This is a genomic window from uncultured Brachyspira sp. (genome assembly GCF_910578695.1).
GTDB lineage: Bacteria > Spirochaetota > Brachyspiria > Brachyspirales > Brachyspiraceae > Brachyspira.
This window is the reverse complement of sequence record NZ_CAJTQJ010000011.1, coordinates 1-57,671: the sequence shown is the minus strand read 5'-3', so window position 1 is coordinate 57,671 and position 57,671 is coordinate 1. Positions and strand designations below refer to the sequence as shown.

38 protein-coding genes are annotated in these 57,671 nt (G+C 27.0%); 18 read left to right on the top strand and 20 right to left on the bottom strand.

From position 1 onward, the window contains the following. Positions 1–44: 44 nt before the first annotated feature. Positions 45–203, bottom strand: a complete 159-nt coding sequence (locus tag QZ288_RS05165) for a hypothetical protein (protein WP_295155907.1) — start codon at positions 201–203, stop codon at positions 45–47. A gap of 350 nt (positions 204–553) precedes the next feature. Here QZ288_RS05165 and QZ288_RS05160 point away from each other — a divergent pair, with 350 nt between their 5' ends. The 3 genes from QZ288_RS05160 to QZ288_RS05150 all read left to right on the top strand — a co-directional run bounded on the left by QZ288_RS05160 (position 554) and on the right by QZ288_RS05150 (position 4,215). Next, positions 554–2,389 carry a hypothetical protein gene (locus QZ288_RS05160; protein WP_295155904.1) on the top strand — a complete coding sequence of 612 codons (1,836 nt, stop codon included), beginning with the start codon at positions 554–556 and terminating at the stop codon, positions 2,387–2,389. Between the two features lie 184 nt (positions 2,390–2,573). Continuing rightward, a complete protein-coding gene (locus QZ288_RS05155) occupies positions 2,574–3,707 on the top strand; it encodes a chorismate mutase (protein WP_295155901.1) in 1,134 nt (377 codons plus the stop codon). Continuing rightward, positions 3,700–4,215, top strand: coding sequence for a shikimate kinase (locus QZ288_RS05150; protein WP_295155898.1), 516 nt, complete (start codon positions 3,700–3,702; stop codon positions 4,213–4,215). Before QZ288_RS05155 ends, QZ288_RS05150 begins: the two co-directional genes overlap by 8 nt. On the opposite strand, the gene QZ288_RS05145 is transcribed toward QZ288_RS05150, so the two are convergent. Both QZ288_RS05145 and QZ288_RS05140 read right to left on the bottom strand, forming a co-directional pair. Continuing rightward, positions 4,199–4,864 (bottom strand): AAA family ATPase, encoded by a 666-nt coding sequence (locus tag QZ288_RS05145; protein WP_295155895.1) that lies wholly within the window; start codon positions 4,862–4,864, stop codon positions 4,199–4,201. The genes QZ288_RS05150 and QZ288_RS05145 overlap by 17 nt on opposite strands. 18 nt (positions 4,865–4,882) lie before the next feature. Continuing rightward, on the bottom strand, positions 4,883–7,003 hold the full coding sequence (locus tag QZ288_RS05140; RefSeq protein WP_295155892.1) for an alpha-amylase/4-alpha-glucanotransferase domain-containing protein: 2,121 nt from the start codon (positions 7,001–7,003) through the stop codon (positions 4,883–4,885). Positions 7,004–7,195: 192 nt separating this feature from the next. Here QZ288_RS05140 and glmS point away from each other — a divergent pair, with 192 nt between their 5' ends. The 3 genes from glmS (at position 7,196) to QZ288_RS05125 (ending at position 11,239) form a co-directional block, all read left to right on the top strand. Next, complete coding sequence (gene glmS, locus QZ288_RS05135) at positions 7,196–9,022, top strand: glutamine--fructose-6-phosphate transaminase (isomerizing) (RefSeq protein WP_295155889.1); 1,827 nt, start codon at positions 7,196–7,198, stop codon at positions 9,020–9,022. Between the two features lie 188 nt (positions 9,023–9,210). Continuing rightward, positions 9,211–10,242: a deoxyguanosinetriphosphate triphosphohydrolase gene (locus QZ288_RS05130; RefSeq protein WP_295155887.1), complete on the top strand. Its 1,032-nt coding sequence runs from the start codon at positions 9,211–9,213 to the stop codon at positions 10,240–10,242. 52 nt (positions 10,243–10,294) lie between these two features. After that, on the top strand, positions 10,295–11,239 hold the full coding sequence (locus QZ288_RS05125) for an alpha/beta hydrolase (protein ID WP_295155884.1): 945 nt from the start codon (positions 10,295–10,297) through the stop codon (positions 11,237–11,239). 333 nt (positions 11,240–11,572) lie between these two features. On the opposite strand, the gene QZ288_RS05120 is transcribed toward QZ288_RS05125, so the two are convergent. After that, positions 11,573–13,027, bottom strand: a complete 1,455-nt coding sequence (locus QZ288_RS05120; protein ID WP_295155882.1) for a catalase — start codon at positions 13,025–13,027, stop codon at positions 11,573–11,575. 528 nt (positions 13,028–13,555) lie between these two features. Here QZ288_RS05120 and QZ288_RS05115 point away from each other — a divergent pair. Continuing rightward, a complete protein-coding gene (locus QZ288_RS05115) occupies positions 13,556–19,318 on the top strand; it encodes an Ig-like domain-containing alpha-2-macroglobulin family protein (RefSeq protein ID WP_295155878.1) in 5,763 nt (1,920 codons plus the stop codon). Between the two features lie 499 nt (positions 19,319–19,817). Here the strand turns inward: QZ288_RS05115 and QZ288_RS05110 are convergent, their stop codons facing one another. Next, on the bottom strand, positions 19,818–20,948 hold the full coding sequence (locus QZ288_RS05110; protein WP_295155876.1) for a DUF362 domain-containing protein: 1,131 nt from the start codon (positions 20,946–20,948) through the stop codon (positions 19,818–19,820). A gap of 203 nt (positions 20,949–21,151) precedes the next feature. On the opposite strand from QZ288_RS05110, the gene nusB reads away from it, so the two are divergent. Together nusB and QZ288_RS05100 are read left to right on the top strand one after the other, a co-directional pair. After that, a complete protein-coding gene (gene nusB, locus QZ288_RS05105; protein ID WP_295155874.1) occupies positions 21,152–21,697 on the top strand; it encodes a transcription antitermination factor NusB in 546 nt (181 codons plus the stop codon). Continuing rightward, on the top strand, positions 21,669–23,564 hold the full coding sequence (locus QZ288_RS05100) for a tetratricopeptide repeat protein (protein ID WP_295155871.1): 1,896 nt from the start codon (positions 21,669–21,671) through the stop codon (positions 23,562–23,564). Before nusB ends, QZ288_RS05100 begins: the two co-directional genes overlap by 29 nt. Before the next feature lie 236 nt (positions 23,565–23,800). On the opposite strand, the gene fliD is transcribed toward QZ288_RS05100, so the two are convergent. From fliD to QZ288_RS05075, 5 genes are all read right to left on the bottom strand, one after another. Then, entirely contained in the window at positions 23,801–26,002 is a 2,202-nt protein-coding gene (gene fliD / locus QZ288_RS05095; protein WP_295155868.1) for a flagellar filament capping protein FliD, read from the bottom strand. Positions 26,003–26,160: 158 nt separating this feature from the next. Beyond that, the gene (locus QZ288_RS05090) at positions 26,161–26,577 is read right to left on the bottom strand and encodes a helix-turn-helix domain-containing protein (RefSeq protein ID WP_295155865.1); all 417 of its coding nucleotides are present in this window, start codon (positions 26,575–26,577) and stop codon (positions 26,161–26,163) included. 2 nt (positions 26,578–26,579) lie between these two features. Further along, positions 26,580–27,287: a JAB domain-containing protein gene (locus QZ288_RS05085; RefSeq protein ID WP_295155862.1), complete on the bottom strand. Its 708-nt coding sequence runs from the start codon at positions 27,285–27,287 to the stop codon at positions 26,580–26,582. A 354-nt stretch (positions 27,288–27,641) separates the two neighbouring features. Continuing rightward, positions 27,642–30,131, bottom strand: coding sequence for a ferrous iron transport protein B (gene feoB / locus QZ288_RS05080; protein WP_295155859.1), 2,490 nt, complete (start codon positions 30,129–30,131; stop codon positions 27,642–27,644). A gap of 135 nt (positions 30,132–30,266) precedes the next feature. Further along, the gene (locus QZ288_RS05075; RefSeq protein ID WP_295155856.1) at positions 30,267–31,124 is read right to left on the bottom strand and encodes a DMT family transporter; all 858 of its coding nucleotides are present in this window, start codon (positions 31,122–31,124) and stop codon (positions 30,267–30,269) included. Between the two features lie 457 nt (positions 31,125–31,581). On the opposite strand from QZ288_RS05075, the gene QZ288_RS05070 reads away from it, so the two are divergent. Continuing rightward, positions 31,582–32,706, top strand: coding sequence for an ABC transporter ATP-binding protein (locus QZ288_RS05070; RefSeq protein ID WP_295155852.1), 1,125 nt, complete (start codon positions 31,582–31,584; stop codon positions 32,704–32,706). A gap of 115 nt (positions 32,707–32,821) precedes the next feature. Here the strand turns inward: QZ288_RS05070 and QZ288_RS05065 are convergent, their stop codons facing one another. Together QZ288_RS05065 and QZ288_RS05060 are read right to left on the bottom strand one after the other, a co-directional pair. Beyond that, complete coding sequence (locus QZ288_RS05065; protein ID WP_295155851.1) at positions 32,822–33,802, bottom strand: glycosyltransferase family 9 protein; 981 nt, start codon at positions 33,800–33,802, stop codon at positions 32,822–32,824. A gap of 38 nt (positions 33,803–33,840) precedes the next feature. After that, positions 33,841–34,959 carry an AI-2E family transporter gene (locus QZ288_RS05060; protein ID WP_295155848.1) on the bottom strand — a complete coding sequence of 373 codons (1,119 nt, stop codon included), beginning with the start codon at positions 34,957–34,959 and terminating at the stop codon, positions 33,841–33,843. 111 nt (positions 34,960–35,070) lie between these two features. Here QZ288_RS05060 and QZ288_RS05055 point away from each other — a divergent pair, with 111 nt between their 5' ends. The 7 genes from QZ288_RS05055 to QZ288_RS05025 all read left to right on the top strand — a co-directional run bounded on the left by QZ288_RS05055 (position 35,071) and on the right by QZ288_RS05025 (position 45,623). After that, positions 35,071–38,454: a UvrD-helicase domain-containing protein gene (locus QZ288_RS05055; protein WP_295155845.1), complete on the top strand. Its 3,384-nt coding sequence runs from the start codon at positions 35,071–35,073 to the stop codon at positions 38,452–38,454. A 159-nt stretch (positions 38,455–38,613) separates the two neighbouring features. Further along, a complete protein-coding gene (locus QZ288_RS05050) occupies positions 38,614–39,327 on the top strand; it encodes a tetratricopeptide repeat protein (RefSeq protein ID WP_295155842.1) in 714 nt (237 codons plus the stop codon). Then, entirely contained in the window at positions 39,324–40,580 is a 1,257-nt protein-coding gene (gene dprA, locus QZ288_RS05045; protein WP_295155839.1) for a DNA-processing protein DprA, read from the top strand. Before QZ288_RS05050 ends, dprA begins: the two co-directional genes overlap by 4 nt. A 46-nt stretch (positions 40,581–40,626) precedes the next feature. After that, a complete protein-coding gene (topA, locus tag QZ288_RS05040) occupies positions 40,627–42,771 on the top strand; it encodes a type I DNA topoisomerase (RefSeq protein WP_295155837.1) in 2,145 nt (714 codons plus the stop codon). Beyond that, positions 42,717–43,664, top strand: coding sequence for an N-acetylmuramoyl-L-alanine amidase (locus QZ288_RS05035; RefSeq protein WP_295155835.1), 948 nt, complete (start codon positions 42,717–42,719; stop codon positions 43,662–43,664). Before topA ends, QZ288_RS05035 begins: the two co-directional genes overlap by 55 nt. 52 nt (positions 43,665–43,716) lie before the next feature. Continuing rightward, positions 43,717–45,018 carry an AAA family ATPase gene (locus tag QZ288_RS05030; protein ID WP_295155832.1) on the top strand — a complete coding sequence of 434 codons (1,302 nt, stop codon included), beginning with the start codon at positions 43,717–43,719 and terminating at the stop codon, positions 45,016–45,018. Then, complete coding sequence (locus QZ288_RS05025; RefSeq protein WP_295155830.1) at positions 45,015–45,623, top strand: hypothetical protein; 609 nt, start codon at positions 45,015–45,017, stop codon at positions 45,621–45,623. The genes QZ288_RS05030 and QZ288_RS05025 overlap by 4 nt, the downstream gene beginning before the upstream one ends. A gap of 88 nt (positions 45,624–45,711) precedes the next feature. On the opposite strand, the gene QZ288_RS05020 is transcribed toward QZ288_RS05025, so the two are convergent. The 8 genes from QZ288_RS05020 to QZ288_RS04985 form a co-directional block, all read right to left on the bottom strand. After that, complete coding sequence (locus tag QZ288_RS05020; protein WP_295155827.1) at positions 45,712–46,248, bottom strand: GrpB family protein; 537 nt, start codon at positions 46,246–46,248, stop codon at positions 45,712–45,714. Positions 46,249–46,450: 202 nt separating this feature from the next. After that, complete coding sequence (gene polA / locus QZ288_RS05015) at positions 46,451–49,210, bottom strand: DNA polymerase I (protein ID WP_295155824.1); 2,760 nt, start codon at positions 49,208–49,210, stop codon at positions 46,451–46,453. Positions 49,211–49,362: 152 nt separating this feature from the next. After that, positions 49,363–49,767 (bottom strand): DUF2752 domain-containing protein, encoded by a 405-nt coding sequence (locus tag QZ288_RS05010; protein ID WP_295155914.1) that lies wholly within the window; start codon positions 49,765–49,767, stop codon positions 49,363–49,365. A 131-nt stretch (positions 49,768–49,898) separates the two neighbouring features. Beyond that, a complete protein-coding gene (locus QZ288_RS05005; protein ID WP_295155821.1) occupies positions 49,899–50,285 on the bottom strand; it encodes a rod-binding protein in 387 nt (128 codons plus the stop codon). Between the two features lie 117 nt (positions 50,286–50,402). Beyond that, positions 50,403–53,300, bottom strand: a complete 2,898-nt coding sequence (locus QZ288_RS05000) for a methyl-accepting chemotaxis protein (protein ID WP_295155819.1) — start codon at positions 53,298–53,300, stop codon at positions 50,403–50,405. Between the two features lie 77 nt (positions 53,301–53,377). Continuing rightward, complete coding sequence (gene murJ / locus QZ288_RS04995; RefSeq protein WP_295155816.1) at positions 53,378–54,991, bottom strand: murein biosynthesis integral membrane protein MurJ; 1,614 nt, start codon at positions 54,989–54,991, stop codon at positions 53,378–53,380. 469 nt (positions 54,992–55,460) lie between these two features. Beyond that, positions 55,461–56,987, bottom strand: a complete 1,527-nt coding sequence (locus QZ288_RS04990) for a bifunctional UDP-sugar hydrolase/5'-nucleotidase (RefSeq protein ID WP_295155814.1) — start codon at positions 56,985–56,987, stop codon at positions 55,461–55,463. Positions 56,988–57,143: 156 nt separating this feature from the next. Next, positions 57,144–57,272, bottom strand: coding sequence for a hypothetical protein (locus QZ288_RS04985; protein WP_295155811.1), 129 nt, complete (start codon positions 57,270–57,272; stop codon positions 57,144–57,146). A 51-nt stretch (positions 57,273–57,323) separates the two neighbouring features. Here QZ288_RS04985 and QZ288_RS04980 point away from each other — a divergent pair, with 51 nt between their 5' ends. Continuing rightward, a complete protein-coding gene (locus tag QZ288_RS04980) occupies positions 57,324–57,455 on the top strand; it encodes a hypothetical protein (protein ID WP_295155808.1) in 132 nt (43 codons plus the stop codon). Positions 57,456–57,671 lie beyond the last annotated feature (216 nt).

Sequence of the window (57,671 nt, the reverse complement as noted above, 5' to 3'; positions counted from 1 at the left end):
ACATAATTTGTATAATTTTGTATTTTATATATGATATTTGTTTATTACCCTCCAAAAATTATTTTTAGGAAGAGGGTAATTTTTATATAGTTTAATTCCGATTTTGTAAATTTACAGACGGCAGATTTTTTAAAATAAAAATGCTGTGCTGTGCTGTGCTGTGCTGTGCTGTGCTGTGCTGTGCTGTGCTGTGCTGTTATCATACTATTCTCCATTGCAACATTATAAATTGATGCAAATATATATCATAATTTCTATTTAATGTCAAATTATTAATTATTTTATTAATGATAGCAATAAACTCCCTGACAAGCAACTTCCTGTTTATAGCTTTAATAAGTATTGCTATTATTAATAATGTCAGGCACTCACAACTTTTATATTTGACTTTATAGTATTTTTTTATACAATCATCATACATATTTAAAACCTGATGACAGTATTGATTGAATTATAATTTTAATGTATTATAATGATTTAATTGAGTTTAATGATTTAATGCGAATAAAAAATTTAAGGCAGCGATGAAATTTTATAAGGAGCATAAATTATTATGAATATAAAATCACTTCCAAAATGGGATAATTATTATATAAATACTGATAAAAATTATAAATTTCAAGCTGATAAAAAAGAACGTCCTCCATTAACAGGAAAAAATAGATATGTTCCTCAAGGACTTTATGATGAAAAATGGGGCAATGTTTATGATGCTTATGGCAAAGCAGATTTAACACCTTATTATATAGAAGCTCTAACAAGCGATGATGATAATGATGTTAATTTCGGAGTGTACGGACTTTACTCTGCTGCTACTCATCAAGGAAGTGTTTATAAATCTTCAAAAATGGCTGTTCCTTATTTGGCTGATTTACTTAAGCTTAATAATAATGCTTCAGAATGGGGATGTATATTTCTTGCAAGAATAGCATTAGGGGAAAGTCATTTTATAAATACACCATTCTTTTATAAAACTAAATATTATGGTACTGTTAAAAAATATAAAAATGAAATACTTGATTATTATAATAAAAGCAATTCACTTGAGGCTATGAGATTATTATGCTTTATTTCAAACTCTTTAGATGAAATATTAAATTTTTCTTATGATGAATGTTTAAAATTAGAAAACGGAAATAAAAATAATGCTTATATCCGTCAGGCTTCAACTTTATTAATACAAGGTTTTACATCTGCAAAGCATAATTATAAAATTTCTAATAAGTACTATTATAAAGAATATCCAAATATTAGCGATATTAATAACATAAAAAAATTAAAAGTTAATAAACATATTGAAGAAGTTTATAATATTATGAACAGCAGCAAATCTCTTTTAGTAAGAGCCTCTGCTGCAATTTGTTTAGCTTATACAGGAATATTTAATAAAGATATTTCAGATTTACTTTTATACATAGCTGAAAATAATTGTTCAGGTGTTGATTGGGTATGGGACGATAATTTTTCTAATATTGCAAAATATGCTTGGATATATTCCAGCGATATTGAAACATTATTAAGCATTGAAGACATCAAAACAAATACTAATATTGAAGATGATGTTAATAATAATGATATATTGATAGAAGCTGTTATAAGAGTTTTTCCATATAAAGATAAAAAAGAAGAATTAGTAAACCATAATTTGAATGATATACAAAAAAGAGTATTAAAAAAAATAGTTGATAAAGCTCCTAATTTGCTTGGAAGTTATCATATAGAAGCTATTAATATGCCTTTAAATATTGAAGCTGCAAAAAGACTTATAGATGATGATTATATAAAAAATAAAATTCTATGCAGAATAATTGATTCAAAACCTTTATGGTATATGATAGAAGAATCACTTATAAAAAAAGATGAAAAAACTATTACAAATATTCTTATTAATAATAATGTAGATGCAATGAAATTATTATTTGAAATATATGCTCCTATAAAAAATACTATTATTCCTATACAAAATATTATTAATAGAGAAATAATAGAAAATACTTTAAATATATACAGAAGTTTTGATGATAAAAAAATATTAAATGAAAATAACAGCATTCTTTTATCTTCTATAGCTGACTGCCTATCTATTAATATAGAAAATTATAAAAATGAAATATTTAATTATTTGAATGAAACATTAATAAAAGTAAATGATTTTGAAGATGATTATGATTATGATGATAAATTAAATGGAGAATATGTCGGAGTATTTTTGCTGACATTAGGGCGTTCAAAATTATTAGATGAAAAATATTATAAATTAGTTCGTCCTTATCATAAATATATTGAATATTCAGTTTTTCCAAGCAAATTATTTTTTGAGCTTTTAGGCTATACATCTTTAGAGCATCAGGAAATTATAAAAAAACAATTCAATATAAAAAATATTTAAAATTCTGTCACATACTAAATAACATAATATAGAAGTGATAATTTTTATTAAATTTAGAGCTTATATAACTTATCAAAATAAAATTCTTTACAATTTGAAATCTATTTAGTATAATGTTAATTATTATTAGTATGATATTAATTGCAATAATAAAAAAATATTAATTTAAAAAAAAGGAATTATTATGCTCGCTGAAGAACTGCAGGAATTAAGAAAAGAAATTGACAAAATAGATAAAAAAATAGTAAATTTAATAGATGAAAGAATGAAAATAAGCATAAAAGTGGGAGAAACAAAAAAGAAATACAATGCTCAAATATTTGATCCTAAAAGAGAAAAAGAAGTTATACAAAATAAAATAAAATTACTTGAAAATAAAGAATTATCAGGATTAATTACAACTATTTACAGCGAGATAATGTACACTTCAAAACAGCTGCAGAAATATTTAATTGACAAAAGCGATGACAATAAAAACAATAATAATAAAAAAAATAATAATAAAGAGAATATAAAATATAATGAAAAAATAGTTTATCAAGGAAGAGAGGGCGGAAACGGATATGAAGCTGCATTAAAATTCTTCGGAGAAAATGCCAATCTTATAAAAAAAGAAAATTTTGATGATGTACTTGAAAGTATAAGAAATGGGGAGAGTTATTACGGAGTTCTGCCTTTAGAAAATTCTTCCACTGGTATGGTTAATGAGGTTTTGGATATACTTGCTGATTATAACTGCAAAATAGTAGGGGAAATTTATCTGCCTATAGAATACGGACTTATGGCAAAAAAAAATACCTGTATAAAAGATATTAAAAAGGTTATATCTCATCATCAGGCTTTGAAGCAATGCTCTAATTTTATAAAAGCAAATAATTTTGAAACTATTACAGCATCAAATACTGCCGAAGCTGCTTTTATAGTTTCAAATAGCGATGATAAAAATACGGCATCTATTTCAAATAAAAATGCTTATAAATTTTATGATTTAGAAATGCTGGAAGAAAATATTGAAAATATAAATGGAAATACTACCAGATTTATTATAGTAGCGAATTATGATAATGCTTTAAAAAACGGTAATAAAATGACTATAAGATTTCTGCTTCCGCATAAAAATGGAAGTTTGGCATATTCTTTAAATAAATTAAAAAATTTTAATTTGGTTTCTATAGTTAGCCGCCCTCATACTGAAAGAAAATGGCAGTATTATTTTTATGTTGATATGACAGGCGATTTTGACAGATATAAAAAAGAATTTGAAGAGTTTGAAAAAAGTACTGAGAATTTAATTATTTTAGGAATTTATGATGAATAATAAAACTATATTCTTAATAGGGCTTCCAGGCTGCGGAAAAACTGCTTTATCAAAAATGCTTGCTGAAAAGTTAAATTATAGTTTGTATGATACGGATTCCTATATAGAAAAAAAAGAAAATAAAAATATAACAAATATTTTTGCGGATAACGGAGAGAATTATTTTAGAAATATCGAAAGCGAAGTATTGGAAGAATTAAGTAATTTTAATAATGCTGTTATATCTACGGGAGGAGGTATAGTATTGGCAGAAAAAAATAGAAAAATTATGAAATGTAAAGGAGTATCCGTTTTTATAGATAGAAATCCTGATATTATACTCAAGAATATAAATGCTGAAGAAAGACCATTATTGGCAAAAAATAAAAATAAACTGCTTGAACTTTCCAAACAAAGAGATGATTTATACAGAGAAACAGCACATATTATATTTACGCATAATACTTGGGAAGATAATATAGATAATACTTTTATGAAATTTTATGAATATATTAAAATAATTCTTTAATAATTTCAGGATATTTAATATATTCTATTTTTTTATTTTCTGCTTCATTATCAAATTCTGTCATATAAACTTTTATAGGTTCTACCTGACTTCTAATATAATTGATAACATTATTTGAAATAAATAAATCTTTTTTTATATTTATTATGATAAAAGGTATTTTAAAGCCTCTGGTATGAAATAATTCAGTCTGCTCTAAAGCTGAATGTATAATATTAGAATCATATTCTACAATAGGTATTATATGAATCTCATTTTCTTTTTCTATATCTAATATCAGATCCATAAAATTATAATTTTCTTTTATAGGAGTATATAAAGATAATGATTCAAACACCATATAATCATAAATATCTTTATTTTCATATATTAAATCTGTAATATCCCTTTCATCTATTTTTGTATTGATACTATGAAAAGGCGATATATTGCCGTTAGAGGCATAAGAAACAAATATTTCTGAAGCTTTTAGAGCAGTTTTATTCTTTACATATTCGCAGTCAAACAATTTATTACCTCGTACTCCCATAACAAAAGGCTTGTAGTAACATACTGTTTTATTGAGCATTTTTAAAGATGATGCTATATGAGAAGAAATATATGTTTTACCTGCACCAATCTTATCAGATATAATACAAAATAGTTTCATCAAAATTACCCTTAAAATTTAAATATCTTTAACAATTACTTTTATTTTATATTTTATTTTCTCATTAGCTTTTAAATATGTTTTTCTGCAGCATACTATAGTAGAATTCTGATAATTCATTTCAAGTTTATCAACAGCATCAGATATTGTAAAATTAGGCATATATAAAAATTCAGTTTCTTCGCTTGCTTCCATTAATATTTTAACCTTTATATATCCCTCATCAGCCATACCGAAAACTGTACCGCTATATTCTCCGCAGTATGAAAGATTATTAGATATTTTTTTATCGCCTCCTATATAATATCTGTCAGGTTCATTCCCTGCAAGTAAAGTTATATTATTTTCTAGGGCATATACAAACTCTGTATCCTCATTAGATTTATTTTCTATAATAGATTCAATATGAAAACTTCCGTCATTATTTACTATATACCTTTTCATCAAACGAATATCTTTTCCATTAACTTTAGAAATTTTTTCATAAGATACTGTTGCATAATCTTTATTAATAAGATTTTCTACATTATCATAATGTAATTTATAAAAGTCAGCATTTTCTTCATATTTTAATAATTGAAACTCCTCTGCAGAAGGCATTTTATTTAAGAAATGATCCACACCGAATACTTTTTCATTTTTATCAAATACCAAATATTTAGCTATATTATCATCAATTTTTTTACCTATTTCATGTATTGATACATGTTCATTATCATCATTTTTATTATTAGAATTTCTTAAAGCAGCTATATGATAAGCCTCCTCTCTTCTTTTAATACAGTCTATTAAATTTATAGGATTTTCTTTTTTCAAATCCCATTCTATTATAGAGCCGCTTAAAGTATGGAAAATTAATCCCGAATTTTCACAGGAAATCATAATCTCATCTCTGCCGTCCATATCAAAATCTAAATTATGACTTAAAAAATATTTTCTTCCGTAAATTTTTTCCAAAGATATAGAAGCAGCCTTAATCAAATTTGAATAAGTGGCATGTCTTAAATTATTGAGATAAAGCCCGCCAAATGTACCATGCCAATAAGGGCAGTTACATTGTCCTTTAAGTAAATATTCTAAAGCATTTTCCTTTTCTTTATAATTAGATTCAGTAATTTCTCCTATCATATTAGAAACAAATATCATTCTTTTATTCATTCTATTACTTTCAGAATATTTGCTGAAGAAATTTCTCCAAAAACCTCCTCTCATAAATCTGCTTATAATCTCATTATCTTGAGATTTTTTTAATTCTTCTTGTTTTATGTGAAATTCATCTTGAACTTTGGCAGGAAGCACCCAAGTAAGCATCTCTTCATAAGAACCTGTTGGTATATAAATTTTTGATATAGGATAATATTTTTCCATATATTCACTATATGTAGTAGTAATGATTGTATCTTTTTCTCTAGTAAGAGCATCAAAAAACTTTTCAAGCCATTTATCTTCATAAACCCATTTTTGTGTTCCAGGCCAATCTCCGTATTTTTCTCCGTCATCATGAAGAACCACAACCCTATCGCCTTCTTCTGTTGCTATTGATTTCAAATATTCAATAGACTTTTCAGCTTCTCTGAAAGGTACTAAATAACGAAGCTCCTGAGATATTGGAAATATATTTAATTTGTAATTTTCACTATCAGTTATAAAATATCCGAACATATTTTTAGTATCTATCCCTGCAGTCAAAAACTGAGAGTCATCAAGCATTATATATTTTATTCCATTCATAGCTAAATTTTTAACTAATGAAGGCTCCCAAACTCTCTCGGCAATCCAAGCACCCTGAGGAGTAATATTAAATTTATCTTCTATATATCTATTTAATTTTTTTATTTGTATATCTTTATCCTTATCAGGTATTGAAGGCATTATAGGTTCATAAAAACCGCCGCTTTGTATTTCTATTCTTTTTTCTTCAGCAAGTCTTTTTAAAGTATAAATATGTTCAGGATGATTTTTCTCAATCCATTCTAATAAACATCCTGTATAATGAAAATTAAATTTGATATCTTTATACTTTTCTAATATTTCTAAAAATGGTTTATAAGATTTTTGATATGTACTTTCAAATACAAAGTCAAAATTACCTACAGGCTGATGATTATGATTTCCTAGTATTAGATTAATAGTTTTCATGATAATACCCTATTCAATTTGAAATTTATTACTCAGCAATTTCGTAATAATAAATATTAACATAATTCTATACTAAATAAGTCTTTTTGTAAAGTATTTGTTTAAAATATTACTCTAAACAGTATTGACTTTTTATTTTTTTTTATTTATTATATATAATTATCAAAAAACTAGAATTTTAAGGATTTTTATATGTGCGGAATAGTTGGATATATAGGCGATAATAATGCTTCGGATATATTAATGCATGGATTATCTTCTTTAGAGTACAGGGGATATGACTCTTCTGGTATATCTATAGTTGATTCTAAAAATGATATTATCACATTCAAATCTGAAGGAAAACTTGAAAATTTGAAGAATATTTTAAAAGACGAAAAAAATATAATATCAAATATAGGAATAGGACATACAAGATGGGCAACTCACGGGGCACCGTCAGATATTAATGCTCATCCTCATTTTACAGAAAGACTTTCGCTTGTACATAATGGTATTATAGAAAACTATAAAGATATAAAAAATGATTTGATAAAAAAAGGATATAAATTTTTATCAGAAACTGATACTGAAGCTGCTGCCAATTTAATAGATTCATTATACGAAGGAGATCCTTTAACTGCAATAAAAAAGGCTTTAGAAATTATAGAAGGTTCATACGCATTCGCTATAATTTTCAAAGATGATATTAATAAATTATATGCCGTTAGAAAATCAGCTCCTTTAATAGCTGCTTTGGGAAAAGGAGAAAATTTTTTAGCATCTGATATACCTGCAATATTAAAATATACAAATAAATATGTTTTAATAGATGACGGAAATATAGTAGTTTTAGAAAAGGATAAAATAAATATATATGACAATAATTTGAAAAAAATAGACTATGAAATACTTGAAGCAAATTGGACTATAGAGCAGGCTGAAAAATGCGGATATGATCATTTTATGCTTAAAGAAATTAATGAGCAGCCTAAAGCACTTCTTGATACTATAGAGCCTAGAATAGTTCATGGGCTTCCTAATTTTGAAAGAGACGGAATTGAAGATGAAAGTTTTTGGACATTTTTTGACAGAGTATATATAGTAGGATGCGGTACTGCTATGCATGCTGCTATGATAGGAAAAAGACTTATAGAAGATAATTGCAGAATACCCGTAGAATGCGAAATAGCTTCTGAGTTTAGATATAAAAATCCAATACTGACAGAAAAAACTCTTTCAATATTCATATCTCAGTCAGGAGAAACTGCCGATACTTTAGCGGCATTAAATTTAGTTAAAGAAAAAGGATACAAAACTTTAGCTATAGTAAATGTAAATAGTTCTTCAATAGCAAGAAATGCTGATTATGTTATATATACTTATGCAGGACCTGAAATATCAGTTGCTTCTACAAAAGCTTATTCTGTACAAATGGCTATAATGTATTTAATAGCTTTTAAAATAATATCTGCAAGAAATATTAAGGATAACGATTATATCAAAATACTTATAAAAAATTTACTTAATACTATTGATTCTGTAAATAAAGTACTTTCTATGAATGATGAAATAAAGAGTTTATGTTTAGATTATAAAGATGTTAATAGTATATTCTTTATAGGCAGAGATTTAGATTATTATCAAGTTATGGAAGGAGCTTTAAAGATGAAAGAGATTAGCTATATTCATTGCGAGGCTTATGCAGGAGGAGAGCTTAAACACGGAGCTATATCTCTTATCGTAGATAATACTCCTGTAGTGGCATTAGCTATACAGGAAAAGATACTTAGTAAGATGATAAGTAATACAAAAGAAGTTATATCAAGGGGTGCTGATGTTTTACTTTTTGCTAAAGAAGATGCTGATATAGATAAAGATTCATACAAAAAAATAATTTATCTGCCTAAAGTTGAAGATATGTTTATGCCTATAGTCTCTATAGTAGCATTGCAATTATTAGCTTATCATACATCTGTAATTAGAGGATGTAATGTTGATAAGCCTAGAAATTTAGCTAAAAGTGTTACAGTAGAATAATATAAAATAAAAAATCTTGTATTTTATTAAAAAATATTTTTTAAATACAGGATTTTTTTATGTATATAATATATTAATAAATAATTATTATAATTGTATTTTTTTATTAATTGATTTATTATTAACATAATTTTTAAATATTTAATTTTATATTATAAGTATTTAATTTTATATTGAAGGAATATATTTTGAGAACTATAAGACTTGATATAGAAACCAGAGAGAAAAGTTTTTTATCCCCTGCCGCAGCATTTTCATCAGACAGCAAAGGAACAGCATATCCGAGAGAAAAAGATGATATAAGAACAATATATATGCAAGACAGAGACAGAATAGTACATAGCGAATATTTTAGAAGATTAAAAGATAAGGCTCAGGTTATAATGCTTTCCGTAGGAGATTTCAGAACAAGACTTACACATACACTTGAAGTTATGCAAATAGCAAGAAGCATAGCAAGGGCATTGAGACTAAATGAAGATTTAACAGAAGCTATTGCATTCGGGCATGATTTAGGACATTCTCCATTCGGACATGCAGGAGAAAAGGCTATATCAAAATATTTTAAAGGTTTTCATCATTCTTCGCATTCTTTAAGAGTAGTAGAACATCTTGAAAAAGGCAAAGGACTTAATTTAAGTTTTGAAGTAAGAGACGGCATTATAAAACATACAAAAGGAAAAAATGGAAAACTTATAGCAAGCTCATCAGGACCTGCTACTAATGAAGGTATGATAGTAAGGATATCTGATACTATAGCTTATGCCAATCACGATGTTGATGATGCTATTAGATACGGACTTCTTAAATATGAAGATTTACCTAAAGATATTGTTAATGTTCTCGGAACTACTTATGGAGAGAGGGCTGATACTATGATTATGGGTGTAATAGAAGCAAGTATGGAAAAAATGGAAATTGATATTGATAAAAAAGTTTTAAATGCTGTTAATAATTTAAGGGCTTTTATGTTTAAAACTGTTTATGAGAGCAAAGCAATATTAGAAGATGTTGAAAGGGTTAATAGAATAATATCAACAATATTTGAATATTTATTAAAGCATAAAGAAATCATAGAGGAAGATACTTTATTTAAAAAGGCAAATATCCCCTATAACAGCGATGAAGAATTAGTAAAAGATTATGTTGCTCATCTTACAGATTCAGAGGCTATTAATCTTCATAAAAAAATTACTTATGGAAAATTTAATTATATTTAATAATAATTTTATAAAACATAACATTAATAAATAATAGCAGAAGAATGAAATTATGGACATATTTTTTGAAGAGTATGTTAAAATAAATAACATAGAACAATATTTTATACATTATCCTAAAAAATCAAATGTAAGTTTAATATTTTTACACGGAGGACCCGGTGATTCTGAAAGATATTTTCTATATAAAATGCATTCAAAAAGCCAAAATTATAATTTAATATATTATGATCAAAGAGGAACAGGAAAAACTCAATCAAAAAATAAATCATTAGAAAAAGATATAACTGCAGAAAATTTATTACTAGATTTAAAAGAAACTATTAATTATGTTAAGTTAAAATATAATTCTAAATACATTATATTATTAGGGCATTCTTGGGGCAGTGTTTTGGGAATAGAGTTTATAAAGAAATTTCCTAATTTAATATCTGCATATATTGGTATGGGGCAGATTATAAGTTTTCAAAAGGGAGAAAAAGCAGGATTTGATCACTGTTATGATATTGTTCAAAAGAGTAATAATAAAAAATACATAGAAAAAATTAACAAGCTAAAAAACTATCCGTATATTATAAATAAAGATAATGTATTTAATATATTCAAAAATTTCAGGGAAATACAAATAAAATATAAATTAGCAGGATATTATGAAGGTAATGATAAGCTCAGTAAAATCATAAAGCAAAGTCCTATATATTCTATAAAAGATGCTTTTAACTTTCAGCCTTTAAATTTGAATAAAAATCTTATACATTATCTAATAAATTATGATACAAGCAAGTTCTCAAATTTCAATATACCTATATTTTTTATATGCGGTGCTAATGATTGGCAGGTTCCTACTATAATTGTAAGAGAATATTATCAGACAATAAAAGCCCCTGATAAGGATTTATTTATTACTGAGAATGCAGGACATCTTTTAAATATAGAAAATACAAAAGATTATAATATTATAGTAGAAGGTATATGCAGCAGAATTAGCGGCGAATAAACAAAATAATTATAATATTTTATTATTTAAATATATTAAAATATACTTTTCATAATTTTTATATTTAGATTTATAGTATTTAAAACTATATTTTTATTACTGCTGGCTATAAACTTTTTTTATTATTAATAAAAATTACAGACAAACAATAACTTATTGAATGTCCGCAATTTTTATATTTAGTCTTCAAGCTTTAAAATTATTATTTTTATTATTGCTATGCTCGCCGACGAAGTCCGCCTTTGGCGTCGCTTTAACTACATCGATAATAAATTATCGATGTGCTTCGGCTCGCTTTTTTTAATTATTTATTATTATTGCTAATAAAAATTATTATTTTATATCCTTTTCTTGAAAGCCTAATGCCTTAGCTACTCCAAGACCATAAGCTTTATCAACATTCATACAATTTTTTATATGTCTTAGCTTAACTTCATCAGAAGCTCCATTCATATCTCTTGCAGTATTTTCAAATAATGCTTTTTTCTGATCATCTGTCATAAGATTAAATAATGCTCTTGTATCTGTATAATAATCATCATCATCTTCTCTATAATCATATCTAAAAGCATCGCCGTAAATTTTAAAAGGAGGCTCTGCATACTCTTTTTGTTCTTTCCATTCACCCTGAGAGTTCGGCTCATATTCTACCCTAGAACCATTATTAGAATCTACTCTCATATTACCATCTCTATGATAAGTATTAGCTTTAACCTTAGGTGCATTTACAGGTATGCTTGAATAATTAACCCCTAATCTGTATCTTTGAGCATCAGTATAAGCAAATAATCTTCCCTGAAGCATTCTGTCTGGAGAAAAGCCTATACCAGGAATTATTGTAGAAGGGCTGAATGCTGATTGTTCTACTTCGGCAAAATAGTTTTCAGGATTTCTATTTAATTCTAAAACTCCTACATCAATTAAAGGATATTCTTTATGAGACCAAGTTTTAGTTAAATCGAAAGGATTTCTCTTGCTAGCATTAGCCTGCTCTTCAGTCATTATCTGAATTTTCATATCCCATTTTGGAAAATCTCCTCTTTCTATAGCATCAAATAAATCCTTTTGAGAACTTTCTCTATTCTTTGCTATTATTGCTTCTGCCTCCGCATCTGTTAAATTTTTAATTCCCTGCTGAGTTTTAAAATGAAATTTTACCCATACTCTTTTATTTTCCTTATTTATAAAGCTGTAAGCATGACTGCTAAATCCATGCATAAATCTATAGCTGTAAGGTATTCCTCTATCGCTCATATCTATAGTTATTTGATGAATGGCTTCAGGTAAAGAAGTTAAGAAATCCCATTTATTTTGTGCACTTCTCATATTAGTTTTAGGGTCTCTTTTTACAGCATGATTTAAATCAGGGAATTTTAAAGGATCTCTGAAATAAAATACAGGAGTATTATTTCCCACTAAATCCCAGTTTCCTTCCTCAGTATAGAATTTAATAGCAAAACCTCTAATATCTCTTTCAGCATCAGCTGCCCCTCTTTCACCCGCTACTGTAGAAAACCTTATAAATAAATCAGTTTTCTTTCCAACTTCAGAAAAAATTTTTGCCTTAGTATATTGTGTAATATCATGAGTAACTGTAAATGTACCATAAGCCCCAGAACCTTTAGCATGCATTCTTCTTTCTGGTATAACTTCTCTGTCAAAATGTCCCATCTTTTCCATAAACCATACATCTTGAAGAAGCATAGGACCTCTTGCACCTGCTGTTATAGAATCCTGATTATTTTCAACAGGAGCCCCAAATTCAGTTGTTAATCTTTTATCAGACATATAAAAACTCCTTAATACGATTTATTACTAATAAATATATTATATTAAATAATATATTTTATTTCAAGTATATATTAATTAATTTATTTAATAAATATAAAAAATTATTCACTATATATTTTTTAATAAAAGCTATATCTTAAATACAGATAATTATATAGTAATAAAATCAAAATAAAAACTGCTGTTATTTACAAATATATTATATATTCATAATAAAAATTTATAGAAAATAAATTAATCATTTTATAATATTATATTTCTAAAAATCTATGTTAATAAATATAACCCTTATAAATATATAAAAGCAAAAAATATATATACTAATTTAAGCAAAGCTGTATTAAAAACATTATATTAAATTGTATTTTATATAACTTTTTTACATTTTTACATTCATTGAGTTTTATAATTATTCTAAACATAAAACTTTAAAGTAAATAATGCTGTTATAAGGTATTTTTCACTTAATTTACTTTAAAATTATTTATGATATAATATATCGAAATTTGATTTATTGGAGATATTATGGGAAAGCTTAAGACTATTTATTTTATTATGATAATCTCATTAAGTATAATTATATTCACAGGAGCAAGTATGTTTGCCGCAGTAACTATTGACAGAACAACTCCAATAGGAGAAAATACAAGAAGAGAAAATTATAAAACAATAACAGTCACTTTTAATCAGCAAATGACTGCTTTGCAGGCTGTTAAAGAAATAACTAATGAATATTTTAGTTTTAATATAGATGTAAAAGGCAATTATAAATGGATTTCTGTTAATACTTTAGCATTCTACCCTGCTGAACCTCTGCCTGATAATACTGAAATAGAGGTAACATTAAAAAGAGGAATAAAAAGCGAATTAACAGGGGAAATGTTAGAAAATGATTATACTTGGACTTTTAATACTTTAAGACCTATAATGCTTAAAAGTTCTCCTTATGACGGAAGAAGAGGACTTTCTATAGATACTGATATTATAATTTACTATAATATGCCTATATATCTTCAAAGTGCAAAAGATAAAATAAAATTAATATCAAGCAACAACAATAGAGAATTAGATTTTGATGTGCGATATGCAAAAACAGCAGATTTGAGAGAATGGGAAATTGATCAATATGAATTAGAAGAGGTTATTGTTATAAAACCTAAAAATATTTTAAATAAAAATGACAGAATATCTGTAATCGCAGATGAAGGGCTTGCCGCTGTCAATGGAAATCTAGGCACTGTTTCTTCTGAAAGTTTTTCTTTCTATACATATGACAATTTTTATTTCAGCGGAAGCAATGAGCAGACAGTATCAGCATCATACTCGCCTGAAGCTCCTAGAATAGAATTCAGTACAAGAGTTGAATGGAAAGATTTAATAAGAAATATTGAAATAACTCCTGCTATTCAGCTTCCTACAGAAGAAGACCTTGAATGGGATTCTTGGACATCTAAAAGTTTTTCACTTTATGGATTAAGATTTAACCCTAATATTACTTATAATATAAAAATTAATGGAAGTTTAAAAGATTCTTATGGGCAGACTTTAGGTCAGGAGCAGAATATCACATTAAATGTTACAGACTATAATCCAAGCGTTTCTATACCTTCGGGAATGGGCGTTGTTGAATCTTATGAAGGAATAAAACTTCCAATTCAAGTAATGAACCCTAATACTATTAATATACAAAGCAGATATGTTGATAAAGAAAATATTATACCTTTTCTATTTGTTAATGAAGAAGTATATAGATATGATAAAAGTCCTGAATTTATAAGATATACAAATCAATATAAAAATTTATACGGGTACAATAATACTTCAGAATATACTCCTGATGTTGAAAGAAACAAATATATTACGGAAGCATTATATTTAAGTAATTATATGAATAATAAGCAGTACGGACTATTATCAATAGAGTTTAAAAGCAAAACAGGATATAAAAGTCAAAATAATTATTCTGCAGCTTCTCAAATACAAATAACTTCTATGGGCGTAACAGGTAAATTCTCAGGAGATTCAAATACTATATTTGTAACAGATTTAAAAACAGGAATGCCTATAGAAGGTGCATCTGTAGAAATAAGAGATGATTTTAACAGAGTATTAGAAAGAGCTGTAACAGATGAAAATGGTATAGCAAATACTAAAGGCTTCAGAGCTTTAGGAATAAAAAGAGTGAGCAGATGGAGTACCCCAAGACAATGGGCTATAGTTACAAAGGGAGATGATATATCATTTATAAATAGTGATTGGGGTACAGGTGTTTCGCCTTGGAGAATGGATATTAATTATGATTATTCTCCTGCTGATAAAACATATAACGGCTCAATGTTTACAGAAAGAGGCATTTATAAACCGGGCGAAGAGGTGCATATAAAAGGTGTTATAAGAGAAAATAAAATCGGAAATTGGAATATACCTAATGATTTGAAAAACGGTTCATTTATAATTAATAATTCAAGAGGAGAGGAAATATATAAAGGAACTATAACTTTAAATGAATACGGTTCTTATTTAATAGATTTTACTCTTCCTGCTGATGCTCCTACAGGATATTACAATGTATATGCAGAGTTTAAATATGAATCAAATAATGACAGACAAGAAAGCAGCTCATACAGTTTATCTCAAAGCTTCAGAGTAGAAGAATTCAAGCCTTTAGAATATGAAAGCAGACTTTGGGCTGAAAATAAAAATTATTATCTAGGCGATACAATACCTATAAAAATGTCAGGCTGGTATTTATTTGGAGAGCCTATGATATCCAATCAAGTTGATTATAATATATCTATGAGGGAAACTTTCTTTATTCCGCCTAACAATGCAGGATTCAGATTCACAAAATTAAGATGGTTTGAAGATGAATATTACAGCGATTATTATTCTTCAATAGCAAACGGTACTGCCTCATTAGATGGAAACGGCGAATATGCTTATGAGCCTAAGATAGATGCGAGCCGTTCAATACATGCTGCCTATGTTAATATAGAAGCAACTGTATTGGGGCAGGATTCTCAAAAAGTAAGCACTACTAAAAATATATTAGTACATGGAAGCGATTTTTATATAGGTGTAAAAAGACAAGGTTATTTCTTAGAAACAGATAAGCCTGCACAATTAGAGTTCATTGCTGTTGATCCTGATGGAAACAGACTTGAAGGTAAAAAAATAGAAGTGCAGGTTATAAGAAGACATTGGGAATCTGTAAGGAAAGCTATAACAGGCGGAAGATTTGCATGGGAATCTAAACAAATTGATGATGTTATTGAAACTAGAACAATTACAACTGCTAAAGAGCCTATCTCATACAGCTTTACCCCTGCAGACTCAGGGCTTTATATGATATCTGCAAGAGCAAAAGACTCAAAAAATAGAGAGGCTGCTGCAGATGAATATATGTATGTTATAGGAAATGACTATGCTCCTTGGGCTATGTATGATGATGATTTATTAGAGCTTATAACAGAAAAAGAAGAATATAAGCCTTATGAAACAGCTAAAATAATGATAAAATCTCCTTATGAAAGTGCTGTTGCTTTGGTAACGGTTGAAAGAGAATATGTAATAGATTCTTTTGTTACTAATATAAATGGTTCTACAGCTTTAATAGAAGTACCTATACAGCCGGAATATTTACCTAATATTTATGTAGGTGTTTCGCTTGTTAAGGGCAGAGTTGAAAATGAAGCATATACTAATTATGCATCTGATGAAGGAAAACCGTCATTTAAAATCGGTTATGCAGGGCTTTCAGTATCTCCGCGTGAAAAAGAGCTTAATGTAAAAATAACGAAATCTGCTGACAGCTTAGAACCGCGTGATGAAATGACAGTAGACTTATATGTAGAAACTAAAGAAAGCAAGCCTATGGAAACAGAGATTATGCTAAGCGTAGTTGATGTTGGAGTATTAAATTTGATAGGCTATAAAACTCCGAATTGGTTTAATACTTTCTACGGACAAAGACCTTTGAGTGTAGCAAGTGCCGACACAAGAATACATTTGATAGGACAACGCAACTATGGTGAGAAAGGCGATACTCCGGGCGGCGATGGTATGAGAACGGCTAATGATATGCTTATGGCTAAAGCTGAAGCTATGGGTATGGATGTATTCAGTATAAGAAAAAATTTCTTAACAACTGCATTCTATCAAGGAAGAGTAAAAACCGATGCTGACGGCAAAGCTAAAGTTACATTCAATTTGCCTGATAATATTACATCATTTAGAATAATGGCTTCTGCTATAAATAAAGACGGTTATTTCGGTGCTTCTGATGATGTCGTTGTAGTTAAGAAAAATATTATGCTTATGGCTACCATACCTGAATTTGCATATATTGAAGACAGATTCAAAGCTGGAGGTATAATATACAATTATTCAGATAAAGATTTAGAAATAGAAGTTCAGGCTGCTGCTTCTAATGCTATGATAGAAAATGATATGCAGAAAATAAATGTTCCTAAAGGCGGAAATGCTGATATAAGATTTGATATTATAGCTACAAACAGAGGGGAAGCTAAAGTTACAATATTTGCTAAAGGCGGAGAGTATAGTGATGCTGTAGAAAAAACTTTTAAAGTTAATGTTCCTATGACTACAGAATCTGCTGCATTATTCTCAAGCACTACAAATAATAACACAGACTTAATGCTTAAAATTCCTAATACAGCAGAAGCCTATAGCGGTGCTGGGGATTTAGAAGTTTATATGTCTCCTAGTGCATTCAGCGAGCTTACAGGAGGAATAAATTATCTTATCAATTATCCTTATCTTTGTTTGGAACAGCAGTTATCAAGAGTGTATCCTATAATAACAAGCAAAAGATTATTAGTAGATATGAAGCTTACTGATATAGCTGAAGAAGAATTAGATAAAACTGTAGAGGATTTCTTAAAAACTATGCCTACATATCAAAGTGCTGACGGAGGATTCTCCTACTGGACTAGCAAAACTTGGGTGTCTACTTGGCTTACCGCTTATGCTGCTGAAGCTATGATTAAGGCTAAAAAAGAAGGCTATACAGTTGATGAAAACTCTCTGAAATTGGCATTAGAATACATAAATAATTATGCTAAAAGCGGAGATTCTGAAAAACCTAGATTCTGGAATGATGAATATATAAATTTATCTTCTATAGCCTATATTGCTGCCGTTCTTTCTGAAGGCGGATACAATGCTAATGATGTGAAAGCTATAATAGACAGAATATATCCTAAAGTTAATAATATACCTTTATACGGACAGGTTCAATTAATGAGAGCTATGTATTATAACAAATATGATAATAATGCATTAAATACTGTGAGGCAGTATATACTCAATACCATAAAAGAAGACCCTAATACTGCACATTATGAACTTGAAGAAAGATATGCTAATCTTTATTGGATACATTCTTCATCTGTTAGAGATACATCTGCTGCTTTATATACTTTAATAGAAACAGGCTATGACAATGCAGTTAATGAGAAAGTAGTTCGCTGGCTAATTCAGTCAAGAAAAAACGGCAGATATTTAAATACTCAGGATAATGTATCAGTATTTGCTGCTATGAACATATATTATAAAAAGTATGAAAATATTAATCCTAATTTCAAAGCAGAGTTAATATATCAGGGTAAAACTTTACTTGAAGAAACATTTAATTCAAGAACTCAGCCTAGCTTAACAAAAAAATATGCATTAGATGAGTTTATGAATGAAAGATTAAGTAATTCAAATACTAAAAATACTTTAGCCAATATTAGAAGAAACGGAGAAGGCAGACTTTATTATGGTATTAAACTTACTTATGCACCTCGTGATTTAGCAGTTAATAGAGATATGGGAATAAAAGTAGAAAGACAGTATCAAACTAAAGACGGCAGAGTATTAGATATTACTAAAGATAAGTTCAGGCAGGGTGAGGAATATGTTGTAGTTGTGAAAATTACAGCTCCTTTTGAAAGACATTTTGTTGTAGTTGATACTCCTATTGCAGCAGGTATGAGAATATTGAATGCAGGTTTCGATACAGAGAGCAGCGAAGTTAAAGAATTAACAGGCGAGTCAGGAAAACCTGCTTGGTGGTGGGGAGGATTTAATCATACTGAAAACTATAATGATAAAGTATTATTATTTGCAGATATGCTTAGCGAAGGAGAGCATATATACAAATATGTAGTTCGTGCGGTTACGCCTGGTGAATATCTGCTTCCTGCTACTAAAGCTGAAGAGATGTATAATCCTGAAATATTCGGTTATGACGGACAGCATAAAGTTATAATTGAGGCTAAATAAAATATAAACAGCATTAAAACAATAAATAATTAAGGGCGGTATCTTTTATAAGGTATTGTCCTTTTTTATATATCAGACTTACTTTAATTTTGCTATTTAAAATCTAGTGTTTAGTTTTTTAATATAATATAATTAGTTTCTAACTCTTTTATAAAATACAAGATATAATAAAATTAAAATCTAAAATATTAATACTTATAACAGCAGTAAAATCTGAATATATATCTTTTGATTTTAAACTCTTAAAATAATTTTAGCTTTATAATATACTTATATAAAATAACTGATTGTATATTCTATGTATTTCTATTAGTTTCTTAATTTTTTGCAATTGTTCTTTTAAATAGGCTACTTATCATTGAGGTTTCTTTCAGATTAAGGCAATTATAAATTAAGCACTTATATAATAAATAAGTAAATAAGTAATAGAGATAAAAAAAAATTTATTAATATGCAAATTGATATTTAATTAAAATGAATTTATGATTATATGTATTATCTAAAATTTTCTTTTTAACACTATAGCTTTATGAGGACATAATTCCTGACAGCAGTAGCAAGATATGCAGCTTTTATAATAATACTCAGGCGGATAATCCTTACCTTTTTTATCAAAATTAAGTGCCAAAGGTGTTACAGGACATACATTTACACAAACCCCGCATTTTACACATTTATTTTTTTCTATAACAGGCTTCGGTATAATAAAAGAAAAAAGTCTTTTAATAAGAGGAAATTTACTTAATTTCATTAAACTTCTTCCTATGCCGACACCTTTATGGGGCTTTTTAAAATCTGCTGTCTTTACACTTTCTATACCATCGCCTAATATTTCAATATCATTTTTGTTTGAAAAGCCGTATTTAAATCCCATTTTTAAAGTAGGTATTGTATTATAATCAAATGATATTATCTGAGAAGCAGCATAATCTAAAGCAACAGCATCTGCTGATACTATTAAAGCATTAACTTTTTTAGGAGTTCCGTTTCTAGGTCCGTTTCCTTCCATAGCAAGTACAGCGTCCATTATATAAAGCTTAGGATTAATAAGTTTATTTAAATCAAGAAGCATAGTAGAAAAATCTTCAAAATCAGGAAGCTTCAAATGATACTCAGCCTTTCTAAAACCAGGTATGCATCCGAACTGATTTTTTACAGCCCCTGTCATAGTTGTAAGTGCATGCGATTTTAATTTAGGAAGACTTATTATAACATCAGCTTCCTGTATAGGCTTTGATATTGTGAAGCTTTTCTCCTGTATGCCTTTCTCATAAGAAACTCCTATAGGCTCTTCAAAATCAGCATATTTAACATTCATTCTATTAGCAACTTCATCTATTCCAGCTTTCAATGCAACACTGCTTCCCTTACCTATTCCAGGAGAATCGCCGTAAGAAACTAATGCATTTTTTTCCTGAAGTATAGATACAACTGCTTCAAATACCACAGGGTGAGTTGTTACAGATCTGTCGGCAGTTTCAGCAGCCAGCAAATTGGGCTTAAGCAATACCTTATCATTTTCTTTAACAAATAAATCTATTCCTCCAAGCAAATCTATAGCCCTTTTAATAGATGATTTTACTTCCTCTAAATTATAATTCATGCATCTTATTACAGCAACTTTGCTCATAATATAAACCTTAAATTAAAACTGTATTTATATTATATAAAAATTATATTAATTGTAAATAGCTGAAATTATTATAATTATTACAGACTAAAATACTATATTTTTATATATAATAATCATAATATCAAAATTATTTTTATGATTTATATTCCGAAAATATAAAAAATAATATTATAAAAATTATTAAATAATGAGTTTTATATATGTCTGAAGAAAATAGTATAAATAATAGCAATGAAACTGAAAATATTGAAGCTGTACCTAGAAAAGCTGTTAAAAAAAAGGTGATAATAAAATCAAAAAACAAAGAAGATATTAAAGATATGGATTTATCATCTTATGGGTCAAGAAGACAGGCAAGAATATATGCTGTTATGTCTTTATACTCTTATGAAATTAATTATAGAAAAGAAACTATAAATGAAATTTTAAACTTTGATTATGATAAGAAAATACCTGAAAATATATTTTCATTTACTAAAACTTTAGTAGAAGGAACTATAAATAATTTAGAAAGAATAGATAATTTAATAGAAAAATATTCTAATAATTGGGATATAAAAAGAATACAATATTTAGATAAATCAATTATTAGAATGTCTATATATTCATTAATATTTTTGAAAGATATACCTAAATCTGTAGTAATAGATGAAGCTGTAGAAATTTCAAAAATTTTTAGCGATAAAGATTCTTATAAATTTATAAATGGGATTTTAGATGGCATACAGGAAAAAGATATACAATAAAAAATTAAATAAATATAAAAATATTCAAATGATAGTTTTTATATTATCTATAGGGGCATTAGGCTTGATTGCTATAATATCATTGAATGTAGCAATAATACATGGTAAAGTAAAATTAAATTATAAAATTGCAGATGATTATACTTTAGCAAAAGAATATTATAAAAATAAAGATTATAATAAAGCTAAATCTATTTTAAAAAAGGAAGTAAGAGATACAATAGACCCTAAAAAAGAATATGAAGCAAATATACTTTTAGGACAAATATATAATGCCACAGAAGAATATGACTCAGCAATAAAAATATTTAATACTATGACAAATTCATTATATTTAGATGAACAGTTAAAACATAATTTAGGTATTTCATATTTAGAAAAAGAAATGTATGATGAGGCATTAACTTCATTAGAAACTTCATTATCTATAAACAGCAATTATATACCCAGCCTTCTTACTTTAGGAAGATTTTATATGGATAGAAATCTGCCTCGTTTGGCTAAAGGATATTATGAAAGAGTTTTAAAATTGGAAGAAAATGATGAGGCTCTATTTTATACAGGATTAATAGCACTTAATGAGGGTTTTCAAAGCATAGCTTATGATACTTTAAGTAAATTAGTGAGAAGAAGTAAAAGCGAATATGCTGATAAGGCTTCTACTATACTCGGAGATATATATGTTATATCAGGAGATACAGACAGTGCTATAGAAATGTATTTGAAAAGTTTAGTAAACTCTGATACAAAGCCTGATTCCATAAAAAAACTTGTAAAAATATATGAGCAAGTTGAAGATTATGACGGAATAAAAAAAGTATATGAACAGATATTAGAACAAAATCCTAATGATGCAGACACTATACTAGAATTAGGCGAATTATATGAAAAAGAAAATATGTATGACAGGGCGGTTAAATATTATTTGAGACTTACAAGAATGAAAGATTATACGAATACATATTTTGCTACAGGACTTCTTGCTAATGCATACTATAAAGGAAGTATGCTTAAAGAGGCAGAAGCTAATTATAAAAAAATTATAATGGCAAATAATAAAGATGATTTATATAAAACAGCATTAGAAAGACTTGGAGATATAACATACAGACAAAAAGATTTTTTACCGTCTCTTAGATATTATCAGGAAATATATAAAATAGAAACTAATAATGCTATATTTATGCCTAGATTAGGAGAATTGGAATTATATTACGGCAATTCTGATAAGGGAATAAAATTATTGAAAGAATCCATTGCAGAAGATATTGGAAATGCCTTTCCAAGCAGAACACTTGCTGTTTATTATGAAAATATAGGAAATAATAATGAAGCTTTAAATTATTATAATCATACTCTTTCTAAATACCCTAAAGACAGAGAAAGTATATACAGAGCTGGAATGATATACTATAAAACAAAAGATTATGCAAAATCAAAAGAATCTTTGCTTATAGCGGCAAATGATGAGAATAATACTACTTTAGTAAGAGAAAATGCTTGGATAACATTAGCTACTATGATGGAAGAAATTCGTTCATATAATGATGCTACATCATATTATGCTCAGTTAGTGGAGATGTCGCCTAGTGTTGAAAACTATATGCTTTATGGTGCATTCTCATATAGAAGACTTCAATACAATGATGCGATATATGCTTATAATGAGGCTTTGAATTTGGCAAATTCTAAAAGGGATATGTTTGATATTAATTTGGCTTTGGCTAAATGTTATTATAGAATTAATGAACTTGATAATGCTGAAGAAAGCTATAGAAATGCATTAAGCTATAATGGAAATGATCAGCAGGCTAAAGACGGTTTAAGACAAGTTTTAACTAAAAAAGAACTTATGTATAATAATTAATAAATAATATATTGTTTTATTAATTAAATTTTTTATCATAATTATTTTATTAGTAAAAACCTGAAATGGATTAATTAAGCGTTTTTAGTGTATAAATCTTATATATTTTACAGAGTTTTTATAAAATAAAAATAAGCTATAAGTTTTTGATATATTTATAAATAAAAAAACTCTGTCATATAATAACAGAGTCTTTTGTATTTTATAGAATATACTTGATTATTTATAATCAATAATTAATTTCCATTATTATTTTTATTTAATGAAGATTCTAGTCTTTTTCTTTCTCTCTCAGCCTGCTGCAATTGCGACTGCATTTTATAATATGAAGCAAGTCTTTGCTGTCTGTATTCTTCTATTCTATCTTTTTCTGCATCCATTCTTTTTTTGTTAGCATCTAAACGGCTTTTAGTCATAGTAATGCTATTTTCAACTATTCCTCTTGTCTGAGAATAAGGAGTTATAAAATCACTCATAGTATAAGCTACTCCTGTATCTGGAATATCATCTCCTGTTGTATCATTTGAAAATAATTCTTCTATACCGTCCATATGAGTATCTATTTTATTCATAAATTTCTCTTCATCTACCTGAAGAAATCCTTTTTTAACTTTAGACCAATCTTCTCCTGCATTTCCTCTGTTAATTCCTATTTGGTCAAGAAGTGCAAGCTCTTCTCCGTATTCTGTTTCATAAGCATCGGCAACTATCATTCTTACCCTTTGAGATATAGTATTTACAAGAGTGTTTCCGCTGAATACTCCTACATAATAAAGTTTCTTTCTTAAAGCAGAATCAGACATCTCTGTATTATATTCTATGCCCAAAGTAGTAGCCAAATCATCTAAATCTGTTCTATTCATACTATCAAGCCCTTCTCTTATATCTCTGCTTAAAGGTCTTTGAGTAGTATCATTTAATAAATCAATAATTTCATTATAAGCTCTTATAAAATTGGCTATTGAATTAACCACCCCTTCTTTATCAACTTCAATAGTAGTAGCAAATGCATCAGGAGTAACTTTTTTAGCAACAATATTAAGCCCATTAACCACATTATCAAATTCATTGCTCTCGCTTAGTACATCAACCCCATCTATAGAAGCCCTTGCATCAGATGCCTCAGATACTAAATAATTAGGAGCATCTTCCTCCTTGCCCATATCTTCAATAAGCAAGTCTTTATAAAATATATTGTATCCTGCATTTTTATTTATAAGAACAACTTCAGTAATAACATCTTCTGCCTCAAATTGTCCGCCTATTGGTATATTAAGCCTCTGCCAAGATGAACTTATTGTAGGTAATGCAAAGAATTTTTCTGCCTCATCTCCAGCCTTATTAATATATTTTACCCCTATTATTTCAGAATTAAAGCCTGCAGCATCTATTGGTTCAGGAGCCTCAGCTTCAATACCCTCTTTAGCTTTGCGTTCTGCCTCTAATGCCTCTTTATATTTCTTTATATCCTCAAAAGTTCTGGAACTATCAGCAGGCGATAAGCCCTCCCCGTATAATTCTACATCCTTATATATTACACTATCTACTTTATCAAAAGTTAATCCTGTATCCGGAATAGATAAATCAGATGTAGGCGGCATGATAGGAGCTTCTTCTTCGTCTAAACTATCTGAAACTCTAGCTGTTATTGATAAAGTGATATTTTCATTAGCTTCAGCCTCTCTATGCAAAGGAAGAGATAATTTATTCTCGCCTTTTAACACTATAAAATCATTCTTTACCATATAATTTGTGGTAAGATTATCAGATTCATCTTCCCATTTATTTAAAAGCTGTTCATTGAATATATGTCCTAAATGTCTGTAAGGTCTTCTTGTAAACATATTAAGTTCTTTTAATATACCGGCATCATCGCTTACAACTTCAACTATGTTTTTTGAGCCTGTTGTAACTAAATCTATTGTAAGAACCTGTAAATTTCTAGATTTTTGAGTTATTGTAGTTTTAATTTTTTTTCCGAAAGCTTTATCTAAAGATTTTTGAAAATTTACTAAACTTCCGCCTGCAAAATCTACAGCTGTTTCTTCGCTGCCTATTTTAAGAACTATTTTTCCTGCAGGCAAAGTATCCGCCATATTAAATGCTTTTGAAGAGAATTTCTGGCTGGCTGCTATATCTTTAATGGCTATATCGTATGTAGTAGTATTGGCAAGTCTGTTTGCAGTTACAGTAAAATAATCAGGTATGCCTTCCCCTATTCCTACAAACTTTCTAAATGGAGAACGAAAACCATAAAGTTCTTTTGAAGCAGTTGAAAGAGTATCTAATCTTACTTTCAAATCTTCATAAGCAGAAATTTCTCTTTGATAATCTCTGGCATTATCTGCCAAATTAGAAAGAGTTGTACTCCTTTTATTTACTTCTGCCTCTACTGCATTTTTATATACTTCATCAAGAAAAGCTTCGCTTGTTGCCATATAAACACCTCTCCTAAAATAATATATGTTAATAACAACTAAAATTAACTATTTTTGTAAAATAAATCTATTTTTAAATTATCGGAATAATAAAAAAAACTATAAGAAATTACAAAAATATATGTTTTATAAGTATTATATTACAGCGGCAAAATAAATCAATCTAAAATATTTTTTAAATCTTTTATTATAGCATCTATATTTGATAATTGTAATGAAGAATAATTTCTAAGTTTATTTGCTATGCATAAAAGTTTTCTAGTTTTTTCTATTTGATCATAACCAAATAATATGGCTATAGGCACATTTAAAGCATTTGCTATTTTATTTAAATTTATGATTGATATATTTTTCTTACCAACTTCAACACTTTGTAAATACTTTGCAGATATTCCTGACATTTCTGCTATTTCAGATATAGTTTTTGTCTGCAATTTTCTTATATTTCGTATATTTTTTCCAACGGAAGAGATAAGCTCATTATTATTTAATATATCCTTATTAGAATTATTTTCTTCTTTGCTGTCGCTGACTATATTATTATAAAAAGGCTTCTTCAAATTAGTAGTAAGCATATTTAAACCTCCGCATTATGTCTGTATTTTTCAAACATACTGTCTTCTTTAAAACTATAAGAAGAATTACCTGCAACTATAATATGATCAAGCATTTCTATATCAACCATTTTAAATGCTTTATACAAAACCTCTGTAATTTTAATATCTTCTTTGGACGGCTTTGATATGCCTGAGGGGTGATTATGGGATATTATAACATAGCTTGCACCGACCGACAATGATTTTTCTACTAAATCTCTAGGATATATTGTAGCCGAATCTATAGTACCTCTGAATATTTGTTCAGAAGATATAAACCTTTTATTTATATCCAAACAAATAACAGAAAATGCCTCAAATTTAAGTTTTCCCAAACTTATTATAAGATAATTGATTAAATCTTTTTTCTTGATATGAGGAGAAGCTATTTTTAAACTGCTTAATAAATAATATTCCAAAATAGAAGGAATACTTCTTATTAAATTAATCTTTTTTGAATTAAGACCTTTAACTTTAGACAGTTCTTTTTCTGAAGCATTAACTATATTATGCAGATTATAAAAATTATAATAAAGCTTTTCTACTATAGTATTTGCTTTTTCTAAAGATATACCGTTTGATATAATAGAGGCTAATATATGCTTCTCATTTACGATATCTGAATTAATATTTTTATTAATATTTTCTAAGGCATTACTAATATTATCATTATAAAAATCATTATACATACGCATTTCCTTAATAAATTATAGTATAAGCCTAGTTAAACAAATTATTTTTTTAAAATAAGCCATTTATTAAAGGAAATAAACAATATATATTTAACTTTTTATAACTTTTTTAAAAAAAATTATCATTATTATAAAAAAATCATAAAATTCAATATAATAATGTGTATATTAATGTTAATTTTAAGAATGCATTTGAATAATTATTTTAAATGATACAAACGATATATACTTATGTAAATACATTTTGGAGTTTATTAAAAGTTTTTATTTATAATATATAATACATAATAAAATAATAATGCCCAAGACTTTTATTAAATAAAGCCTTGAGCTAAACACTATATTAAAAAACTATATGATACCTGCTATCCTTCCTGCAGTCTGATAAAATATAAAACTTACTATCCAAGCAACTAATAATGTGTATAATATCAAAAATGGAATCCATTTATTTCCTATTTCAGAACCTATAACACCTATAGCAGCAAAACAGGGAAAATAAAGCAGCACAAAAAGAAGTAATGAATAAGCTACTATAGGATTAAATACGGGGTCATTCTGCAATGATTCTGTAAGTACAACTTCATCTCCGTCTTCTATTGATTTAATCTGTGCTATAGTAGAAACTAACACTTCTTTAGCAGCACCTCCTGCAATAAGCCCTATGCCTATTCTCCAATCAAATCCTAAAGGCTTTAATGCAGGTTCTATAAATGTGCCTATTTTGCCTGCATAACTTTTTTTAAGTCCTTCAGAAGCAGCTAATCTATCATACTCAGAAGCTATAATATCTTCATCATCAGCATTCAAACCCTGACTAAGCACTGATATCCTAGCTTCCTGCATAAGTCTTGCATTATCCTCTTTAGTAGGAGTATATTGAGGAAAAGTCATTAAAGCCCAAATTATTATTGATGCAGCAAATACATAAGTACCGGCTTTTTTTACATACATCCAGCCTCTGTCAAACATATGTCTTAATACAGTCTTAACTCTTGGTATTCTGTAAGGCGGAAGCTCCATTACAAAAGGAGTTTCTTCTCCTTTGAAAAAAGCTTTTCTAAATATAAATGCCATTATAAATGACATCAAAACTCCTATCATATATATACTAAACATTACAGAAGCAGCCATTTTAGGTGTAAAGAAAGCACCTATAAATAATATATAAACAGGAAGCCTAGCACCGCAGCTCATAAATGTAGTTATCAAAACTGTTACTACCCTATCTTTTTTGCTTCTTAATGTTCTTGCTGCCATAACCGCAGGAATAGTACAGCCGAATCCCAAGAAAAGAGGTATAAATGACTGCCCATGCAAACCTAATTTATGCATTATCTTGTCCATTAAAAAAGCAGCCCTTGCCATATACCCGCAATCTTCTAAAAATGAAATACCTGTAAATAGTATCAATACAAGAGGAAGAAATGATAATACTGCTCCGACGCCTCCTATAATACCATCAACAACAACAGACTGTATTAAGCTGCCTTGAGGAAGCATACTGCCTGCAAAATCCGATAATGCTCCTACACCCATTTCAAGCCAGCTTTGAGGATAAGCCCCTAAAGTAAATGTTACTTTAAATATAATCCATAATACAATTAAAAATATTGGAAGCCCAAGCCATTTATTCAAGAATATAACATCGGCAGCCTCTGTAAAATTGAATGCCTGTATATTATCTTTATGAACAACTTCCTGCAAAGCTCCTCTTATATAGGAATATCTTTTATCTGCCATTATAGAATCTGTTTTTGCATTCATAGAGGATTCTAATTTGATTATTTCTTTATTGAGAACCTCTATTACTTCTCCGCCGTTATTACATTCTCTTCTTATAGAATGAATTGCTCTTTCATCTTTTTCCAAAGTTTTTATAGCAAGCCATCTTTTATGAATATCGCTTATATCTCCATGCATAGTATCTGAAATATTTTTTATAGAATTCTCTACCTCTTCTCCGTATGTTATAGCAGAATATTTATGAAGTTTATTTCCTGAAGTATACATATCTTCTATTTTATCTAATATCATAATAACGCTTTCATATTTATTTCCATGAACTTTCATTACAGGAAATTTGAAAAGCTCTGTTAACTTTTTTTCATCTATTTTAATTCCATTTTTTTCAGCATACTCATACATATTAAGCACGCATACTATAGGTATGCCTAATTCTACTAACTGCAATGTAAGATAAAGATTTCTCTCTAAATTTGTAGAATCTATAACATTAATTATAAAATCAGGCTTTTCATTAAGAAGAACATCGCATGCCACTAACTCATCTTGAGAATAGGCACTTAAACTATACACACCTGGCAAATCTATTAAATCATAAGTATAACCATTATAAAGCATATTAGCCTGTCTTTTTTCCACTGTTACACCGGGATAATTCGCAACTTTATAATTAGCACCTGTTAAAGCATTAAATATAGTTGTTTTTCCTGAATTTGGGTTTCCTGCAATAGCTATTTTAAATTTAGTATTATTAGACGGAACTTTTATTTTCTTAGCTATATCACTTTTACTTTCTATTAAAGTGTCATCTCCCTCTTTTACATCTTTATGCTCTATATGCTTTAATACTCTGTCTTTTTTTATATCTGCATTTGATTTAGCTACTTCTATGCCGTTAGCCTCAGATTTTCTTAAAGAAATTTCATAATCCATAATATGCACTTGTATAGGATCTCCAAGAGGGGCTTTTCTAACTATCCAGCCTTTGGCACCGGGAGTAAATCCCATTTCTATAATTCTTTGTCTTATCTCTCCGTCAGTAGACACTTTATCAACAATAAAACCCTCTTCAATATCCAATTCTGTTAATTTCATAAATTCTCTCCTTTGTATAACAGAAATTAATGTACACTTACAAAGTGTTTGTATATTCTAACATTTATATAATAATTGTCAATAGGTAAAAATATATTTTGTTATTTTATTATACAAAAAAACAAAAAAACTGTATTATTTTTTACTGCCTATCACCATAATTATAGTAGATAGTATTATAAAAATAGAACCTATAATAATATTAGTAGTAAGTTTTTCGTTATATATAAAAACAGAAGCTGCTGCTGTAGAGGCAGGCTCGAACATATTAAGTATGGAAGCAAGAGAAGAACCTAATTTTTTTACTCCGTAAAGCAAAAGCCCCAATGAAAATATTGTACATACTAAAGATATAATAATAAAATTTCCAAATACATATAAATCATTAAGAATCTGTAAAGAACCTGTAAGTATTCCAGCTATAAAAAAAACTGCAGATACAAATAAAGACATATAAAAAAGAGAAACCATAGTATCAATTTCAGAAAAGCTGCATCTTTTATTAGCAATTATATAGCTTCCATAAGTTACTGTTGTTATAAGAGCATATATAATACCCAAAAATGATTGTGCTTCTGCAGACTGCGTAAGAAGTATTATTCCAGAAACAGCAAAGATAATAGAAATAACCTTTAATATATTGGCTTTTTCTTTAAACATAAATATCATAACAAGCAGAACTATAACAGGATAGCCGAAATGTATCATATTGCTTAAGCCTGCTGATATATACAATAATGATTTTGATAAAAAGAAAAATGTAAGTCCAAGCCCTATTACGCTGAATATTAATAGTTCTATAAACTGTCTTTTTGTTATCTTAAAACTTTTTCTAGTAATAAGAATAATCATAAATAAAAAAATTGCTGTAAGAAAATATCTGTAAAAAACTATAGAAACAGATGAATAATTATAAGGAATGATATTCTTTACAAAAATCGGAAGAAAACCATAAGCAATAGAGCCTATTATAACTAATAAAATATTTAACATTGAAGTCCTCTATAAAAATTAATATTATTTTAAAAATTAATATTATTTTAAAAATTAATATTATTTTAAAAATTAATATTGTTTTAATAAATAGAAAAAGAAAATTACAGCTATTTAATGGTATATTATATTTACAATAAATCAATTATTTATTATAATATATATAATAAATAATATTTACTAAATAAAAATTAAAAAGGAATAATTTTATAAAAAACTATAATGCTTTAAAAAAGCAGATTATAAATTAAATATAATATCTGTAATAAATACTCGCCTCAATCTCTACACTTGAATATGCATAAATTATTAAATTATTACAGATGATAAAACTGAAGTTAATAAAAATAAACAAAATTAGCTGAAATAAACTTAAATATATTTTTATTAATATATAATTAAATCTATATAAACAGAATAAATAATATTTAATAAATAAATTAGAGAGAGAATAAAAATGAGTGTATCTATATCTATTGAAAATGCAGTAAAAAGTTATGATAAAATTACGATAATACCTAACCTTTCATTGGATATAAAAAACGGAGAATTTTTTACCCTGCTAGGACCATCAGGATGCGGCAAAACAACTCTCCTTCGTATGATTGCAGGTTTTAATACAATAGAAGGCGGAGTAATAAAATTTGATGATAATATAATCAATGATATTCCAGCTCATAAAAGAAATATTGGTATGGTGTTTCAAAATTATGCTATATTTCCGCATATGACTGTCAGAGAGAATATTGAATATGGGCTTAAGCTCAGAAAAGAAAATAAAGAATCTATAAAGAAAAAAGTAGATGAAATACTTCAGATAGTAAAAATAGAAGAATATCAAGACAGACTTCCTGAAAGATTATCGGGAGGACAGCAGCAGAGAGTGGCTTTAGCAAGGGCAATAGTTATAACTCCGAATGTTCTATTAATGGACGAGCCTCTTTCTAACTTGGACGCTAAATTAAGAATAGAAATGAGAATTGCAGTAAAAGATATACAAAGACAAGTGGGCATCACAACTATATATGTTACTCATGATCAGGAAGAAGCTCTTGCTGTATCTGACAGAATAGCTGTAATGAAAAATGGAGTTATACAGCAAATTGGAAGCCCTGTCAGTATTTATACAAGACCTTATAATGCTTTTGTCGCTGCTTTTATAGGGCATTCAAATTTATTTTATGCAAGTATAGAAAAAGAAGGAAATGATGCATATCTTTTATTTAGATGCGGATATAAACTTAAAATGGATAATTTATTAGATGTTAAAGACAAAGATGAAGTTATTGCAGCGATAAGACCTGAAGAGTTTTTTTTGAATACTGAAAATGAAGAAGGCATAAAAGCAAAAATTATATCTAAAACTTTTCTTGGAAGATATACTAATTATTTACTGCATTTTAATGATAATGAAATTCTGCAATGTCAGTCTAGTATAGAATATTCAGAGGACTCATCATACGCAAAAAGAATGTATGAAAAAAATGAAATAATAATTTTAAAACCTAATGCTGATAAAATTAATGTATTTACTTCGGATATGAAAAAAAGCCTTATAAAAGGAGTAAAGAAATACGAATAAAAAATATATTTTATTTTTACTTTATTCATAACTCATTCTTTAATAATTATATATTAGTATATTTTATTGTTTTTAATTTATTTTATAATAAATAATAAAATACTTTTCAATATACTTAATAAACAGATAAAATATAAGGCAGTATCTCTTTAGGTTCAAGTTTTTTTAGGCAGTCAATAGTTTTGCAGCCTCTTTTAATATACTCGCAGTGAAAACTTTTTAATGCATTACAATATTTTTTTCTAGCCTCTATATTAATAGCTTTATCTCCCCTAGCTCCATAAATCAAAGGCAGAGTATCTCCGAATATTCCTATTGAATATATACCGCAGGCATTAGCTATATGCAAAGGTGCACTATCTCCGCCAATCAATGCATAAGAATGCTTTATTACAGATATAAGTTCTCTAATATTCAATTTATTCGTAAAATCATCGGCTATTACATTTCCCAATCTTTTTTTCATTTCATCAGAAAAATCTAAATCATCTTTAGAACCTATCAATATTATAGGAATCTGCTTTTCTTTATAAAACATATCTATGAGTTTAGAAAAATTATATATGCCATATCTTTTACTTATCCTAGTGGCGCCGCCGTGAACAAGCAGGGCATTTTTATAATCTCTCATTTTATTAAAACCGAATTCATTTTCTTTTTCGCTTAAAAAAATTTCGGTGTTTATTCCGTCAGTTGCTATATTTATAGGTTTTAGTACAGAAAGAATAGTATCTACTATATGCCTTTTATGTTTCTTCCAAGAAGTTTTTTTATTAAGCAAAAATCCTCTAAGCTCGCTGTTTACTCCAGCCCTTATAGGTATTTTTGCTTTATATAAAAGAGAAGCTCCGTAAAATGCTGTCGTTGCTGTAATGCCTATATCATAATTCTTACTTTTTATATATTCTAATACATTATCATCTCTGACTATTATATTATTTATATAAGGATTTTCTTTTAATATATCTATTCCCCTTATACCATTTACAATATCAATAATACAATTATTATAATGTTTTTTAACTGCCCTTATAAGCGGAGTAATAAATATTGTATCTCCTATATAATTCATTCCTATAATTAATATTTTCATCATAAACAAAACTCTTAATAATTATTTATAACAATTTATAATTATGATAATCTTCGCTTTTTTGAGATTCTTTCTTTTTTTGCTTCCAATAAACGCTCTTCATTATATATTTTCATAATTTCAAAGAATAGTATAAAACTCAAAGGTCCTAATATTATTCCGGAAAGTCCGAAGAATAAAACGCCTCCAAGTATTGAAAAGAAAATAAATAAAGGATGAAGCTCTATTCTATTTCCAAGAAGCAAAGGGCGTACAAAATTATCAGGTATAGTAATAAAAAACCAAGCACAAACAATAAATATTAAAGATTTAACAATTGCTCCGTTTATTAAAAATAATATGCCTAAAGGAATCCATATTATAGTAGTACCTATTATAGGCATAAAAGAAGCTATTATAGTAAGAAATGCAAAAGTAAATGAATTAGAAACGCCAAATACACTATACACTATAAAAGCACAAAAACCCTGAAATATTCCCGTAAATAAATTTCCAAACACTATGCCTTTTATACCCTCAGAAACCTGCTTAACCATTCTATCAATATACTTGCCGTCTATAGGAATCAATGTTCTAACCTGTGCTGATAAATATTCTCCGTCTATAAAGAAAAAAAACAAAGAAAACATCATAAATATAAATGAACTTACAAATCCGCCTGTACTTTTTAATAAACTTGCTACATTCTGAGTTAAATATGAACTTATAAAAGTTAAATTTGAAAGCGAAGTATCCTGTATTCCTTTTAATATAGTTTCCATAGAAATATCTATCGGAAGAGATTTAAGAAAATTATTTATATTAGAATTATTTAGAACTTTATTAACATCTAAATTCATAAAATATTTAATACCTATATTAGAAATATCTATAAGCTGAACTATTATAGTATAAACTAATATACTAGTAGGCACTAAAAATATAATTAAAGATATAAGAGAAAAAAGAAGTGCTAAAGTATTTTTCTTTATAATAGAAAGTTTATCAGTTTTTTTATAGCTTTTTCCCATAGCCTTTATAAAAAGAGGATTTAATACCACATAAAAGACAACGGCAAAAAATATTATCATACCGAATGGCTTTAATAATTTATACATTATAAAAATAGACAAAAATATAAAAGCTACAAAAAAGATATAGCCTATATTATTTTTATTCATAAAACCTCCAAAATAAAAAAATATAATGTTAATTAATTCATTATAATAATATAAATATATTTTTCAAGTATTTTAATTTGAATTATTATGTATTTATGTTATCATAGGAATATGGCATTCGATTTAAATGATAAACAAAAAGATATAATAAAATGTTTTGAAGATAACGGCTTATGTTTCGTTAATGCATCTGCAGGAACAGGAAAAACAAGCACAATAACAGAAATATATTTAAGGCTATTAGAAAATAGAGAAAAAGTATCAAATATAGCGGTTATTACTTTTACAAAGGCTGCTGCTAATGAAATGCTTTTTAGAATAAGAGCAAAAATAAGAGATAAAATAGATAATATAAAAAAAACAAATAATGAAGAATCTATAAAAGAACAAAAATATTGGCAGAATGTTTATAGAGATATTATTACAAGTGCAAAAATTTCAACTATAAATGCATTAGCAAATTCAATAGCAATGGAAAATGCAATGCATCTTTCTATACCTCATAATATATCAATATTGGAAGATAGCATTGATATTCAGGAAACATTAAGAAGTGAAATTTTAAATGTTTTAAGAAAGGCAGAATATACGAAAACTATACGCTCATTATATAGAATATCCACAGAAGAAATAAAAAATCAATTCGCAAATAAAATAATGCATTTTCTGCTAAAAATAAAGCCCAGACTTGAAAATATAGATAAATTTGAAGAAAAAGCATTAGAACTGACTAAAATAGATAATAAAGAATATGATAATGCATATAATAATATATATAATTACAGCATAGAACTCATAAATGATAATTTAAAAAGCGGAAAATATATAAACGAATGTAAAAATAAAATATCTGTTCTTATAAAAAAAATTGATTTGATAAAAAATAAAGATAAGATAAAAGAATTAAAAGCAGAAGATTATGAATATATAAGAACTGCTTTATATGATGTATCTGATGCAAAATTGGGAAATACTAAGCATAATGAGTTTAGAGCATTATTAAATGATTTAAAAATATTCTGCACTGATATGCTTAATTATGTTAATATACTATACAATGAAGAAAATTATAAAGATGTGATAAACTTTATAAAAGAAACATATAATCATATAGAAAAAGTAAAATCGAATATAGGCATATACTCTTATGAAGATATGATGTATAAGGCAATAGAGGCATTAGAAAATAATGATATATCAAAAGAAATTAGAGATAATATATCTGTATTAATATTAGATGAAGCACAGGATACAAGCATTCTTCAATTTGACTTCATAAATTTAATAGTATTTGGAAATAGAAATATTACAGATAAAAGCAAAACAGATAAGAAACTGATGATAGTAGGAGACAGAAAACAATCTATATACAGATTCAGAAATGCAAATTTAAATGCATTTACAGATATTCAAAAAAATTTCAGCAATTATGTCAGATATTTAAAAGATAATTATAGAAGCAATTCTATGTTAATAGATTTTTTTAATGATTTTTTTAAAAACACTGTATTTATTGATGATAATATAAATTATAAAGATGAAGATGATTTAGATTATAATAAAAAAACTAATGATAAAGCCGCATCTTTATTAATATTTAATAATAATATAGAAAATGAGAATATTCATTTGTATGCAGATGATAAAACAGAATTAGAGGCTTATGCTATAGCTGAATATATAAAAAATAATTACAGCGATGATTATAAAAATACAGTTATACTGCTTCAGACATTTAACAGATTAGACAAATATTTAAAAGCATTATCCGATTATAAAATACCATACTATATAGACGGCGGAAACAAATTCTACTCAAGAGAAGAAATAGTATTAATAAAAACATTTTTGGAGTATTTAATATTAAGAGATCATGCTAAACTTCCTGAAATTCTTAGAAGCGAATTATTTGATATTGATATTAATAATTTATCTGACTTTCTATTCAGCTTATATATAAAAGGCTTGGATATAAAAGATTATTTCCCAAAAATGAAATACAGCGAAGATAATTACAGTAAAATAGAAGAGATAGCAAAATCTAAAAATTATTATAATCAATTAAAAAAAGCTAAAGAAACTCTAAATAATATAGAAAGCAAAATACCAATGATGAATGCCTCTGAAATAATAGAAACTATATGCATTGATACTAATTTTTATAATTATTTGATGACTATGAATGATGCAGAAATCTCTTATGCTAATATAGAAAAATTAAAATCTATAGCCAATGACTTTGAAAATCATACAGGAAATAATATATATGATTTTGTACTTAATTTAAAAAATACAAATGATAATGAACCCTATTCTGCTATACCTAAATTATCAGTAGAATCTGTAAAAATAATGACAATACATAAATCTAAGGGGCTGGAATTTAATAATGTATTTGCAGCAGGGATGGGAAGTTATATAAGGTCATATTTGTCTGATTTTGATTTTATAGAAGATTCATCTTTTATAAGGCTTCCTGTAAAAAACAGATATTATAATATAGATTTTTCTAAATCAAATGCAGACATTAATAAAAAAAGCGAAATTTCAGAGAAAAAAAGATTATTATATGTGGCATTAACAAGAGCCTCTAATAATTTAATACTTTCAGGCGAGCATTTAAAAGGAGAAACCTACAGAGCATATTTAAATACATATTTCAAAAATACAGTAAAAAATTATAAAGATGATATAACAAGCGAAAATACTAAAGGCTTAATTAAAATTAATAATATAGAAAATGAATTTATAGATACATATTTATACGGGCTCTCTATAAAGCCTGAAAATGAAATAAATATAAAAAATGCCCAGACAGTAAAGCAAAAAATAAATACTCTTAATAAAGAAAATAAAAAAGAAAGTGAAAATAAAATAATAAAAAATATTAATCCTTCTCTAAATAATAATTCATTAAATAAAAATTATATTAATATATCAGATATTCTTGATAGAAAAATATCCAAACTTGAAAATGATATAAAAAATACAGATGATGATGAATACAGCGAAGATATAGAGTTTATATCGTATAAAGACATAGGTATAATTATACATAATATGCTTGAATATTTTGACTTTGATAAATACAAAAAAGAAAATGATAAATATTTAGAAAAAATAAAATCATATATTATAAAAAGCAATAATCATTATAATAAAGAACAGTTAATAGAAAGTTTAAATACGGCATTTAAAAAGCTGTTTGAAAATAAACATATACAAAATATACTGCTTGGAGAAGAAGAAATAGTATCAAGAGAGCATACATTTCAGCATTATGATGATAAAAAAATGATAACAGGAAAAATTGACATCATAACAAAAAATAAAAATAATGAATATTTTATATTGGATTATAAAACTTCAGAACAAAGCGAATATAATATAAATAAATATCAATATCAGTTAAATAATTATAAATATATGTTTCAGAAAGTATTTAATAATATAGATAAAGATAAAACAAAAACTGATATTATATTCCTAAAATAATATTTTTTTAATTATTGATTATTGATTAAAATAACTTTACTATATAGAATACAGTATATTTTTATTAATTATATACTATTATACTAATAATTTTCTTTACTTTTTCTATTATATTTTATATTATTATAGTAGAGATAAGGAAAATTAGGAAAAAATTAAATGAAAGAGATTTTTAAATATTTTATATTAATAATTTGTTTTTTATCTGCTTTATCCTGCGATAAGCAAGTATTTACGAACAGGTTTAATTTAAATAAAGCCTATAATTTATATGAAAAAGGTAAAAATGAAGATGATGATAAGGCTTTGCTTGAAATAACTTCTACATACAATAGTATTATAAATCAGAAAATATATGCTCAGGACAGACTTGCTGCAGTTTACAGAGTATTAGCAGAAAGAAGCTTGGCAAAACAGCAGTATGCATATTCAGCTAAATATTTTACAGAGGCTTTAAAAATACTGCCGAACAGCCCTTATTTAAGATACGGACTTGGAATATCTTATATGAATTTATCAGAGAGTGCTGATACTTATGAACAAAAGACTAATTTTATAAAAAGAGCAGAAAATAATATAGTGTTTGCAATAAGTAAAGATTCTAATAATGCAAACTATTATGCCGCTTTAGCATCATTAAAAGGAGTACATCAGGATAATTATGAAGAAGCTTTTGAAAATATTAAAAAAGCTGTTGAAATAAATCCTAATAATGCAGATTATTTATTTTTATTAGCCAGAATACAGTACAGCAGAAGAAATTATAATGAAGCAGTAGCAGCATATAGAAAAATACTCAATATGCCTGTTGAAAATAATTTAAAACAAACTGTTTTGAATAATATTAATCAAATTATAGGACAGCAAAATTGAGTAAAAATTGCAGTATAAAGACTTATTTGATAGCCTTGAATCAAATTGATAAAGTAGGAGATAAAAGAATATCCGAGCTTATTAATCATTATGAATCTGTAGAAAATATTTTTGAGGATAAAGAAGAGAATATAAAAAAATTACTAGAGAAAAAATTTAAATCTCAAATAGGAAATTTTTATAAAAACGAAATATTGGATAAAGCCGAAGCAATAGTAGAAAAATCAAATAATTATGGTATAGGCATACTCAGTTTATTTGATGAAGAATATCCTTTTAATTTAAAGCAAATAGATAATCCTCCGTATATACTTTATTATAAGGGCGATTTAAAAAAGCTTAGAAGAAATTCCATAGCAATAGTAGGCACAAGAGAGCCTTCCAATGAAAGCCGAAAATATTCTTTTGAGCTTGCAAGTAAATTATCATCTATGAATATAACGGTTGTATCAGGAATGGCTAAAGGAGTGGATAGAGAAGCACATTTCGGAGCAATATCTTCAAATACTAATACAGCAGCCGTTTTAGGAAATGGTATAGATAATGTTTATCCTTCTGAGAATTTGCAGATATATAATAAATTATCAGAAAAAGGTATTATAGTAAGCGAATTTGAAGTAGGAAGAAAGCCTGACAGAATGAACTTTCCTAGAAGAAACAGAATAATATCAGGGCTTTCGTATGCTGTTGTTATGGTAGAGGCAGCAAGTAAGTCGGGTGCTTTGATTACCGTTGATTATGCTCTTAATCAGGGAAGGGATGTTTATATTGCCCCTTATGATGAGAAAAAAAGCTGTTATTTCGGAAATCATAAATTATATAAAGACGGTGCTAAAATAGCTTATAATTTTATAGATATATTAGAAGATTTTGATTCTATATTCTCTAATGATGATGATTATGTAAAAATGAAATTAAAATATTTTGAAGGCGGAGATATAGAAGCTAAAACTTCAAAAAAAGATATTATATATACAAAAAATACAGAAAAAATAAAAAATAATAATGCTTCAGAAACAGCAAAAAAAGAAAAAAAGATTAATAAAACTAAAAAAAGCAGTATGGAATTAAATTTAGAAAAAGATGAAAAACTGCTTTACAATATAATAAAGCAGACAGATAAAATACATATCGATCAAATTGCAGAAGAAAGCAATATAAAAGTACAGTCAGCAGCTTCTATATTAATGCAGTTGGAGATAAAAGGTATTATAAAACAATTATCAGGAAAATATTATACTATAGAAAAATAATAAAATAATAATATATAACTTTTATAATATTAAAGGAGATTTAACTATGCCCAAGACAGCAGAAGAAAAAGTAAAAAAAACAGATAAGAAAAAAACTAAAAAAGAATCCAAAAAGAAAAAACTTGTTATAGTAGAGTCTCCTGCAAAAGCCAAAACAATTAATAGATATTTAGGCTCTGATTATATAGTAATGTCATCAATGGGGCATTTAATAGATTTGCCTAGAAGCAGACTAGCTATAGATGTTGATAATGGATTTGAGCCTGAATATATTACTATAAGAGGAAGGGCTAAAATATTAAATGACTTGAAAAAAGAAGCTAAAAAAGCACAGGAAGTACTGCTTGCAGCGGATGATGACAGAGAGGGAGAAAGCATTGCTTGGCATATAGGAAATAAAATCAGAGGGGTGAATTCTGCCGTACCTATAAAAAGAATAGTTTTTCACGAGATAACAAAAGATGCATTAAAAGAGGCTATTGATAAGCCTAGAGATATAGATATTTCAAAAGTAAATGCTCAAAAGGCAAGAAGGGTATTAGACAGACTTATTGGCTATAATTTAAGCCCTCTTCTTTGGGAAAAAATTAAAAGAGGACTTTCTGCAGGCAGAGTACAGAATGTTGCTTTGCTTATTATATGCAATAGAGAAGGTGAAATTGAGACTTTTATTCCTGTAGAATATTGGACTTTCGGTGTATTTTTAAAGCATAAAAATAAAGAATTTTTGGCAGAACTTCAAAAATATAAAGGGGAAAAGCCTGACTTAAAAACAAAACAAGATACTGAAGATATAATGGAGCATCTAAAAGACAAAACATATATAGTTACTAATATAGAAATAAAAGACAGATTAAGAAATCCTACAGCACCATATACTACAAGCAAACTTCAGCAGGCAGCAAGCAGTGCATTAGGATACAGTGCTTCAAAAACTATGCAGGTTGCTCAGTCTCTTTATGAAGGTGTGGATATAGCGGGAGAGGCTACAGGTTTAATAACATATATGCGTACCGATAGTGTAAGAATATCACCTGTTGCACAGGAACAGGCAAGAGAATTTATAGAAAAAGAATATGGAAATAATTATCTGCCTCCTGAACCTCCTGCATATTCAGTAAAAAAGAATGCTCAGGACGCACACGAGGCTATAAGACCTACCAATGTATTTTTAACTCCTGACAGCATAAAAGAATATTTAAAAACAGATCAATATAAACTGTATAAACTTATATGGGAGAGATTTGTATCATCTCAAATGCTTCCTGCTAAAATGAAAAATACAAGGGCTATAATAACTGCAGGAGAGTGCGAATTTTCTCTTTCTTCTTCAAAAATAGAATTCGACGGATTTATGAAAGTTCTTACAATAGATAAAGAAGATAAGGAAAAGGCTTCAAAAATGCCTAATTTATCAAAAGATGATATATGCGAATTTGTAGAAAATAATCCGCAGCAGCATTTTACAGCACCGCCTCCAAGATATACAGATGCTTCGCTTGTTAAAATACTCGAAGAATCGGGAATAGGAAGACCTTCTACTTATGCACCTACTATTAAAACTATAATATCAAGGCATTATGTACAGAGAAAAGGAAAACAGCTAGTACCTACCGAGTTAGGAAAGCTTGTTAATGAACTTATCAGCGAAAATTTCCCTGAATTAGTAAATATTAACTTTACAGCTGATATGGAGAGTAAACTTGATAAAATAGAAGACGATAATATAGAATGGAATAATATATTGATAGAGTTCTATCCTAATTTTTTGGATACATTGAAAACAGCCGCTGAAAATATAAATAATATGAAAGACTTTTTCAATGAAGAAACAGATTTTATATGCGAGAAATGCGGCAAGAAGATGATAAAAAGGCTTGGAAGATACGGATATTTTATTGCATGTTCAGGTTTTCCTGAATGCAAAAATACCAAAGGAATATCTTTCGGAGTATGTCCTAAATGCACAGGAGATATTACTTTAAAGAGATCCAAAAGAGGCAGAGAATTTTACGGATGTTCCAATTATCCTAAATGCGATTTTGTAAGTTGGGATAAACCTATTCAAGAGCCTTGTCCTAAATGCAATGGGCTTATGGTTGAGAAAAACATAAAAAACAAAGGATTGTTTAAAATTTGTATCAAGGAAGATTGCGGTTATTCAGAGGAAATCAAAGAAGACGAAGAATAACATTATTTTTCATTATTGTATTAGCTTTGTTTAATACTTGTCATTTACTTTATGCACAAAATAATGATAAGATAAAATTAAGTAATTTGAACATAAAAGTAGAAGATTTAAAAGAGGCTTTTAATCCTGCTGTAAATAAATTTAATGAAAAAACTATATCTACCATAATTATAGACCCCGGACACGGAGGAAAAGACCCCGGAGCTGTAGGAGTAGATAAACTGCTTGAAAAGGATATAGCTTTAGCTTTTTCACTAGAGTTAAAAGAAGAATTGGAAAATTTGCTTCCTAATATTAAAATTGTACTAACAAGAACAGGAGATACTTATCCTACTCTTGAAAAACGTTTTGAAATAGCTAATAATGCAGCAAAGATAAATACTGATAAAGCAAAAAATGCATTATTTGTAAGTATTCACGCAAATGCATCATTCAATACAAAAGCCAAAGGATTTGAAGCATATTTTGTAAGTGCTCAGGAATCAAGCGAATATGCAAAGGCTGTATCAATGCTTGAAAATGATGCTTTAGTTAAATTTGATAATATAGATACTTCAAAATATGAAAAGGATTCTAGCCAGCTTACACATAATTATATGCTTATAGAACAGTATCAGAAAGAAAGTAAATTATTAGCTGAATTAATTACTGAAGAAGTACTTAAAGTTTCGGGAGTTGCAAGAAGAACAAAACCTGTACAAAATGCTTTATTTTATGTTTTGAAAGGTGCTGTTATGCCTTCTACATTAATAGAATTAGGCTTCATTACTAATCCTGAAGATGCTAAATTTATGAATACCAAAGATACAAGACTAAAAATGGTAAAAGCTGCTGCCAAAGGCATAAAGAAGTACATAGAAGTTTTTGAAAAGACTGAAGGTTTTACAAAATAATTTTTTGTAATATAATAATACTAAATCATTTAATATATAATTTGGAATCAATATGGAACTTCAATTAAGAAACATAGGAATGATAAAAGAAGCTGATATCATATTAGACGGGCTTACTTTAATAGCTGGTGAAAATGATACAGGAAAAAGTACAGTTAGTAAAGCTTTGTATTCAATAGTAGCAGGTTTAAACAATTCAGAAATTTATTATAATATTTATATAAACAATAATATATTATCAATATTAGATGATATTAAAAGAATTTTAGATAACGAAATCATAAATAAAAATAATATTGATGCAAAATATCATTTGTTAGATACGCTACTAGATGACATAAAAGATATAAATAAAAATAATAAAGATGATATTATTTTTAATCTAAAAAGATATAATTTATACAACTGTATATCTAAAAATATAGATGAACTTTTGAATGTAAAATATAGCTCTATATCTGAAAATGAAAAAAAATATTTCAGTATAGAAATACAAAAAAAATCAGAATTTGGTAATCAAATGGCTTCATTTTATTCAGAAAAATCAAATATATCTATTTTATATAATAATAATAAAATAATAGATTTTCAAATAAACAGCAATAGAATCGATACCAATATTCCTATTGGTAATATATATGCTAAAGATATAACATATGTAGAGACCCCTTTTATATTTTATGTTATGGATAATTACTTAGATGGATTTAATATTTTTGAAAGAAGATATATAAGAAATATGATAAAGGCTAAAAATCACATACATGATTTATTTGAAAAAATAACTTTACTTAATAATATAGATGAAACATATTTAAATATTGATAATACTATAACAAGCATAAAGTCATTTTCTAATTATATTAGAAAAAATATTGGAGGTTATATTGAATATAATAATGAAAAAAGAAAGTTTCTATTTACAAAAGGAAATAATGAAATAGAATTATCTAATACTGCTGTAGGTATAAAATCTTTTGCTATAATAGATTTGCTTTTAAAAGCAGGTATTTTCAATGATAAGCATATTTTAATACTTGATGAACCTGAAGTACATTTACACCCTAAATGGCAAATTGAATATGCTAAACTTATGGTAAAAATGGCAGAAGAATTAGATATACAAATTTTAATTAATTCTCATAGCCCTTATTTTATAGAAGCTGTACAAAAATACTCAGAAAAGTCAGAAAAAATTGCGGATAAAACTAATTTTTATTTAAGTGAAAAACAAGATGACGGATATGCTCTAATAAAAAATGTTAATGATGATATAGAAAGCATATATAAAACTTTAGCTGATGCCTATAGAAAATTAGATAAAGATACATTATGGAATGAAGCAAAAAAATGACATCAGAACGGATAACTATAATTACGAACCGATTAAAAGATATATTGAATACAGATTTTGATAATTGTAAAGATAAAATATCGGAAGTGTGCAAAGATATCGATAAAAACATAAGTAAAATAACTTTAGATACAGAAGTTTTTAATTTTGATAAAATAACTTCTAATCTAAAAAAGAATAATAAACCAAAATCTGCCGATATGATACATATACAGGATAATATAATATATTTAATAGAGTTCAAAAATACATCTTTATTAATAAACTCTAAAAGCAGTAAAGATTTCAAACAAAAATTAAAAAATGAAATAAAATTGAAAGGTATAGAAAGTTTAATAACTATACATAAAATCATTAATAAAATGATAGATGAAAATATTAAATTTAATTCTATCTTAAATTTGAATATATATTACTATTTAATAGTAAATGAAAATTCAGATAATTATACTTCACAAAATAAAATAAATAGAGACAGAGTTAATATAAATGAAGATTGTGCAAGATTAACAACTGATTATAAAAACCGTTATTTTAAAGATGTTAAAATTTCAAGCTTTGAAAGTTTTGAAAAAGATTTCATAAAAAATATTTCTAAACAATAAAAAAATTAATAAAGCAGTGTTTCATAATAATATTAATCCATAAATAATATAGATGTATAAAAAATTGCAATAAATACATTATCTAAATTTAATTATTTTTATAAAACTCTAATGCTGTTTGTTCAGTATCTTTTATAAATCTATCTTTATAATTGCAATATAATTCAATATCATTATTACAATTTTTCAAAGCTTCCAATTTTATTTTCACATATTCTTCTGCAATATCTTTATTAGCCCTTAAAAAATCCCTAAAAGCTAAATGCCTTTCTATATCAAATTTATTATTAATATCAAATATATGAATATGGGAAAATCTTTTTTCTATTCCATTTTTATCAGTATAGTCTTTAATAAAAAATCTTCTTTTTGATATTCCATTTTCTCCCATAGCTTTATATCCTATATCAGAAAAATCATCATTATAAGAATCAACTTTATTTATATCATCTACTGCAGCTAATATATCTATAATAGGTTTTGCTTTTAAATTTTCTATCGATGTGCTTCCTATATGATAAATATTTATTAATATAGATTTAAGAATATTTTTAATTTTTTTTTCTTCTTCTGTATATAAATTATTCCAATTATAATCATAATCAGCAATTTCAATTATTTTCATTTATAAACTCCAAATAATAAAATCATTAAAAATAATATTATACTGTTTTTTATTATATTTTAAATATGCATATTTAGGCGTACTTATACAAAGAAATAAAAAATTCAAATTAGTTTAAAATCATACTAATAAAAAAACATTTATACATATTTACAATAAAATTCTTTTACTTTAATTAATAATATTTTATGAACTCAATTAATTAATGAATCTCTCCCCAGCTGTTTCCTTTATGTATATCTACAATTATAGGGACATTTGTTTTTACAGAATGCTCCATTATCTCTTTCATTATAATCATAGCCTTATCAGCCTCTTTTTCAGAAACTTCAACTACTAATTCATCATGAACCTGCATAACTATCTTGGCAGTTTTTAAATGATTTTTAAACTCTTTATGTATAGCCGACATAGCAACTTTTATCATATCAGCTGCACTTCCCTGAATGAGAGTATTTAAAGCCATTCTCTCAGCCTCATTTCTAGCCATAGCATTAGATGAATTTATAGTTTTTGATAAATCTCTAATTCTTCCGCACATAGTACGAACATAGCCTTTATTTCTTACTTCCTCAACAACTTCCTCGCAGAAAGGCTTTACTTTGGAATATGTTTCAAAATAACCTTTTATGAAATCTTCAGCATCTTTTCTTTTTATTCCAAGCTCTTTTGAAAGTCCGAATGCTGTTTTTCCGTAAATGATAGAGAAATTTATTATTTTAGCTGTGTTTCTCATTGAGGCAGTTACATGCTCTTTACTCACAGAATATATTTTCATCGCTGTTTTTCTATGAATATCATCATTATTTTTGAATGCTTCAACTAATGCAGGATCATTGCTGAAATGTGCTAATAATCTTAATTCTATCTGAGAATAGTCAGCAGCTATAAGCAAATTTCCTTTCTCTGCTATAAATGTATTTCTTATATCGCGTCCTTCTTCGCCTCTCACCGGAATATTTTGCAAATTAGGTTCTGATGATGATAAGCGTCCTGTAGCTGTTACTGTTTGATTGAAAGATGCATGTATTCTTCTTGTTTTTTCATTTATTAAAGTAGGGAAAACATCAAGATAAGTATTTTTTAATTTTGCATACTTTCTGTATGTAAGCATATATTCAGCTATTTTTTCTTTCTGAGCAAGTTCAGTTAATACTTCCTCATCAGTAGAAAACCCTGTTTTAGTTTTCTTAAGAGGAGCTATTCCCATCTTATCAAATAATATATATTCAAGCTGTTTAGGAGACTGCAGATTAAACTCTTCGCCTGCTTCTGAATATATTTTCTCTTTAGTTTTTTCCAAAAGCAAAGTATATTCATCTGACAATGATTTCATTTTTTCGCTGCTTATATAAACGCCGTCAAATTCCATATCAGCAAGCACATTTACAAGAGGCATTTCTATATTGAAAAATAATTCTTCAAGATTATGAGTTTTTAAAAGCGGAGCAAAGCATTCATAAAATCTAAATGTTATATCAGCATCTTCGCATGCATATTCAACAACATCTTTTAAAGGAGCATCTAATAAAGTCTTTTTAGCATTGTCCGTCAAATCGCTGTATTTAATAGTATTATATGAAAGATAAGCAATAGCCAAATCGTCCATATTATATCTTCCTCTTGTAGGATTAATCAAATAAGCAGCCACCATAGTATCAAAATATAAATTCCCGAAACTTTTATTAATAGCCCTCATCATTTTGTATTCATATTTAAGATTATGTCCTATGATTTTTATATCTTCTTTTGCTAAAGTTTCAAATACAAGATTCATACACTTTTCTTTATCTATATTTGTTCTTCCGCTTAAATCCAAATAAAATGCTTCATTAGATTTTATTGCAAAAGAAATTCCTATTATAGTATCTTTAAATATATCTAATCCTGTAGTTTCAAAGTCTATGCATACAAGTTTTTTGCTGTTAATATCATTTAAAAGATTTTGAAGCTCTGTTTCATTTTCTATTAAATAATAACTAGCTTTATTATCCTTAGCTGTCAGTATAGCAGTTTCTTCTTTTTCTATATTATTAGAATCTTCATTATTTGATATTTTTACCTTATCATCTTTTTTTGAAGAAGAACTATATATATAAGAATTGATTTTATCTCTTATCTGCTTTAATTCTAATTCATCTAATATTTTATTAACTTCATCAATATCAATTTTACTGCTTGCTATCTCATTATAATCCAAATTAAAATCTTTTATATTTCTTTCAATAGAAGCAAGTTTATAGCTCATATATGCATTGTCTTTTGATTCAATCAATTTTTCCTGAAGTTTTCCTTTAATAGAATCTATATTTTCATATATTCCGTCTAAACTATCATACTCCTCAAGAAGTTTTACAGCCGTCTTCTCCCCTACTCCCTTTACTCCCGGTATATTATCTGAAGCATCTCCCATAAGAGCAAGCAAATCTATTATTTGATTAGGATAAACTCCTCTTTTTTCTTTAACAGTATCTCTATCATACTCCATAAGCTCATTATCTTTATTGCTGGCAACTACTCTTACATCATCATCTACAAGCTGAAGTATATCCTTATCAGGAGAATAAATAATAGTTTTGATATTCTCTTTTTTATTTTTTTCGGAAATAGTGCCTACAATATCATCAGCCTCATAATTATCTAAAACTATTCTCGATATCCCCAAAGCATCTATAAGCTTATAAAGTATAGGTATCTGGCTTCTTAAATCATCAGGCATACTCTCTCTATTCTCTTTATACTCTTTATATATTTCATTTCTAAATGTTTTTCTTGAACTGTCCAATGCTATAGCTACATATTCTGATGGATATGTATTAATAAGCGAGAAATAAGTTCTCATAAAACCATTAATAGATGAAACATTCTGCCCTTTAGAGTTTAAAAGAGGTCTTTTCAAAAAAATAAAATGGTATCTGTAAAGTATACCAAAAGCGTCAATAATAAGAAATGTTTTTTTCATAATGCTGCTATTATACTATTCTTTAAGAAATAAGTAAATATTGAGTTATATAGGTTTACAAAATATTTAAGTTATTGATATATGATATAGTTTAATATTTATAATATATTCTTTGCTATACTGTATAAAATAATAAATAATAACAAAAATATTTATTTAAATGCATCTATTAGTATTTTAAATAAAGTATAAAACTGACTGTTATAATTATATGTAAAAGGCTCTTCATTTGGAAAGAATAATATAAATCTAATAATATATACTAATATAAAAATTAATATTATTGATATAATGATATAATTATTATTATAAATATATTCTGCTATCTTTAACTTTTTTTTAAATATGATTACAAAGAAAATAATACTTGGAAATATAAACAAAGGATGATAATAAAATGCTTTTCTAAAATTGAATTTTGATATTTCTATATAAGCCCTTGTCATGCCGCAGCTTGGACATGGGAAGCCTGTAATATTTCTAATTAAACATAATTGATTTATAGTAAAATAATATTTGTCGATATGCTTAATGCTGTCATAGTTTATGAAAAGCATTATAAAAGATATAAATACAAGCTTCAATATTTTAATCATAAAATTAATAAATATTTAATAAAATAAAAAAAATCCGTCTGCTTCTTTTTATAAAAAACATTTTCTGAAATAAAATAAAAAGAATTAAAATATCAAATATATTTTTCCATTTGATTATATATTACATCAGCAAGTCCGAAAGTTTTTGTTTTTGAAAATTCTTTTGAATATTCATCATAAAGCATATCTTCAAATATCTGCTCTGCCATTCCTCCGTCTATTAAACCGCTTTTATTAACAGTTTTTCTCATCTCTTTTAGCATCTGATTAATCATCAAAGCCTCAAAATCTTCTGAAACTTGTCTTAAACGCTTTTTCTCTAAATCTTTATCGTATTTCGATGATACTGCATTATTATTATTTTCTTTAGAATTAGATTCTATAGTGAATTTGGAACTGCCGTATTGTTTTTTAGTATTTTCTAATTTAGAAAAATTAGCACTATTCATACTTAAATTATATTTATCAGTGATATTCATAAACTATTCCCATAAAAATTATTCTTATAAAATTTTATCGGAAAAGTAAAAAAACTTATTATTATTTTTTATAATAAAAAAGTCTAAATCTCATAGAAATTCAGACTTTAATTTTTATTACCAAGTTACAATATATTCAGTATAAATATAGCCCTTACTTATAGATTTTGTCATTCTCACCTTAGAGCCATTGGGGTACTTAAATCTAAATATATTTTTTATAATTTCATCATAATAAGTTTCTATCATAGAATCATAATTAGGGAAATAATGCAGATGATAAATAATGCGTCCTTTTTCAGCTTTAACAACCTCTACATAAATATTCTTAAACATTCTATTACTAAAATTAACAAATACATCAGCTAAAGCATTCTTTTTTGCAACTTTAATAAATAATTTTCTTAATATATTAAATTTCTTAAAATCATATCTGGCTTTTTCTCTGATGCCTTCTCTTGCACCGTCATAAAACTCATTCATTATAGAAGTCATAGGTATGAAGCATGATGTAGATAGAGGATATTTCTTTCTAAATTTAGTCTTTTTGACATCCTTAAATATTTTTCTGCATTCTTCAGGCATTTGTTCTAAAAGTTTTTGGAATTTTTCTTTTCCGAAAGTAGAAATAACAAATTTATAAATGCTTTGAACAAATAAATGTCTGCTGTAAGCTCTGTCGCCTTCATTGATAATTTTTATTTTTTCTTTAATAACATCTTCAAAATCTTTTATAACATAATTGGACATTTCTTTTTCTAACATATCAACAGAATCTCTTGCAACATTAGAAATCTGTTCTGTCTCTTTCACAAGTTCAAATACATTTCCTATTTGACTTCCCATATCCTGTGTTTTAGAAACTATATCATCGCTGTTTTGAGTTACAAGCTTCATAGCCTCATCATTTTTCTTAGAGAAGTCAGAAAGATTTACTAAATCATCTTTAGCTGCAGATATTCTGTTATGCAAATTAGTATATTCTTCTTTAATATCTTTAACAGCATTATATAAACTCTCTATAGATACGCTTATCTCTTTCGTAGAATCATATTTTTCATCAGCAACCTTTTTAACCTTAGTCATAGTATTAACAAAATTCTGAAGCTTAACTAACATATCTTCTGTTGTTATTATTCTTTCAGTCATACTAGACATAATAAGATTCATCTCTTTTTCTATATCTCTCAATATATTCCAAGCCTTCTCGGACTGCAAATTTGTAGTAGCAGATAATTTTCTAATCTCTTCAGCAACAACCGAAAAACCTTTACCCTGCTCCCCAGCATGTGCCGCCTCAATAGCTGCATTCATAGCAAGCATATTTGTCTGCTGAGATATATCAATCGTAGAATTTACAAAATCTGTAATACCTCTTATAGATGCTATAAGCGATTTTGTGATATTTTCTGTTTTAACTATTTTTGCCTTACTATCTTCAGCCAAAGATACTAAATGTTCTGATTCTTCTTTAGATTTTCCTATAGAAATGGATACATCATGCATATCTTTCTGCATAGTAACTGTTAATGAATTAATTTGATTTAAGCTGACTGACTGATCATCAATTTTACTTTGAAGCTTATTAGTAATATCATTAATAGAAATTAATTCAGCCAAGCTGGAAGCTATAATTTTATATATTTCTAAATTACTGCTTTCTACATGTTTGAATTCAGTTTGCTGCGAAGATATATTATCAATTATAAGCCCTACAGATTCTGTCATAGCAGCTGCTGAATCGTATATATCTGCCATTTTAAGTTTTAAAGCATTGCTTTGCTCTCTTGATACTTTAAGAGTTTTAGATACGCTTGAAAATACATGCTGAACCATATCAAAAAATATTCTTATCCAAGTGCTTAAATTTCCAAGCGAGTCTTTAGAATGAATTTTGCTGACATTTACAAATATATTATTATCAAATACACCCGATTCTAATTCCTGAGAAATTCTTTCTAAAGGTTTTAATGAAAAAGGTATCGTTATATTTAATACTATTATAATAATAAAAACTGCAATTATTAATATTACAAATATAGTATTATTAGTTGCATTTAATACATCATAAAAATAGTTTGCAGGAACATACATAATCATATTATATACAGGATGATTAGCAAATTGATTATAAAACATACTGTATGAAGCATTATCTGCAGTATAATTAGTTCTTATTCTAAGATTTGTATAAAAAGTTACATTCTCAATAGATTTTCCAAGCCATTCTACATCATCTAAATTATCAAGTATATAATCAGGGTTATCATGATAAACTATTTTTTTATTTCTTGAATCAAAAATTACAGCATTAAAAGGACCTGTTTTTACTATATTAGTAATAGCTTCATATACTATATCTAAAGAAACATCTGATAAAGCAACCCCTATAAGATTATCATTAATGCTTGAATATATAGGAGATGAAAAAGAAATTACTTTTCTAGGCTCATCTACATTTTTTAAATAAGGAGAAGAATAATAAATATATTGAGGTCTTTTAGATTCCCTATTCCAATTATCTGGAAGAGCTAAATAATAAAATTCTTCTCTATTATAATTATCGAGAGCCGCTTCTATTTTAGGCTGCATATTTCCTGTATCGCCTACATCATACAAATACAAAGAATGTATGCCTCTCATATAAGGATTATTTTCTACAATATTAGGTTCAAAATATATGCCGTTAGCTATTACATGATGAAGTCCTGTCTGAGCTTTATGAAAACGGTAAATATTTTTTCTGAGATTCCCTGCTACATCGCCGACAGTCCCAGTAGAATATAAATCATAAGATACTGTAGCCAAATCTGATAATCCGATAGTTCCTACTCCTGTAGAAGTTACAATATTATCAAATGCATAATATATATCATGAAAATAATTCCACGCCATTCCCATAGCTGAATCATACAAAGATTTTTTATTCGTTTTAGTATTTATAAAAATAGCAGGAGATAATGATAAAATTACAACTATGACAACCAATAAAAGTACCTTATTTTTTAAGCTCATATAAAAAACCTTAATTATTTAAAAATTACTGCTTAGATTATCGGATATTTTAAATTTATTATTTAAGAATGATATTACTATTTTTTTATAAACTTTCTCAATAATTTTCCTTTAAACATATTAATAAATGAAACAAAATCATCATTTTTCAATATAATATTTATTAAAGAATATGATATCATTCCAAATAATATTACTATAAATACTTTAAATATAAAAAATAATCTAGAATCTGCAGCATTTGATAATAAATAATATTTTGCCCCGTAAACAGAAGCCGCCATAAATAAACTAGCAGCCAATGTCTTTATAATTTCAATCTTTTTATTTATTATAGATTTTACCGCCATTCTTTTCATAAGCAATATATATAGTATACAAAAAGATACAATATTTGCAATAACACTTGATATAGATATGCCCATAATATCAAATTTAAATATATAAACGCATAAATAATTACTAAAAGCATTGATAATGAATGCAAAAAATGCTGTATATACAGGAGTTTTCATATCCTTCATAGCATAAAATGACTGTACAAGTATTCTATAACTAGCTACAAAAAACAATGATACGGACAAATATCTTAAAGCACTTGATACAAGATATGTAGATTTTGAAGAAAAAGCCCCATATTCAAATATCATTCTCACAATCTCCTTACCTAATACCATAAATCCGAATGCAGAAGGAATAGTAATCAAAGCAACCAGCCTTAAAGAATAAGCCAAAGTTTCAACAGCTTCATCTTTTTTATTATTGATTATCAATCTGCTTAAAGTAGGAAGCATTACAGTGGCAACGCTTACAGCAAAAACACCTAGTACAAATTCATGTATTCTAGTAGCAAAAGTAACAGCTGATACCCTGCCTTCTCCAATAGCACCTGCAAATGCAGTTGATACAAGTAAATTTATCTGATATATGCTAGCCCCGAAAATACCGGGAGCAAATAGCTTTATCATCTTTATAACATAAGGTTCTTTGAAATTAAAATAAGGTTTGAAGCTGAATCCTTGTTTATATACAAAAGGCATTTGATAAGAAAACTGTACGAATCCTCCAACTAATACGGCAAATGCAAATACATAAGACATATTGCTGAAAAAATTAGGAAGAAAGAATTTAAAAAATAAGGCTGATAATATAATAACAGCATTTAATAAAATAGGACTTGCCGCTGATATAGAGTAATATCCTCTTATATTAAGTACTCCCTGCATTAAAGCCGCTAATGATATAAAAAATAAATATGGAAACATTATTCTTGATAAATCTGATGCAAGATTAAGTGCCTGCATATTATTATCTGCCGATTTATAAAGTATTTTCACAAGCAAAGGCGATATTATTATTCCAATTAGAACAATACCTATAAGTATTAATCCAAGCAATGTAAATACAGCTCTGAAAAATTTCTTTGATTCTTCGCTGCCCTTCTCTTTTTCAAGCTCTGTAAATACAGGTATAAAACTCGCTACCATATTACCTTCAGCAAATAATCTCCTTAAAAGATTAGGAAGCATAAAGCCTATTGCAAAAGCATCGGCTATAAATGTAGTTCCAAGCAAAGCAGCCTGTATTTGATCTCTCAGAAGTCCGAATATTCTGCTTACTGTAGTTACCAATGACATTTTTAATGATGATTTGGCTATCTTTTCTTTATCTATCATTTTACTTTCTGACATACCGCCTCTAACTATATCTAACAAAAAAATATTTATAATAAAAAAATATTACTGATATCATTATACAATAACAGCATATTAAAAATATAAATCAAAAAGCGATAAAAAACAATCAGTATATTTTACTTAACATAATATTTTATTCTTAAAAATATTTTTAAATTAAAAAAATTATTTTTTAATTAACAAAAATAAATAGAAATTAAATAAAAAATATAAAGTGTGTATATATAAATAGAATATAATTTACATTTAAATAAAATATGATTTACACTATTTACTGTCATAGAAAATTTATTCTCTGATAATGACAAAGAAAAATTTAAATATATGATAGAAAATAAAGACAGCAGAAAAGCCAGCATATTTAAAAATGATATTCTTAATTTAGAATTTGAAGAAGATACAATAACCAATTTCTTTAAGGTTATTAGAAAAATAGATTAATAAAAACTTCAAAATAATAAAATTATTTAAATATTATACGCTCTGTATTGTCAATAGCATTTTCAGGAACATTTTTATATTCTTTTAAAGTTTTTATTATTAAATCTCTTATATCAAGTCCTGTATGTATAATATTTTCGCCGTATTGAAATAAAGGCTTTCCGCTTTCATCAATATATTTTTCGCCTCCGTTAAATATATAGTCGGCAGCGGCTACAACATATTTTTCATTATCATTTATAGCTCTGCCATTTATGTAGGATTCTAAAAGTTTTCCATTACTGTCGAAATTAATAATGCAGTCTTTTGAAACCTGTAAAAATGCTCCCTCCCCTTTTCTCGAAGCTGATAACTCTAATATATTTTTTAACTGACTGCCATTTAAAGTTGTAATTACAATAAGATTGTCAAAAGGAAAAAATTCATACATATCGCCCAATGTAACTTTTCCGCTTGGAAGCTCTCCTCTTAAAGAACCTGAATTAATTAATGCTATATCAATACCGTCCTGAGATGATGCTGCTATATCTGAAACGAAATTTCCTAAAGCAGTGGATTTGTTTCTAACATTTTCATCTGTTAAGGCATAAGGCAAAGAAGCTATTTCTATATTAAACTCCTTATCAACTTTGCTTTGCATTTCTTCTATTTTAGATAATACGGCTTCATCTTCTTTTATAGTTTCATCTAATCTTGTAAGTTTATAATTAGGGTAAGCATATTTTCCATCTTTAAATATAATATCAATAGTGCCTATATACTCGCCGTATTGTCCTGCCTGAACTATAGTTGTATTTCCTATAATAACAGGATTCTTTAATAAAGTATGAGTATGTCCGCCTATTATAATATTAAATATATCAGGCATCTCCAATGCTATTTTTTTATCAGTATCTAATCCTGCATGACTTAGTAAAATTGTTATATCATTAGTTGTATTTAATGGTATTTCTTTTAAAAGATTTTTTAAAGATGATATTTCATCTTCTATATCTATATAATCAAGTCCCTGAATAATATTCATCTTTTCGCTTTGCAGAACTCCTATTACAGCAGTATTTATGCCGTTAATATTTGTTATTATATATGGAAGAGTATAATTTTCGCCTGAGGATTTTACTTTAACATTGCATGCTATTGTAGGGAAATTTCTGCTTTCTATAATTCTGTTTAACTGCTCTATTCCAAAATCAAACTCGTGATTGCCGAGAGCTGATACTTGTATTCCCATATCATTCATAAGTTCAGCCTCGTCCATACCCTGATAAACAATAGAAAATACGCTTCCTGTAATTGTATCTCCTGCATGCATAACTATAACATTTTCATTTTCTTCTTTTACTTTATCGATAAAAGTTTTTCTTCTGGCAGCACCGCCGTATCTGTTTGTAGAATTATCTTCTTTAGAAACCGAAATAAACTCTTTATTTTTTGAATGAGTATCATTAATATGAACTATTGTAAATACTTTATCTTCGCTTGCTTTATTAGAGCATGATAAAATTAAGCATAATAAAATAAAAATAATAAATAAATATAAGTTCTTCATTTTTGATATCCTATTCTTTAAGAATAAATTAATAATACAGCATCAGCTTTAAAAGTCAATGATTTAATATAAATAGGTTTATTATTAAAAAATAAATTTCAAAGTTTGTATATTATACTTTATGACTTCAAAACATATTATTTTGAAATTAAAATATTAAAAAATATCTACTAAAATAATAATTCCATGTTTGGCTTTAGGCTTTTCTCCTTTCATAATGCAGTTTACAGAGAGTATTTTATTTGTATATTTCAATACTTCTATTTTAAAGTTTGGTGTAAGCATAGACTTATTGCTTTACAGAATACTTAAAATCTGCATTTTTGGCTATATATAGTGAAAAATAATACTATTATACTTACTTTATTTATGGAAAATAAAGTGATGGCTGTATTATTAGCCGACTTTATAGCTGTATGCACTGCTGTAACATTATTTGCAATATATTTCAAAAAATTAATAAATTAAACATCAATTAATATCTTTATCATTATAAGGAATAATAATTATATATTATACTAATGTCTTATTATTATGTTAATAAAATATTTTATTATTAAAAATCATAAAATTATTATTAATAAAATGTTATATCAATATAGCATTTTATTGAAAATACAAAAAATATTGGGGCTGTCCTAGATAACTAAAAAAGCTCCTTTTTTGCTAAATTATATATAATTT

Excerpts from the sequence above, each read along its gene's own strand:
- feoB (WP_295155859.1), bottom strand. The coding sequence starts at position 30,131 with ATGAAATTAACAGAATTGGATATTGAAGAGGGTTTTATTGTTGATAAA.
- QZ288_RS05140 (WP_295155892.1), bottom strand. The coding sequence starts at position 7,003 with ATGAAAACTATTAATCTAATACTAGGAAATCATAATCATCAGCCTGTA.
- QZ288_RS05150 (WP_295155898.1), top strand. The coding sequence starts at position 3,700 with ATGAATAATAAAACTATATTCTTAATAGGGCTTCCAGGCTGCGGAAAA.
- QZ288_RS05125 (WP_295155884.1), top strand. The coding sequence starts at position 10,295 with ATGGACATATTTTTTGAAGAGTATGTTAAAATAAATAACATAGAACAA.
- QZ288_RS05060 (WP_295155848.1), bottom strand. The coding sequence starts at position 34,959 with ATGAATAAAAATAATATAGGCTATATCTTTTTTGTAGCTTTTATATTT.
- QZ288_RS05020 (WP_295155827.1), bottom strand. The coding sequence starts at position 46,248 with ATGAAAATAATTGAAATTGCTGATTATGATTATAATTGGAATAATTTA.
- QZ288_RS05070 (WP_295155852.1), top strand. The coding sequence starts at position 31,582 with ATGAGTGTATCTATATCTATTGAAAATGCAGTAAAAAGTTATGATAAA.
- QZ288_RS05010 (WP_295155914.1), bottom strand. The coding sequence starts at position 49,767 with ATGCTTTTCATAAACTATGACAGCATTAAGCATATCGACAAATATTAT.
- QZ288_RS05050 (WP_295155842.1), top strand. The coding sequence starts at position 38,614 with ATGAAAGAGATTTTTAAATATTTTATATTAATAATTTGTTTTTTATCT.
- fliD (WP_295155868.1), bottom strand. The coding sequence starts at position 26,002 with ATGGCAACAAGCGAAGCTTTTCTTGATGAAGTATATAAAAATGCAGTA.
- QZ288_RS05120 (WP_295155882.1), bottom strand. The coding sequence starts at position 13,027 with ATGTCTGATAAAAGATTAACAACTGAATTTGGGGCTCCTGTTGAAAAT.
- QZ288_RS05090 (WP_295155865.1), bottom strand. The coding sequence starts at position 26,577 with ATGCTTACTACTAATTTGAAGAAGCCTTTTTATAATAATATAGTCAGC.
- QZ288_RS05100 (WP_295155871.1), top strand. The coding sequence starts at position 21,669 with ATGGCATACAGGAAAAAGATATACAATAAAAAATTAAATAAATATAAA.
- QZ288_RS05160 (WP_295155904.1), top strand. The coding sequence starts at position 554 with ATGAATATAAAATCACTTCCAAAATGGGATAATTATTATATAAATACT.
- murJ (WP_295155816.1), bottom strand. The coding sequence starts at position 54,991 with ATGTCAGAAAGTAAAATGATAGATAAAGAAAAGATAGCCAAATCATCA.
- QZ288_RS05115 (WP_295155878.1), top strand. The coding sequence starts at position 13,556 with ATGGGAAAGCTTAAGACTATTTATTTTATTATGATAATCTCATTAAGT.
- QZ288_RS05055 (WP_295155845.1), top strand. The coding sequence starts at position 35,071 with ATGGCATTCGATTTAAATGATAAACAAAAAGATATAATAAAATGTTTT.
- QZ288_RS05110 (WP_295155876.1), bottom strand. The coding sequence starts at position 20,948 with ATGAGCAAAGTTGCTGTAATAAGATGCATGAATTATAATTTAGAGGAA.
- QZ288_RS05000 (WP_295155819.1), bottom strand. The coding sequence starts at position 53,300 with ATGAGCTTAAAAAATAAGGTACTTTTATTGGTTGTCATAGTTGTAATT.
- QZ288_RS05145 (WP_295155895.1), bottom strand. The coding sequence starts at position 4,864 with ATGAAACTATTTTGTATTATATCTGATAAGATTGGTGCAGGTAAAACA.
- polA (WP_295155824.1), bottom strand. The coding sequence starts at position 49,210 with ATGAAAAAAACATTTCTTATTATTGACGCTTTTGGTATACTTTACAGA.
- QZ288_RS05165 (WP_295155907.1), bottom strand. The coding sequence starts at position 203 with ATGATAACAGCACAGCACAGCACAGCACAGCACAGCACAGCACAGCAC.
- glmS (WP_295155889.1), top strand. The coding sequence starts at position 7,196 with ATGTGCGGAATAGTTGGATATATAGGCGATAATAATGCTTCGGATATA.
- QZ288_RS05155 (WP_295155901.1), top strand. The coding sequence starts at position 2,574 with ATGCTCGCTGAAGAACTGCAGGAATTAAGAAAAGAAATTGACAAAATA.
- QZ288_RS05030 (WP_295155832.1), top strand. The coding sequence starts at position 43,717 with ATGGAACTTCAATTAAGAAACATAGGAATGATAAAAGAAGCTGATATC.
- QZ288_RS05025 (WP_295155830.1), top strand. The coding sequence starts at position 45,015 with ATGACATCAGAACGGATAACTATAATTACGAACCGATTAAAAGATATA.
- topA (WP_295155837.1), top strand. The coding sequence starts at position 40,627 with ATGCCCAAGACAGCAGAAGAAAAAGTAAAAAAAACAGATAAGAAAAAA.
- QZ288_RS04990 (WP_295155814.1), bottom strand. The coding sequence starts at position 56,987 with ATGAAGAACTTATATTTATTTATTATTTTTATTTTATTATGCTTAATT.
- QZ288_RS05075 (WP_295155856.1), bottom strand. The coding sequence starts at position 31,124 with ATGTTAAATATTTTATTAGTTATAATAGGCTCTATTGCTTATGGTTTT.
- QZ288_RS05065 (WP_295155851.1), bottom strand. The coding sequence starts at position 33,802 with ATGATGAAAATATTAATTATAGGAATGAATTATATAGGAGATACAATA.
- nusB (WP_295155874.1), top strand. The coding sequence starts at position 21,152 with ATGTCTGAAGAAAATAGTATAAATAATAGCAATGAAACTGAAAATATT.
- QZ288_RS04985 (WP_295155811.1), bottom strand. The coding sequence starts at position 57,272 with ATGCTTACACCAAACTTTAAAATAGAAGTATTGAAATATACAAATAAA.
- QZ288_RS05085 (WP_295155862.1), bottom strand. The coding sequence starts at position 27,287 with ATGTATAATGATTTTTATAATGATAATATTAGTAATGCCTTAGAAAAT.
- QZ288_RS05005 (WP_295155821.1), bottom strand. The coding sequence starts at position 50,285 with ATGAATATCACTGATAAATATAATTTAAGTATGAATAGTGCTAATTTT.